The sequence below is a fragment of the Bacillus sp. FSL W8-0848 genome, assembly GCF_038007805.1.
Lineage (GTDB): Bacteria > Bacillota > Bacilli > Bacillales > Bacillaceae > Bacillus > Bacillus glycinifermentans.
This window is the reverse complement of sequence record NZ_JBBOYB010000001.1, coordinates 3,272,901-3,326,210: the sequence shown is the minus strand read 5'-3', so window position 1 is coordinate 3,326,210 and position 53,310 is coordinate 3,272,901. Positions and strand designations below refer to the sequence as shown.

Sequence of the window (53,310 nt, the reverse complement as noted above, 5' to 3'; positions counted from 1 at the left end):
GTCACCTCAGGGGGGATTTCCGCCGGAATCAATATGTCTTTCCATATCATCAAACGGCTGCTTGGGGAAGAAACGGCACGGCAAACGGCAAAGCGGATGGAGTATGACAGCCCGTTCGGAACATAAAAAAGAGCCTCCGGGGAAACCCCGGGAGCTCTTTTTGCCCTATACTTCAGCGCGTCGTTACCTGCGCGTCAGGATTTTATCGATTAAGCCGTATTCTTTTGCTTCTTCAGCCGATTTAAAGTTGTCGCGGTCAGTGTCGCGCTCAATGATTTCAAGCGGCTGTCCAGTGCGTTCCGCAAGAATTTTGTTCAGCTTGTCGCGCAATGAAAGAATGCGTTTTGCGGCAATTTCGATTTCAGTCGCCTGACCTTGAGCTCCGCCGAGCGGCTGGTGAATCATCACTTCACTGTTTGGAAGGGCATAGCGTTTCCCTTTCTCACCTGCAGCAAGAAGGAACGCACCCATGGATGCCGCCATTCCCGTACAAATCGTGGAGACTTGCGGCTTAATAAGCTGCATCGTATCATAGATCGCCATACCGGCCGTAATGGAGCCGCCCGGGCTGTTAATGTAGATGCTGATATCTTTTTCAGGATCTTCCGCTTCAAGGAACAAAAGCTGTGATACAATGGAGTTCGCAACATTGTCATCGATTGCCGACCCTAGCATAATGATGCGGTCTTTCAGCAGGCGTGAGTAGATGTCATATGCTCTTTCCCCGCGATTCGTCTGTTCAATGACTGTAGGTATTAAATTCATAATGCTCCTCCTTCACCTTAAAAGGTAAGTATGTAGTTTAATCATACATTTTTGGTCAATAAAGGTCAAACAAAAAGCGTTTCCCCAAACGTTATGATCTGTGTACCATTTTTCCCAAAATGACAAAGATTCAAACGGCATGCGGAAATCTAAATTTCTTCAGTACGTTTTGCATGATAAGAAAAAAGGTTGAAATTTGAAAGAAGATCGAGTATAATAATCATTGCTGACGCATAAAGAACATAACGTGCGCTCGTAGCTCAGCTGGATAGAGCGGTGGTTTCCGGTACCACGTCTGCCGGGGGTTCGAATCCCTCCGAGCGCGTCATATACGTTTTAGCCCCGTCATATCAACGTTTTCCGACGGTCCGTTAAAGCGAAAAGTGTAGCGGAAGGACACGATCTGTGAAGAAACGGATTGACGTTTTTAGCGGATTTCGTGTCGCCTATATCGGACTAGTTCGAGTCTTCTACGAATGCCTTGCGGAATAATATTTCGGGAGGCTTTTTTGTATGGCGATAATTAGACGAAAGCAAGGCGTTAGGTACCGGCGCGATGTAAGTCAAACGGAGCTAAGGCCGTCTTATATGACCGTTAAAGACGCTCTAGATGCGGTGGTTTTGGTGTTCACAACGGAGAACTACCGCGATCGAACGATTAATGATTATCGAAGATATTTCGACGAATTTACGGAAGTAACGGGGATTCGTATGTCGGATCCCATAACGTCTGTTAGCGAAGATCATTTTCGTAGTTATATCACGATAATGCTAAAGCAACGTAAGTTATCACCAGTTACGATCAACATTAGGCTTGGCGGCATTAAGTCGATATTTAGCCGAATGGTGGAGCGAGAAATCATAAACGAAAGCCCTGCAAAGAGAATTACGAAACTGCGTGTCGATCAAACGAAAATAAAGAGCCTGACCGATTCGCAAGTAAGACGTTTCTTTAGCGTAATTGACAAGGATACTTATGCTGGTTTCCGGGATTATGTAGCGTTCTATGTATCGTTAAAATGCGGCCTGCGTTCGAATGAGCTGGAAGGTCTTAATCCGGATGATATCGACTTTGAAAATAAGGTACTCATGCTTCCCGGGGCGATTAATAAGAACCGAAAGAATCGAATGGTTCCCATGACGGACAAAGTTGCGGAACTTTTAAAGCAACTTCGCATAGAGACAACCGAATATTTTGGGAACGTAGGAAAAGTATTCGTTAATCAATACGGGGAGGAAGTAGCTAAGGATCATCTAAGAAAGCGGGCAGATAAATACGCTAAGTTAGCAAATTTAAAAAACGAGTGTAGGGCGAGCATCCACAGTCTTCGACACACATTCGCAATCAATTACTTGCGTAACGGGGGCGATATCCGGTCGTTACAAAAAATATTAGGGCACGCAGACTTAGAGTCAACGCAAGTCTACCTTGACTACGTAGATGATGTAATAATCGAACAGTTTAATAAAGCAAGCCAAAACGACAAGCTCGATGTGTAACGAATTAACCTCGTCTTTTTAGACGGGGTTATTTTTTTGTCTAAAACGCCGTCCGATTCAGAAAGTTTATACGCAACTATAAGTGAAGGCAAACAAAAATTTTCGTAATTGATGTCCCAAAATTGAGTGTGTCATACACGTTATAAAAGTGAAGAAGGAAAAAGTTCGAAAATGATGTTGCGAAAATGAAGGTTGGGTACCCGGTATATAAGTGAAGGAGGTATTCGAATGGCAAATGAAGTTAAGACGTTCAGTTATGAGCAGCTAGACGAAAGCACGGCAACATTTCTCCGAGCTAAAGAAAACAAGATGAGGGATATTGTAGGAAACGCATACACAGAGTTGGGACGAGAGTTAAAAGAAGCCCGTGATCATCTATCTGCACACAGGTACGGCTGCTTTGATGAATGGTGCATATCGGTAGGGATTAAAAAAACAGCGGCAAATAGACTAATACAACGATACGACCTAATCGTCTCAAATTGGGACGATAGAAAAGAATTGCTAGAAGACCTCCCCGTCTCATTAACGTACGAAATCGCACGCCCATCCGCAGAGTCAACCGAACCGAAACGCCAAGCTAAACAGGCGGTCCTAAATGGCGAAGTTAAAACGCTAAAGGAGTACCGGGAACTATTGGCGGAGAAGGAGGCGGCAGAGGCAGCGCTTAAGCAAGCGGAGCGGGAAGCGGATATATTGCGTGACAAACTCGAACGAGTCGAAGAAGCCGAACCGGAAATTCGGACGGAATACGTCGAAGTTAAAACGCCCGATCCGGAACTCGTCGCTGAAAACGAACGATATAAAGAATTGTTCGGAGACATTTCGATGTATGAAGGACGGACAACACGCGTGACTAACGGAGACGCGATCACGTATACCGTATACGAGTTTTCCGAAGATGTTCGTAAGTTTGTGGAAAAGTACGGTCATTTGACGCATTTCTCTCGGGAGTTTAGCGAAATGATTGACGAAGGCAAAGAAGAATATAGGAAAGCGATTCATGCGATGCAGACGCTTATGAGATCGATTCAAGGTGCTATGGACGAAAAAGAACCGATCATTATAAACGGATAAAGGAGCGATTTAAATGTTGACAATCAAAAACGTAAAAGACGGCGGAGTAGCTTATATTTTCGGAGCTGAATACGCAGGAGTTGCGAAGGCAATGTTCCCTCGATTTGCGGAAAAATTGTTAGGCGGTGAAGAAAGTGCGGCATTGCCGGCACCTAAGAAACAACGCACGCTGGCCGATGTCAAGAACGCCGTAGATAAACCGCAATCTGATACTCGTCTATGCCGTTCGTCAAAATTGACAGGGAAGGCTCTTCATCGAGAGATTTCACAAGTAATGTTTCGCGCAGAGACTTTATTCGGTCTTAGTAGAAGAAAGGTATGGGGCGAGCTGTACGAAAAGCTTCGTCAAGAAACAGGCGTAGATCCTAAAAACGTCAAAAGAAGCACAACGAAAGGGATACAGGGAGGTCCTTCAAAATTAAGCACATATTTAAAAGACGGTTACGGTCAGCGCTTAGTAGAAATCGCCTATGAAATCTACGACAGATATGAGGCGAGATCATGACAAACGAACATCAACGACTCGTCTCAGTCGAATCACAGTCCGAATATAATCTAACGTCCGGCAAGTCCGAAACACGCATCTTCGTTAAAATGTACGTCGATGCTGTTAAGAAAGGACTAATCGCGGACATCGGAGCCGATCGTTGGCAGACGTTATGCGTCCTCTCGTCGTTCATGAACGAAAAGGGCGAATGTTACCCGACGCAGGATCAGATCGCTAAGGCGCTGAATGTACGGAGAGAGGCCGCAAACAAACGTATTAAGGCTCTTTGTGATTATCGTTGGCAAGGGCGTCCGCTAGTCGTAAAGCAGAAGACGAGAGACCCGAAAACGCAGCGATGGGAAAACACGCGATACACGATCATGCCGATCAGCCAGCTTGCGATTTTTGACGGAAGTTCAGAGGAATTACCGGAGCCACGTGACGAGTAACCACACATGGCTGATCCATATATGGCTAGACAGCACACTAACAAGAACCATCTTTTAACTAGAGCCATTAAGAACTAGATAAATAATAGCGCTCATATACATTCGCGCGGATATTCTTAATAAAAGATATATCGCGATAAATGAATATCTGCAAGAGTGAGCGAAAGCGAACGAATTGCTACGGTTTTATAAATAATTAACGAAGGAGATGACGAAGTTGACGGAAGAACAAACGAATGAATTAAAGTCGTCCATCGAATTTTTACTCGACAATATGGAGCTAGTCGCCCGCCAAGTCGAACTGAACGCGGTGCTGATGCGAAAAGGAAAAGACGCACTTATCCGCGCAGGATTCACCGAAGACCAGGCGCTTGAAATTATCAAAGCGAGAGGAGCGATGTTGTAATGCCGATTGAAATCCCGATTTCCCCCGATTACAAACTCACGTCAGACGAACGCAATATCATCGTCAACGAACGTTATTTCACCGATCCAACGAAAGCGCCGAACTGGCCGAAGCGGCTCGCCGAAAATCCCGACTTAGATCCGTCGCCGATCGCACGTTGGCGAGAGATCGCGTACCTCCCATCGGTTGATCGCGCAATCGAGTTCGTCATGGATCGGCGGATTAAATTATCGGACGCCAAGACGCTGGAAGAGCTCGCACGAATTATACGGGAATTTCGCGGAGAATTAGCGGCTTTGCTGATGATCGAGGGCAATCGTAAGGGCTGACGTTAAAACGACGGAGAGGAGGCGAAAACGTGGCGGATGATACGAGACGAATCTCGGAGCTTACCGTTATAGAACGCGAGAAATTAGCTGGGATTGCGCGGGATAACACTAAGCGAGGTGAAAACGGTCTAACAGTCATCGAAAAAGATGACGAATGGAGAGACGGGGATTAATAAAGCGGAATGGAGGCGTTAAAATGACGGACGAAATCGCAGACCTACGCTGTACCATAGCCGAATTGATTGCGGAAAACGAGCGGTTGAAGGAAGAAAACGAGCGCTGGGCTAGAGAACTCGCGGCTATTCGCGATATGCTGCCGAAAGATTACGGATTCGAGGAAGGCACACTCGAATATGCGGTAGCTTATCCGGAGGGCGTAAGAGACCTCGTAAAGCAAACGATCGAGCGGATGCAGGCGTCGGATAAGTTCAACGAGTACCTGTACGAAGAATCCGACGAATACAACGTTAAACTTATTAAAATGCTCGCGGATTGCTTGCCAGCTTTGGACGAAAGTAAGACGGACTATACGGAATTATCAAAAGAGATCCGGGAGATATACGAGGCATTCTCAGTATAAGGAGGACGAATAGGTGAGCGAAATTAAAAAGCCGGTAATTACGAAGGAGCAGGCGGAGTTATTTGAAAAGTTACGAGAAGTGTATACAGACGAGGAGTTGGTCGCAAGGTATATCGATAATGAGCTGGCTTTATTCGACCTTGGGTTTACGGACTTTTTAGCCGCATTAATCAACGGATATGAAGTCGAGAAGACGCCGGAGGAGAAGGTGCGGGAGTATTACGAAGAGTCGCAAAAACGTCGCAGAGAAAGACGAGATGCGGGGGATATTGAAGGCATGCGATACAATTCCGGGAAGACGGACGGAGTGAGGACTGCGCTTAATATTCTCGGAATCAAAATCGAAGGGGTGAATGCGTAATGAAAATTACGGTAACGTTATCCGAATCCGAGATTATCGCAATACTTAAAGATCATTTCAATCGGCAAGGTTTCAGTGTTTACGACTGGCAAATATACGAAGACCACCGTAAAGAGGTTAATTCTGATCTGCGAATGAGGTCGGAAAGTCTAGCGAATCTCTTACCGAAGGAGGACGAACGGTATGACTTCTAAATTAACGAAAGACCAACTCGAAGCGATCCGCCTAAGATACGAAAGATCATCTGGAGGGTATTGGATGGTTGAAGACGGGTGTTACGTCTGCGATGTGTCCAATACAAGAAAAGTGAACGACGGAGAGGATTATGTAGGTAGTGTAGTTATCGCTGATTGCGTAAAGGGGGAAGATGCAGAATTTATCGCTTTTGCTCACGATGAAGATATTCCTCGGCTTCTAAGTCACATCGAATACTTAGAGGAGCGATTAAAAAAGCTTAGTTTGAAATATAGCGTCGCGAATGATCTATTAAGTGATTTACATGAATACCTAGAAGACACTATTTATTGTTATGATGCTATTTATTACGAGTTAAGTAGCTATTTGAATGCCGAAATGGGTGACGAAAATGCCGACGACAGATAAACCGGTATCCAAATGGAATACGCGCGACTTTCAGGCGTATTTAAAGGCGGAGCATGAGCGGCTGTACGGCGTACCTTACGTTCCGATGCACGGATGGCAGGCCGAAGCGGGAATGCTCGGTCGTTGGGTCGGAACGAAGCGGAAGCCGGGCGAATACGGGCCGGAAGTAACGAAGCGATTCATCGATCTATGCTTTGCGGAATACAGGCCGAACCCGCAGTATCCGGGCATCAGTTTCGGTTGGATGAAAACGTATATGGGACGGAATTTGCAGCGGGCAGTTGCGGAAATCAAGGCCGAAGCAGCAGCGCAACAAAGGCGGGAGCAACAGGCGGAAATCGGTGACGACTTTTATTAAACGGAGGGATTGCGAGATGACTGAAACGAAAAAGTATGTGCGGATTTTGAAGGCGCCAAATAAATCTAGTTGGTATGCGAATAAAATCGGTCAGGTGTTTGAAGTTGATCGCGAAGGATACACATATTTAATACGAAAAGGACCGCACCACCTGACGGCAATTCGAAAAGAAGACGCCGAACTCATCGTCACAGAAAAGCGACCAGCCAAGGTTGGCGATAAAGTTTTAATCCTCGACGATTTCAACGAACCAAGGTACATGCTTCACGATGTTGTTCCGGTTATAGGCGGTGTCGATGAACACGGCGTTGCAGTGCGAAAGTCGGGAGAATGGCCAATATTCTTAAACAATGAACAATACGAAGTCATCGTCAATAACGAAGTTAAAAACGAGGAGGCTGACGAAATGGAACGATATGATACTGCGGTAGAAACTGCGAGAGATGCTATCGAAGAATTACGGCTGGCGGCATATGCAAAAGGGTACGAAGATGCGAGACGAGACTTACTGGCGCAGGCACCGGTTGGAAATGGCGCACAAGAACGCCGGGATGAAATCGTTGAGCAGGCGAAGGCGGATATCGCAAAATTGGCTCCAAACGGGGTGATTAAGCGCCCAATCGGTGAATGTGACGCTGAATTTATAGTCAACCGCAATAAGCGTACCGTTGTCGTATTAATTAAAGGGAGGTATTCCGGCAGAGTCTACGTAAAAGGAATTGCCAAGGCCGCACCGGACGACTGCTTCAACGAGCATATCGGCAAAGCTATCGCTCTTCATCGCGCACTCGGTATCGAAGTACCTGACGAATATCTGAACGCGCCGCAGCCGACTGAGGTTCGTGTGGGGGATGTTGTCGGTAGTTTCGAATTTAATGAGGTCGCGGATTATTACGGAAAAATCGTGGATGTAAGCGAGGATAAGGTTTTTTATGAGGATGGAGGATTCGATTATTTACCTACAGTAACGGAAGGAATTGATGAAGACGGAGAAGACTCGTTCTTAAAAATCATCGACGACAGCCGGATGGAGGTGGGCGAATGAAAATCGGACATTGGACGTTTGGCACACCGGAATACGTAGAGGCTACGAAATTGGCCGAAAGACAGGGACATACGGATGAGTTAATCGATAAAATCGAAGCTTTGACGGAAGAGCTCCATTCTAGCGACTATTACATTGGTTCTTATGAGCAACGAAGAAGGGTCACTTTAATAACGCATTTGCTTGCGGAATTGGTCTAACGAAAGGAGTGAACGCCATTGACTAACGAAAGAAACTGCGTCCTGGCTAACGGATGCAAAGCGGCCGGCACGTCCGCCTGTACTCGCCAATGCCCGCACTTCATCGCACTACACGGCGCATCGGGCAACGGCGGCCGGTCTGCGGCGGCAGGCTTACCGCGTGACTACCGGCTTACCACGCTCGCCAATTCGCCAGCCAGAGCGGGGCAGCCAGCGATATATAAATCGATGGAGAACTACGTCAAGACTTTCGAGCGTCAGTTTGAGCAAACGGAAGGCTATATCGAACCGGCTGACCGTATCAAGTCGTTGTATCTCTACAGCGCGAACTCCGGCACCGGCAAGACGACGACATCGGCGGCGCTCCTTAACGAATGGTTGCGCGTCCATTACAGCGGCTCGTTAAAACGCGGGCAGCAACCATTGCAGCGACCGGCCTATTTCCTCGATGTGAACGAATGGCAGACGGAATTCAACCTCGCAACCATGACGAACGACGAGGATGGCTTGACGGAGTTCAAACGAAAGATGACGCTGGCGATGTCGACTCCCTTTGCGGTGCTGGATGACGTTGGAGTGCGGGATTGTACGCCGGCATTTCGCGGCTATCTTCACGCAATAGTTAACGCAAGAGTAACGGACCAGTTGCCGACGATTTATACGAGTAACATCGCGATCGAACGGCTGCCGGATGTGTTCGGAGAGCAGCGACTGACGGATCGGATTCGAGATCTATGTCGCGTGATCGAGTTCGAAGGAGAATCGAAAAGGGGGCTACGGAGATGAACTTCTTCAGACGAAAGCGAATGCAGTCGCAATGTTTCCATGAGTGGAGAGTGCGGGATTTTTGTATAGAGTACGACTATAGTGGTGTACGTCCTGATCCTATCGAATTCTATGAAATCGGTTGTCAAAAGTGCGGAAAAAGTCGCCACATCGATCAATATCAATTTTCGCGAATGTGTAGTACCGGTATGATCGCGAGGGATTCCGAATGAAAACGGACATTACTTTCGGAGACCTGGTCGCAGTAGACGGATACCCTGACCGTATTTTCTACGTTGATGCGCGGCGTAAAGTCGAAGAGGAGGACGATATTGGTGCCTCCAATTACGTCGAGTTCGATCTGACTGACGCAATCAATGGCGAATGTCTTGTCGCTGATTCGAGTGACTTGCGGTTGGTCTGCCACAAACAGTACGCCGAACGATTCCTTAACGATTTTGATTACGAAAATTATCCGGAGCCGGAGGGAACGGCGTTTCATTTTGCGGAGTTACCAAATGAAGAGCTTGTAACTAAGATTCGCGAAGGAATCGAAAAGGCGTGGGGTGGCATGACGAAAAAGCAATCGAAAGAGAAAACGAAGAAAATCGATGAGTTAAACGATTACAAACGTTTGGAAGAGATGTACGGTGATGCGGAATATAAGGCGAAGCAGGACGAGGTAAAGGCGAAATTAAAGCGGGAGGTCGAGCGATGATGAACGAATTACAAAAAGTATTCAATTATCAAGATCAACAGGTGAGAACGGTCGTTAAGGATGGAGAACCTTGGTTCGTCGCAAAAGATGTCTGCGAGATTTTAGGGATTAAAAATGCCACCCAAGCAGTAGCGAAATTGGATGATGATGAACGGGCTATGTTCAACATAGGTCGTCAAGGTAACACAAATATTGTAAATGAAGCGGGTCTTTACACTTTGATTCTTGGTAGCCGCAAACCAGAAGCCAAACAGTTCAAAAGATGGATCACTCACGAAGTCATCCCGACAATCAGAAAAACGGGAGGCTATGTCGCGAATGACGATCTATTTATTCAAACGTATCTGCCGTTTGCAGACGACCAAACAAAACTTTTATTTAGCGCAACTTTAGAGACTGTACGCAAGCAAAACGAAGTAATTTCCGAAATGAAACCGAAAGCGGAGGAACACGATCGTTTTATCGCCGCGACAAACGTTCAGACGTTGGAGCAGGCAGCCAAATCGCTTGGTGTTGGGCGTAACAAATTAACGTCATTTTTACGGACAATCGGCGTATTTGTTCGGAAAGAAGGCTCGCCGGTTCCTTATCAGCGCTACATCAACGAAGGCTATTTTAAAGTTAAACAATCACCGTCTAGGTATTACGGAGTTAACTTTGTACAGACGTACGTTACTGCGAAGGGCGTTTCTTTCATCGATAGGAAGCTGGAAGAGTACGGAGGAGCGAACACGCTCAACGCAATGAGGATGAAGGAAATCGAACATATAGCGTAAGAAGAGGAGGGATCGCGGATGAACTACGGTGTTTTAATGCTATCGAAGGTGATCGAACAGAACGATCCGAACGCGTTGCTGCGCTTTAATATTGCCGCCGAGGATCTGCCGACGGAAGGCGAACGCAAGGCACTCCGATACATCACGGAGTACGCGGAGAAACACGGAGGCCAGGCGCCGACTGCCGAAATGGTGGCGAATGAGGTGCCGGACTTCCAGCCGGATTTTAATATCGAGGCCAGCTACGATTACCTTGCGGAGAAATTACGGAATCAAGCGGCTTTGCGTGCCTTTTCCGAAGTTGTTAACGGTAAAGGAGACGGCGAATCTGAATTTATGAAACGGTGGGAAAGTGCGCAAGATAATCCGGAAGAATTTTTTACGTGGTTGACGGAGCAGGCCGAAAGGTTTAAAATGAGAACAAACGTTCGTAGTTCGATTGGTACCGATATCAAAAAAGATATCGACAAATTTAAAGCCGAGTATGAAAACCGAAAGGCTGGCGAGTCTTTCCGGATTTGGCGCAGCAAATTCGACTTCATAAACCGTGCTATGGGCGGCTATGTTTCATCGAACGTATACGTCATTTATGGGAAATCCGGCCGGGGAAAATCGGCTATTGCGCTGGAGGAAGCGATTAATTGCGCGATGCAGGGGGCGAACGTATTAATATGGTCGATGGAAATGGGATGGTACGAGGTTCTCGTCAGGCTCTACGTTTCCATTTCAGCGAGCGTTGGCGTCGCAAAGGCTACTCTTGACGGCGTAGATATTGAGGCCGGATTTAATTCGCGAGATGTTCGCCAAGGCAAGCTATCCGAAGAATTCGAAGCCGGATTTATGGAGTTCCTCGATAAGATGAACGAATTGATTCCGGGTAACATCATTGTCCGCGCGGTAGACGATGAGGACTTCGACTCTCGGAAACTGTGCGACCTGAAGGCGGATATCCTCGAAACGAAAGCCGACGTCGTGCTCATCGATCCCTTTTACTATCTCGATTACGAAAAGAACACGTCAAAGACAGCGGGCGGAGACGCGGCCAATACATCGATGAAGCTCCGTCGTCTGGCCGGCCAAACAAAAACGACTGTCTTTGCTTTGACGCAAGCGGAGGAAGGCGATGGTAAAGACGCAGACTCCGAATTAAAGCTGCCGCAGCGTAAAGACGTCAAGAAAACGAAAGCTTTGCTCGAAGATGCTGCGCTACTGATTGCGGTTGATACGAATGCAGAGGAAGGTCGAGGCCTGATCGGACTAAATAAAGGCCGGGATGGTGGCGAAGGAAAGGCCGCTGAGATCATTTATCTTCCGCAGTTTGGCGTCATTAAGCAGCTAGAAGGGGCGGATCAGTTCGATTTCTAGGTCGAAAGGAGTGAGACGGAAGTGCCGACATTGACGTTAAACGGCCGCCCGGTCGACGTCGACATACGTTATGAGCTCGAACAATTCGAATGGACGCGGCCAACCTGGACGGATGAGCGATTGCTGGCCGCCAGCCCTTTCCGTTATGACCGAACGCCGAGCTTTTACGTTTATCTCGAAGACACGGCGACCGCGAAGGCCGGCTATTGGGGCGATAGCGGCTATTATGACGCAGAGTATGCGCGGGGTGGCTTCGTTAAGCTGCTCGCCTTCTTGCGAGAAGAAACCGAGGAAGAGACGGTCGAATACCTGATCGATGCGTATGCGCCGGAATCGGATGATGGAAAACTTACGCTCAGGCTTCCGAAGCTGAAGCTAGCCAAGAATCGCGAACCGTTGAGCGAATCGATTCTTGACGACGTGGCTACGGGGCCTAACGATTATCTGAAAGGGCGCGGGATCATGCCGGCTGTCCAACGTTTAATGGGAGTCGGTATGGCTAGCGGTGCGGTTGCGCTGCCTTGGCGGTTGCCGAACGGGCGGCTCGCTAACGTAAAATACCGATCGACGCGGGGCAAGGCGTTCTGGTACGTCAAAGGCGGCTGGCCGATACGGGACCTTGTTTACGGAATGAATGTCGTGTATGATCGGCGGCTGACACGCGTTGTCTTATGCGAGGCGGAGATCGATGCACAATCGTGGATGACGGCGGGAGTGCCGGCGATCGGTATCGGTGGGTCTTCGTTTAACCAACGGAAAGCGGATATTATCGTCCAGTCTCCGATCGAACACGTAACCATCGTGACGGATAACGATAAGGCCGGCGAGAAGTTGCGGGCGGAGGTCGAGCGTTATTTATACGGGAAAGTCGGACTGGCACACGGGTATATTACGGAAGGAAAGGATGCGAATGAACTATTGATTGCGAAAGGGAGAACGGAGTTGATGGCGGTGTATGAACGTGCGGAGGACGTTAAGAGCTGGCGTCTGGAGTTACAGTACGGGAATACCCGTACTAAAGGTCGGCGGAGGTTAAGTTAACCCTCCGTGTTACTGTCGGATACCTCGGACCATTCGTAGAGTTCTTCGGGTACACAGTCGAGTACATGAGCGATATTATAAGCACGCTCGATGCTCGGTATATTGCGGAGACTCACGTAGTCCGTAATGTGTTGTTTTGTTAAACCGACTTTAGCCGCGAGTTGAGTCTGATCAATACCGCGTTTAGAGCATAGTTCAGGTATCCGGCATTTGCCGACCTTAAACGTAACAAACACCTCCCATCTTAAAGGTGTCCGTATTATTTTATTATATTGGTGAATTCATTTCCATGATTAGTCTTTAGTTATTTTTATAACCTTTTCTATGGGGACATCCAGAAACGTGCAGATTTTTTCTAAAGTCCCGAGCCTCATTTTAGAATCGCTGATTTTGTGATTCTTTAAGATTTTTGCTTGGGTCGAGGAACTCATAACTTGTCTTAAATCACTCATCTTCAACCCTTTTTCTGAAAGTGTTTGTAGAAGTGGGGAAAAGTCAACCATCTTAATCCTCCTGCATATTTATGTTTACATACGTAAACAAATGTTTTATAATCTAATTATACTTAACAGATAGATAAAAGTCATTCATTTAATGAAATCGGGGTGATTCAATTGGATAAAGTTAGACATTTTCTTTTTGATAAAATTACTGATAGAGACGATTTAAATGATTCTGTTATTGCTTCTCATTTGAAACTTTCAACTAAACAAGTGGGTAACTTGCGGTCTGGAAAAAGGAAATTGACTTTAAGAAGTATCCTAGTTCTTTCTCAACTGGTTGTTCCAGAACGTTATCGTGAATTCATGAGAGAAGTATGCCCAAGACTCGTCGACAGTTCTGATTGTATCAGAAAAACGTTCGAATATGCTGCAATTACCAGAGATAAACAACTTCTTGATCAGCATCTGGAAAATTACCGGCATGAAAAAAGAAACGTAATTGAGAAATATGTGAAAGTTTACTCCTTCATAAGTGATTACCTCCACGGGAATATTCCATTCCATTTGATTGAAGATGAGTTATCAAAACTAACAAATATAAATGACCCGATATTAAAAATCCTTGTCGATATCTACTACTGTATTGCGCTACTCCAAAAAAGACAATTTTCTTACGTTATAAACAAGGCGTCAGAATTAGAAATTCAAATAAAAGGGTTGAATGACAAGCCACACCTTTTTCTTAAGGAGTGCTACTCTTATAGAATATCCGAAGTGTTAGCTTATGCACATCTTTTTCTTAATAATCTGAAACAAGCAAGGCATTATGCGAACATTTTATACAACGCGAGTATAAATAAAAGAGTTAATTCAGATGCTCTCTATATAATAGGTATGACATACTTAATATCTGACGAAAACTTATGCCTAAGTTATTTGAAGAGAAGCATCGATGAGGCAGAAAAAACGGGAGAGATGCGTTTGGTTGGTTATGCGGTTTATAACTACAACTTTGCTAGATTATTGATGAAAAGAAAGATCGACAATGACGCTCCAAATGTTTTAAAGAATATGGAAAATTTTATAGAAGGTCGTATGTCTTTTGTAGAGGTAGAGAAAGAGATTCGAAAAACGAATGACCCAGATTTAATAGGTTATTTCGAGTCGAAGGCCGGCGGGAAAGAAACTCTTTATAAAAAGTTTTGCGATTTCGTGTCCAATTCAAACCTTTTCTACGCAACTATTATTGTAAGGGAATTGGTGAGGTCGGGAGAAAGCACCGATTTCATTGAATCCCTAACAAAAAACCTTAAATATACAAGGGAAGAAAAAGGAGAGGTTGTTTTTGAAGAAGACTTTATTAGTTGTTTTAACGTTGGCTTGCGTGATGGTGTTGGGTGCTGCATTTAGTTCAGGTGGTGCGGGACAAACAAAAGAGGTTGCAATTAACGCAATAGGAGGATGAGTTAAGGAGGCTCGCCGTAAAAGGCGAGCTTTTTTAAATGTTTACGTATATGAACAAAAACGGTAATTTACAACCTTGTTCCTTTTTTGAAAATTCAGAGGAAAAACATGCTAATATACGACTACAGAAAGAAAAATAAAAAAACTTTCTTGAAAGGTGTCCATTCTAAGGTATTTATACGCAACTTATATTGAGAGGGGAGATAAGGTTGGAAGAAAACAAAAACTTAATACAGATGGTGCTTGAATATCAGGAGACTAAAAATTCGCGGGTATTTAATGAAATTTTTCGATATTATCAAGATATCGTAGAAAAGATCGCACAAGACTTTTCGGCAGCGCGAACGATCATTAAGGACGATATTATAAGCGCTCTGAATGAAAGGCTTTGGCAGTGCATCGAAACTTTCAACGTAACTACCGCGAACAACTTAGATTCTGTAATCGCGTTTCATCTAAAGCGAAAGGCTGTCGATGTAATTCGCGGAAAACAAGGAACTTACGTAGATAAGCGAGTACCGATCGACACTACTTCGGAGGAGAATGCTGCAACATTCGAATCCGGTGAGCATTTCGATCTCGAGGAGTACGTGATTTCCCGTACTTGTGGAGAAATAAAAACGGACCAAGATAAGCTGCAACTTATCGAGGCCCTAACAGAAAAATCCGACTCACTAACGACTGCAATCGTTAATGAGCATCTTGCAAGTGAACGTCCTACTTACGCATCGATCGGACAGAGAGTAGGCGTCCATTACAAAAAAGTCGAACGTGTAATCAAAGGCTTAGCGAAAAATTACGACGCATCGAAATACGGCGAACTTAACGCTTTTCTATCTGTTTAACACGCTTTAAAACGCAACTAGCCTCGGAGGGCGTAGTTACATCCTCATCATATCTAATCTGTTGGCAAAAGACAAGCGAACAGTATACGAACACACCTTCCGATCTAGTGCGTTATACCTAATTAACACGGAGGCGAACGTACTATGAATATCCCCAAATTTATCGATTTTCAAACGTATCCAGCGCTAGACCAGCGCAAACTTACCGAAATTTTATATCAAGGCGCATGGCCGGTCGACGAAGATCCGGCGGACTACTACCGTCCACTTTCGATCCAGGTGGTGCGCGTCGGATGAAAGTAACGCTATCCCACCACGCAAAGAAACGAATTACTAAACGATTTAAGATCGGCAACCAAACGCCGGAAGCATGGGCGTCGCAGATGTTATCTAATGCGATTTACTGCGGCATCGGTCCGGACAACAACGGAAAAGATGCTCGGATGTATTCCCATCGTGGAGCAACGTTCATGCTCGCGGTAGATGAAGACGTTGTTAAAACCGTAATCCCACCGAATAAGGGATGCATCAATCGAATTCGGCGTAAAGTGACGAATTTCATTACGGAAGAAATTACGAAAATGTCGCAACAAATTACGGAAGAGGTGGCTAGGATCGATAAGTTTCGCGATGAACTCGAAGAAGAGATCGGATATTTAGAAGACCGTTTGTCTCGCGCCCGGTCATTATCGACTAAATTGGCGTTGCAGGCCCGAATTAATGCGGTGCGTATGCGTATGGACGAATTACCGACGGAATCGCACGAATTAAGACGCGAACTGACGCGTACAGCGAGAGGAGTTGCCGCCTATGTCTAACGCATGGTTAATCGAAATTGTTGGCGTCATTGCAGCGCTTGTAATTGGCGGACTTATTTACGAAGTTAATCGCGAAGAGAGCGAATGAGGGCGGCGAGTGTGCGGCCCGGCGCTCGGAGAATGTCGGGGTGTCCGTTAAGTAAAAGAGTCGCGTCGCTACTGCTTCGCGCTGGCGCCGTTTCGGACGCAGATACCGGCATTTTGCGAGGGCGAAAAGCCTCAAAATTAAAACGTAGGGGGAAATCGAATGAGTCAATTTCAAAAAGGCGCGGCGGCGCTCAACGCTTTAAACTCAACGAACGAAGGCGGAAGCGGAAACGGGATGGAGTTTACGAGTTTTAAGTCGGGATCTTCCTTTAAGGTTCGCGTACTCGGTACCGAAGACCTTATTCGTTTCTACAGCTACGGTATTTACAAGAAAGTAAACTCGTTCGTTGCGGAGAACCCAAGCAAAATGAACGATAAAGGATTTCCGGTTGCGGATTACACACCGTGGGATCTCGCTTGGAAGTATTATCAGGATTTGAAGAAGGAGGCTGCGGATAAGGGCGACTCAAAAACGGAAGAGAAGTACAAGGAAGAAGCCGCCAAGTACCGCGTCAAAGAACGTTATGCACTCGGCTTCATCGACTTAGAAACCGGTAATCCAATCATCATCGACCTTTCGAAAAAGCAAGCGCAGGCCGTTTACGCAGTTATCACGAAGTTTGAAAAGAAACTCGGAAAGGTTGCGTTTGAGCTTTCGAAAACGGGTTCCGGAACATCAACGACGGTCAGCTTAACGCCGTTTATCGATATGGAAGAGGATTTAACGGATAAGGAACGCGAGAACTTCAGCAAATACGACGGCAAAGAATTCGATATGTCTTTGTTCGACGGCCTGCTTTTCGAAGCCGACGAGAAGACGCAGATCGAAAACCTAGTTGCAGCGGGATTCGATATCAGCCTGATCGGAAAAAGCCTCGGTGCTGGCTCAAATAACGAAAAAGCTGACGAAGAAATAAACGACGAAGATTTGCCGTTTTAATAAGACGAAGGGAGAGCGATGTATATGATCGTAAAAATGGTCCACGGAACTAATTACGACGATATGGCAACTGTAGATATTTACGTTGATGGGAAGCTTCAAGTAAGCGTATATCCACTGAACGACTGTCCTGAGGACGCTTTTCTTGAGCGCGATCTACGATTCACATACGATATTCCAACATTGATGAGGGCGGCTTATGAAGCGGGTAAAAACGGAGAGGATTTCGTTTTCGAAGAGGAAGAAGAAGTCGAGGAGGACGATCGTTTGTGAAAAAATACCGCGAGTTTCTATTGAAAGCACAATACTCAACGATCCTAGTTGCGAAAATGACCGACGAAGAGGTTGTCGGAGAATACGAAGTCATCACGGGAGAATCGGCTGACGTTACGCCGGTTTACTAAGGAGGACGATTGAATGGCGCATCTCAAGGAAACTATCGGCAAATATTCCGAACTGATCGCCCGCGCAGCTTTAATGGCGAGCGGGTGGCAGGCGGTATCAACAGCGGAGACAGAAGAACCGTTCGATATCAGCGCAAGAGATCCGGGCACTGGCGAATGGAAGACGTTTCAGGTTAAGACGATTCGTGATCGCCGGGAAAAACGCGGCTACCTAACGGTGGAGGGGCGCAAAGGCGACGGCCAGCCATATACGCCTGAAGACGTCGACTTCTTCATCGGCGTGCTGATCGGTGAGGGCGAATTCCCTCGCGTTTGGATGTTCGATAATCGCGGCATTACCGACTATTGGGGGCCGTCGGATCGGGAAGGCAAGCGCTGGGTCGAAATGGATCTGAATTTCATGCGGGAAGATTTTGCGGAAAATAACGAAGCGGAGGCGGTTTAGAATGGCGAAATTAGAAGGCGTTAAAACTCTCGATATGGTGAACGGTGAAATTACGAAGGTTTCGTATAACGGTGCGGAATATGAGCGCGTGGAAGGGAACGCAAGACGAGTCGGAAAGTCCGGAGATTTGGTGCTTAACGGCCATAGGCATCCGGATCTTAAATTAGGCGAATTTTACCTACTAGTACGTGACGAGGGTACTTCGTGGTTATCTGTCCGAGATGAGGTAGACGACTTTCACGGAAATGCCGTAACAGACGGAAATAGCATACTCTTCCGCAAAGTCTCCGCATCTCAACCGTCATTAGAAGCTCGCGTCAGCACGAACGAAAAGGATATCGCGGCATTAAAATCCGACGTCGCTGCGCTAAAAGGCGAAGCTGAACCGAAGTACGTGCGGATTGCTATAGGCGAGGCGAAGGCGGGCGATTTCGTTAAGTTTGACGAAGCTCCAAACGAATATCTAACCGCAGGGAAGTTTTACGGAATTTATCGCGTGGATGATTGCGGAGATCCGCGCATCCATGATGACGAAGGAGACGATTTTGATACCTACGGAGAAGCATTCGAAGTCTACCGCAAAGTCAGTGCCGCAAGCGTAGAGGCCGAGCCGAAGCCTGAACGGTTGAAAGTCGGTGATTATGCGAAGGTTGATTACACCTTCAACAGTCAGTCTAAACGCGGTGATATCGTAAAAATTACCGAGGACGATAATTCGATAATTCCGTTCCTAACCGAACATTTAAACGGAGATAATGCAGGTTGGTTTGCCGAAGACCCACTCGTCCGCGCGACTGACGAAGAAGTTGCCGAAGCAAAACGAAAGCAGGCCGAAGAGGAAGAGCGTAAGAGATGGGCCGCAATCGGACGTGAGGTTGGCGAGTATAAAAAAGGCGATGTAGTATGCGTAACAGACCCGGGCTACTCAGACTTGTCAGTAGGTGATATCGGTACTGTTGGTAATTTTGATAGCAACACATTCCGGGTTAATGTTAGAGGCGGCAGTACGGCCAATTGGTTGAGCCCTGTAAGGGTCAAACTCATCGCGCCAGTCGAAGCACGTTTCGATCGAAAGGACGCCGAGTAAGTGTCCGCAAAACCTGCCGCCATCTGCGCCGCATGTAACCGGGTATTGAACGAAGGGCGATCCGCAACATATGACTCGCTCTTCGACCGGTACTTTTGCGACGACGCTTGCTGGTCGGATTGGTACGCGGATAATGAGGCGGAATACAGACGGAAATGGACGGAGGAGGTCGATTTATGAGCAGGTCGGATAGGGCATTCGCTTATGTCTTCGGTATATATAATTCTGCATTGTCCGTAATCGCTATATACAATTCGGAATGGCTATTCGCTGGATTATACGTATCTATGGCATTATTTTTCGGTGCCATAAATTTTATCTCGGAGTAGTCCGAATCTATCACGCGAGAAAGGAGGATGCGAATGGAACTCGGCAATCTACGGTTGAATCTTAGCGCTTTGACGCCGAAAAATGACGAAGTTAAAAACGAAAAAGTTGCCGAAACAGCTAAGCGGAGGCAAAAGGCGAAAACGGCGGAACCGATCGAGGAGAGTTGGCGCCGGATATTCGCGAGCAAGCTATCGGAGACTGACCGCCAACGATTAAACGAAGTCAAGGCGGCAATGGAAGCGGGCAAGCTCGCAAGGAACCCGTCTGACTGCGTGAACAAGGCCGGCAATCCGAAAGCGTTCAGCAAGGCGGAGGCGATGCGATTATGGAAGACGCTACAGGAACAGCAGCGCGAGGAAACCTTGCGGAAGATGGTCGAGAATACGCCGGAAAACTACTGGCTGATTACAGACGAAGCGCAGCTCAACGATTTCCTTGCGTTACTTGCTGACGAAGAAGAGATCGTATTCGACGTCGAGACGACGGGCACAGACGTGTGGAACGACTACATTGTCGGCCATGTATTGACGGCTATTAAAGCGGACATCCACGCGTATATCCCAACGAAACATAAGACGGATCATCCGCAATTAGATAACGACTTTGTCGTCGAAAAGCTGCGGCCGTTTTACGAAGATGAATCGATAGGAAAGCTCGCCCATAACGCAAAGTTCGATATTCACATGCTGGACCGCGAAGGAATCACATTGCGGGGCCTTACGTGGGACACACAGGAAGCGATGCGGCTGCTTAACGAAAATGAACCGTCCTTTGCGCTGAAGAACCTCGTCACGAAATATCTACGGATTAAATCGGACACATACGAAGACTTATTCGGAAAGATCGGATTCGATGAAGTGAGTGATCTAAGAATTGCGCTTGCTTATGCGGCAAAAGACGGTGATGTGACGAGGAAGCTTCGCGATTTCCAACGCGAACATCTGAAGAAGTTCCCGGATATCCTTCACTACTATGAGACGGTCGAGGTTCCGTTAATCACCGTCGTACAGAAGCTCGAGTCAACCGGATTCGACATCGACCTAGATTTCGCGGAGGAATACGGTAAGGAGATCAAATCGGAAATCGATCGTTTGTATGCGGAGATTATCGACGAGTTGGGCGACATCAACATTAACTCGCCGGCGCAATTAAAGCCAGCGTTAGAAGAAGCGACCGGAGAAAAACTCGACTCAACCGACGCAAAGAAAGTTCTGAAGCCTCTCGCTAGCAAACATCCGATCATTAAGAAGCTGCTCGAGTATAAGGAGAAGTTCAAACTGTACTCAACGTACATCAACGCTTTGCCGGAATTAATCGACAAGAGGACCGGCAAACTCTACACGAATTTCAATCAGAACGGTGCAAAGACCGGTCGGTTCTCATCAGGTGGAACAGGCGTAAACCTACAGAACCAACCGAAAGAAGCCCGGAAGATGTTCGTAGCTCCTAAAGGATACGCGATATTAGGCGGAGACTGGAGTCAGCAAGAATACCGATGCCTGGCGTACTTCTCGCAAGATCCGAAGCTAGTCGATAACTACTTGCAAGGTAACGATTTGTACGCGTCAATCGCTTCGGAGGTTTTCAATAAGCCGATCGAAGAATGCGGCGATGGATCAGTATACCGGAAACAGGCGAAGGTCATCATGCTTGCGGTTGCTTACGGGGGTGGCGCGAACATGCTCAAGGACGCTATCGGAATATCGAAGAAAGAGGCTCAGAAGTTCCTAGACAACTTCTTCGAAAGGTTTCCGGTGGTCAAAAAGTGGGTCGAATCGAATCAAGCCTTCGTTAAGAAGCACGGATATGTTTGGATGGATCGCGGCCAACGTAAGAGACGTCTGCCTGACGCGAAGGACCGTAACGCTAAAGGCCACTACTCGGCGGTTTATACGCAGTCAACAAACGCAAGAGTTCAGGGGTCAGCAGCGATACAGACCAAAGCGACGATGATTGCGCTTCAAGAGTTGTGCGATAGGAAGACGGCTGAAGGACGCGGAGAATGGCGGATATGGTGCGTGGTTCATGATGAAGCGCTGCTTTTAGTACCGGACACCATCACGCGAGAAGACGTGAAAGACTTCGAGGATGTCATGCTGAACACGTACGTTTTCGGAAACATTCCGAACAAGACTGATATCGAGATCTGCCGCAGATGGGGAAATGGTTTCTCGGTGGATGAATGGTTTAAAAATAGGGAGGCGGTTTAATGGGAAAGAAATACGTTGTAATCGACTTGGAAACGACAGGACTCGATTATCAAAACGATCAGATCATCGAAATTGGCGCGATTAAAATTGATGACTGGTGCGATGAAATTGATCGCTTCCACACAATGGTTGCGCTTGAGGAAGGCCGGGAGCTACCGGAATTTATTACGAAATTAACCGGAATCACTGCGAAGGATCTCGAAGATGCTCCGAGCGAAGCCGAGGCGCTTAATAGTTTACGAGAGTTTATCGGCGATTCTATCGTAGTCGCGCAAAATGCCCCGTTCGATCTTTCGTTTATTAGTCGAGGCGGGATCGAACCTGAACACTTTCATTGTACGCGAGCTATGGTTCGTTTTGTGGAGCCGGAGTTATCCGCGAGCTTGAAGGACGTGGTTAAGCGCAACAATATCGAATTGAACGGGCATCACAGGGCGCTAAACGACGTAGAGGCGACAATCGAAGTATTCAAACGTTATCTACCGCGTGTCGCTAAAGAATATAACGGTTTCCTAAACATCGTCCAAGATTCCGCAGATCGCCCGTTAAAATTCACGCCTAAAAACGCGATTGTCCGCAAAGTGCATTTGGTAGCGTTAGACAATACCGACCTAATGCGATTACTACGTGCTTTCCCGGAAGACCACGAAATGTTCTTTAAATTAGGCGGAATTATTGGTCGCGCAATGAAAGGACGTGATTAATTGACGAATTCAAGCGGAAGATCAGCCGCAAATTCACTGCGGGCACATTTATCGCAATCACAGCCGAAAGACATTGCGCAGGCTTTCATCGATCAGCTAGACGCCTACTATGCGCATCCAAGCTCGTCATATTACATCGATAAACTCGAACGTCGTTTCTACCAACAAAAATTGCAGCATCTCGGTTGGAAGCCGAATCCTGATCCGAATATAGTCACGTTTGGCGCGTCCGGCACCGACATGTGCGATCGTCAGGTCTTCTTCAAAAACAGCGCAACCAAGCCGGAGAAGTCCCATGATGAGCCTTTTCGCGGCAGACAGCGGCGCCAAGGTACGGCGATCGTCGACTTCGTGCAGCTCGATCTCATTCACATGCCGAAGCGTCTCGGCGATAAAGCCGAATTTACTATCGCAGAAACTGATGATGGGCAATACGCATTTGAAGACGCAGTGAAGGCGTGGAAAGTGTTCGAACGAAACGGAGTCAAGTTCGCCATCACCGCAAAGCCGGACGGCATTCTCGATTATCAGGGACGGCAGCTGCTATTCGAATACAAAACGAAGGCGACCGGTCTTATCGCAATGAACGGAAAGCTCGATTTCAAAGGCGCCGACAGCCATCATTTGCGCCAGGTAACGGCCGAGTCGCTGCTGTTCGGAATTAACGAAGGAATCATTCTCTACGAATCTACCGAAAAGCCGTCGTGGTTCTCGGACGAAGATAAGAAGAGCGTTCCGAAGACGCGCAAGACCTGGGCGGACGGCAAACCGAAGCCGGACCTGCGGGCGTTCCACTTCGTCATTACCGAGGAGATGCAGGAGGCGTTACTCGCGGACTTAGCGGAACAAGCGCGGTTAGTTTACGAAAAACAGATTCCGCCAATGACGATCGAAATGACCGGAAAATGCGCGTTCTGTGCATTCAAAGGTCACTGTAAATCGCAATTGACGGACGAAGAAAAGCGAATGTTATTCGAGGCTGAACGACGTTATGCTACGTCGAACTTGGCGGGCAAGTACGATCATAATAACTTGCGAGAATACTTGGCGGATGTACAAGTCGAAGAGGAGGCGGAATGATGAGGTCAGTTGTTAAAGCGAAAGTTATCGAAGGTTGGAACAATGATCAGCTTAACTATGGGATACAGAAGTTTATTGACGAATGTGTTGCTGAAGGTTTGTGTGTTGATGTTAAAAACACATATACGTTGACTGCTGCTGGACCTGTTTTAATTGTTGCGTATAGGGAGACCCGATGAGTAGCGCCAAGCCTATCCGGGTCCTCGGCCTTGACCTTTCGTTAACATCGCCGGGATTCGCGATCATCGAAGCAAAGGGCGGAAAAGCTCGCCTCATAAAATCTGCCCACTTTAAAACGTCCGCATCAACCGATCAGCCGTTGCGCTATGAGGAGATCGAAGCCTTTACGTTGCTATTTGTTCGCGATAATCAACCGTTCGATGTGGTCGTTCGGGAGATATGGCCGCCAAGCCGCAACTACGCGCAGAACAATAAGATTCACGGAACATGGTCGTCGATCGAGCGGGCGCTGTACAGATACGGATACGATATTGACGTACATGTGACGCCGGCTAACGTTAAGAAGACGGTCACCGGAAACGGAAACGCAAAGAAGCCGCAAGTTGCCGAGAGCGTTCGGGGATGGCTCGGATTGCCGGACGACCACAAATTCGCAACGGACGATCATAGCGATGCGTGTGCGGTGGCGCTGACGTATCTGATTCGCGAGAAGATTATTAAACCGAAGGAGGAAACGCGATGATTGACGGAAAAGTTTTTCGGGTTGGAGGCGTTGATTACTCGGTCAAATTAGTACCGGAACTGAATCGTCTTCATAACCTTTGGGGGCAGGTAACGTATCAAGATACGAGTATTCAGATCGAGAAGGAGCTATCGCCTTCGCGTATCAATAACGTTTTAATTCACGAACTTACACACGCAATTTTTAACGAATCGGGGTTTATGGAGCAGGACGAGGACGTTATCAACCGTGTGGCTACCGTTCTCCATTCGGTTCTTCGCGACAATGATTTCGGATTTATACGAGAAAAGGAGGGCGAATAGATGGACAAAGCGATGGAGTATATCGATAAGCTGGCGGCAAAGCTCGGAGTTGCGGCCGAGCATGTATACGGAGTTCTCGTTAAGCAGCAGATTGTAAATGGAGCTATCGGGGTTGTGGGTACTATTGCAGCGCTTATTTTTCTTGGGATCGTTTTTACTAAACTATTGAAAAAAGGGATAGAACACAATAAAGTGATAGATTCTTTCGATACAAGTCCATACACGCTAGTTTCGATACCTGTCGGAGTAGCCTTAGGGATAACTGCTATTGTAAGCTTTTTCGTTATCCCTATCGGAATAAATCAGATGATCAACCCGGAATACTACGCGATCAAAGAAATCCTAGACACGATCGGAGGGAAGTGATCGAATGTTTAAGCAGCGACTTATCGAAGCATTGGCGTATTTGATTGCGCTCATCATATTACTCGGTCTGTTTTCTGCGGGATTCTCGGCCGCTTACGTTATCGTAACGGCGCTGCTATCGGTTCCGGCGGTTGTCGCAATCGTTAAAGTCGGAGTCGCTATCGCAGTTGTCTTCGTGGTGACCGCGCTACTGATCGGATTGGCGGACCGACTGTTTCGCGAACATAAACACGATCAAAAGAACGCTAAGGAGGAAACGCAATGACGTACGAATGTTACGGCGTACCGGCCGCACAATTGCGGAAGTCCTTGCGATGGCTTGACGAACAACTTATCGATGTTGATTACGCAATCAGCCGGCACGATACGAAGCTGGTCGAATTAAGAATCGAGCGTGACCGGATTCTGGCGCGAAAAGACGAAATAGAGGCGGAATTAAAACGGAAGGAGTCGATCGAATGACACGCGAAGAGATCGAAAAAATGATAGCGGATTTGGAGTTCGAGATTGATACTCACGAGGACGAAATCGAGGCTCTCCGGGACGACATTCGTTACCTCGAAGATAAGATCGAGGCGGCAGAGGACGAAATCAACGGACTACAGTACGAACTATCGAAATTAGAAGACGGAGATGATTCCGAATGACATACGTTGCGATAGCGTGCCTGCTTTTCTTTGCGTGGATTACGGTGACGGTCGAAGCGAAAACAACGAGAGCTAAACTCGCGAAGATAGTCGTCCTGATTATGTACGCAATTCCTATCGGAGTGTTGGTGGCGTCGTTATGCTAATCGCCTATTACTCGCTGGCTGGCAACGTTCGCCGATTCGTAGCCAAGACCGGCCTGCCTGCAGTCGAAATCAAGGCCGATATGCTCTTAACGGAACCGTTCGTCTTGGTAACGGGGACTTACGGCTTCGGTCAGGTCGCCGGCACCGTTTGGGACTTCCTCGCGGACAATGGCGATTTAATGGCGGGCGTGGCTGCGTCAGGCAATCGTAACTGGGGCGATAACTTCGCCAAGGCTGCGGACTTGATTGCGGAAGAGTACGGAGTGCCGATCGTCCACAAGTTCGAACTTGCGGGCACGGCGGAGGATGTCGCTAAAGTTCGCGAGTTTGTGAGCGAATATTTACGGAAAGGGTGAGAGCTATTGACGAATAAGCACGCGAAGTATATCGAACTTAATAACGAAATTATGATACGGAAGAACGGCGGCTTTCAATTCGAAAAGGATGCCGAAGCCGTCCGTAGTTATTTCATAGATTACGTGAATCAGAATACGGTATTTTTCCACGATCTGCGCGAAAAGCTCGATTATCTGATCGATAACGATTACTACGAGCGCGAAGTCTTCGAGCCGTATACGTTTGACGAGATCAAAGCGGTCTACAAGGCGGCTTATGCGCACAAATTCCGTTTCCCTTCGTTTATGAGTGCGTTTAAGTTCTACAACGACTATGCGCTCAAGACGAACGATAAGAAGAAGATCCTCGAACGCTATGAAGACCGCATCGCCATCTGTGCGCTGTTCTTCGCGAAAGGAGACGCAGCCAAGGCGATCGAGTTTGCGGAAATGATGATCCGTCAGGAATATCAACCGGCCACGCCAACGTTCTTGAATGCCGGTCGGAAGCGACGCGGAGAGTTAGTGTCGTGCTTCCTTCTCGAAGTTAACGATTCCTTAAACGATATTCAAATGGCGATCGGAACAGCGATGCAACTTTCGAAAATGGGCGGAGGCGTAAGTTTGAATTTATCGAAGTTGCGAGCGAAAGGTGAATCGATCAAAGGAATCGAGAACGTAACGAAGGGCGTCGTTGGAGTTATGAAACTCCTCGATAATGCCTTCCGCTATGCAGATCAGCAAGGCGCAAGAGCGGGGGCAGGAGCAGCATATTTGAACGTGTTCCATCGCGATATCAACGATTTCCTCGATACCAAAAAGATTAACGCAGATGAAGACGTCCGGGTCAAGACGCTGTCGATCGGCGTTGTCATTCCGGATAAGTTCATCGAACTAGCTCGAGATGACCGGGACGCATATGTTTTCTATCCACATACGGTCTATAAGGAATACGGAAAACATCTTGACGAAATGGATATCGGAGAAATGTACGACAAACTCGTCGAGAATCCGAATGTCCGCAAAGATAAAATCAATCCGCGTCAGCTACTCGAAAAGCTCGCGATTCTGCGGTCCGAATCGGGATATCCGTACATCATGTTCGAAGATAACGTAAACGCTGCTCATGCGCTGAATCACATTTCGAAGGTTAAATTTTCGAATTTGTGTTCGGAGGTGCTTCAGGCATCGCAGGTATCCGAGTACTCCGACTACGGCGAAGAGGACGCAATCGGTCTCGACATCTCGTGCAATCTCGGCTCGCTGAACATTGCGAACGTCATGGCGAACAAGTCGATCGAGCAAACGGTTAAGCTCGCGGTCGATTCGCTGACGGTCGTATCGGAATCAACGAATATCAAGAACGCGCCGGCAGTCGCGAAGGCTAACCGTCAGATGCGTTCGATCGGACTCGGAGCGATGAACCTGCACGGATATCTTGCGCAGAATGGGATCGCTTATGAATCGGAAGAGGCTCGCGACTTCGCTAACGTATTCTTTGCGCTCGTTAATTATTGGTCGCTGGTGCGGTCGATGGAGCTTGCGAAGGAAACCGGAAGCACGTTCGAGGGATTCGAAGGATCAACGTATGCAGACGGCAGCTACTTCGATAAGTACATCGCAGAGGACTTCCGTCCTAAAACGGAGAAGGTCGCGAAGCTGTTTGAAGGCGTTGAAATTCCGGAACGCATCGATTGGGTTCGCTTGGAGGATAACGTACGGAAATACGGACTCTACCATTCGTATAGACTTGCGATTGCGCCGACGGGATCTATTTCGTATGTGCAGTCGGCTACGGCGTCAGTCATGCCGATTATGGAGCGCATAGAGGAACGGACATACGGAAACTCCAAGACGTATTATCCGATGCCGGGGCTAAGTGCGAAGAATTGGTTCTTCTACAAGGAAGCGTACGACATGGATATGTTTAAAGTCGTCGATATGATTGCGACAATTCAGCAGCATGTCGATCAAGGCATTTCATTTACGCTGTTCCTGAAGGATACGATGACGACACGCGATCTAAACCGAATTGACCTATACGCACATCACAAAGGGATCAAGACGCTCTATTATGCGCGGACTAAAGATACGGGGCAGGAAGGTTGCCTGTCATGCGTGGTTTAAATTATCAGATTGATAGGAGGTGGTATTGATAGTGAGCGAACCAACTAATTTCGTTAAGGTTTACTGCGATCTCATTTTGAAGAAAATCGCATCGAACATACTCTCTAATCAAAACAAGAAAACAAAAGCCTTAAATATAGCTATGAATACAGCCGAAACAGGGCAACAAGTCAGAACAGCGAGGCATTGGCGAGCGGTGGGAGACATTGAATTTTACTACGAGGAAATCCAAAAAGGATTTCAGCAAATGAAGGATCTTGATGAATTAACCGGGTGGAGCGAGAACTTGCATCAAGACAGGTTTAAGTTCATGCGAGATAAATATGAAGACATATTGAACGAATATTTAAGCAGACGCAGCTAGTAAATCCGAAAAATAACAAAAAGAAGGAGGACGAATAATTGACGCAATATACAGCGGCCAACTGGTCGCAACACGAAGATGGATTCACACAGATGTTTTACGAACAGAACGTTAAGCAGTTTTGGCTTCCGGAAGAGATTTCGCTGAATGGCGACCTTCTAACGTGGAAGTATCTCGGCGCTAACGAACAGGATACGTATATGAAAGTTCTCGCGGGTCTAACGCTACTCGACACGGAACAAGGAAACACGGGAATGCCGTTAATTGCCGCCCAGGTATCCGGTCATCAGCGCAAAGCCGTCCTGAACTTTATGGCGATGATGGAAAACGCAGTCCATGCGAAGTCGTATTCGAACATCTTCATGACGCTTGCGCCAACGGAGAAAATTACGGAACTGTTCGAATGGGTGAAGACGAATCGATACTTGCAGCGAAAAGCCGAAGTCATTGGTGGGCTATACAACGCGATTAAACCAGGCGATGACATTTCGCTTTACAAGGCGATGGTCGCTTCTGTCTATCTCGAAAGCTTCCTGTTCTATAGCGGCTTTTATTATCCGTTATATTTCTACGGTCAAGGAAAACTGATGAACAGCGGCGAGATCATTAATTTGATTATCCGCGACGAAGCGATCCACGGCGTCTATGTCGGCTTACTCGCGCAGGAAATTTATAATCGTCAGTCTCCGGACGTACAGCTCGAACTACGCGACTTTGCTATCGAATTGCTTGCGAAACTCTACGAAAACGAGATCGCCTACACCGAGGATCTTTACGATCAAGTCGGACTGACTCACGACGTTAAAAAGTTCGTCCGATACAACGGAAACAAAGCGTTGATGAATCTCGGCTTCGATCCTTACTTTGCCGATGAAACACCGAACCCGATTGTAATGAACGGGTTAAGTACAAAAACAAAGTCCCACGACTTCTTCAGTCAAAAGGGAAATTCTTACAAAAAGGCTACAGTCGAGGCGCTCCAGGACAGCGATTTCTATTTCGAGTAAGCGTCCATTAACGAAAATATATACGCAAATATTAACGAGGAGGTTTTCGAATGAACGTAAATATTAAACGCCTGTCACCCGATGCACAAATTCCTCAATATGCTCATGCTTCCGACGCTTGCTTCGACCTAGTAGCGGTAGAAGACGTCATTATCGAGCCGGGAAAAACCGCGCTAGTCAAAACGGGGCTAGCATTCGAGATTCCGGAAGGCTACGAAATGCAGATTCGGCCGCGTTCGGGCATTACATTGAAGACGCCTTTACGCGTTCAGCTCGGTACAGTTGACGCGGGCTATCGGGGCGAGGTCGGAGTGGTTGTCGATAATATCTCGCCGTTAAATATGGAAGTTCCCTTCGACTATGGACCGATAATGGTTACCGGAGAGATTTATAGAATGAACGGAGAATTGCCGCAGTTTTCGTACATTATCCGCAAAGGCGATCGTATCGCCCAAGCCGTAATTAAGCCGGTCGAGCAGGCGGCTTTTACGGAAGTTGATGCGCTCGGCGATAGCGATAGAGGTGCGGACGGTTTCGGGAGTAGCGGCGTCGGAAGTCCGCACCCGGAATATTTCGGAGGGCTGATGGGAAAGGAGCTGATATAATGGCGCAAACATACGCCTGTTTCTTGAACGGAAAATTCTATGGCGCGGGCGACCTCGACTATATGAACGAGCTGTTTCGCGATTATGTTGTCACTCACGGGTTTTACGGAAAAGACGATTGTACCTTTCGGATCACTACGAAAGAGAAGGCGTGGGACATAGTTACGCAATCTATTAACGAACAATACCGAAGAGTTTTCGAAAGTCTAGCGAAGGAGGACGAATAAATGGCGGAAACTAAAATGAACGTACAACTAATCGCCCATACACTAGTTTCAGAGAAATTTGCGAAAATGTTCGCGCTTAACGAAACTGAGGACGCATTGACTGACGTTGGCGAATTATTTCGTGAGGGCGTAACTGACGGCCAAGCGGTCGCCCTAACCGCAATCAGAACGTGCTACAGCGCCAACAAGCCGTCTGAAATCGTCGCAAAGGAAGGCGCCAAGTATTTCGGCTCCAAAGCGTCAGATGGCGGCGCAGGCACCGACGCCGACCGCCTATTCCGAATGATCGTCCGTTCCGGTCACACGTCGACCCTCGAACACCTAACGTTCACCTTTGCGATTGAAGGCGTAAGCCGGGCGTTATTGGCGCAGCTTACGCGGCATCGCGTCGGTTTTAGTTTCAGCGTCCAGTCACAGCGGTACGTGCGGATGGGAAGCAATGATAAGATCGGCGGGTTTGATTACGTAATACCAGATAAAATCGATGATCCGGAAGCTGACGCCGTTTTTATCGCGGCAATGCAAGACGCACAGCGGAAATATGACGAATTGAGAGCGTTAGGAGTGCCTGCGGAAGATGCCCGCGCCGTCCTACCGCAAGCAGCCGCAACTAATCTCGTAATGACTGTGAATCTACGGTCGTTACTCGAATTCTATTCGAAACGTAAGCCGGGCAAAGGTGCGCAAAAGGAGATCGCTGACCTAGCGGAAGCCTTGCGTCAGGAAGTCGTTAATGTAGAGCCATGGACGAACCAATTCTTCGAGGAGGTGTAAGCATCGGTATCCTAACGAATTTCACGCTAACAGCGCAGCTATTCTCCGGACATTGTCCGGCAGAGCAGCCGCCAAAGCCGCCATGGCTTACGCCAGAGGAAGCGGCCATACAACGCAACGAAGAATTAACGAAAGAGATAACGAAAAAGGACGCGCAGATACAGGCGCTTGTGGACGAAATCAAGGCGCTGAAGAAAGCGAAGAAGCCGACCGCCACTAAAACGTCAGCATGGCGGACTTTCACCGCAACAGCTTATACGGCCTTTTGTGCGGAAGGCTGCACCGGCATCACCAAAACGGGAGTCGACGTCAGCCATTCGATCTATTATGAAGGAGCGCGCGTCATAGCGGTCGATCCGTCTGTGATAGCGCTTGGCTCTACGGTAGAAGTCCGACTCGCTGACGGTTCGAGCTTCCGGGCGAAGGCGATCGACACGGGAGGTGCGATTAAAGGCGCACGACTCGATCTGTTGGTCGCGAATGAAGCCGACGCAGTACAGTTCGGCCGGCAGTCGGTAGAATTGCGGGTGATCAAATGAAAATCGAATATGTTCCGGAATTAGACGCTTACCGCGTAGGTGAGCTTATCACAACGGATAGAGAGTTCGCTGAGAAATTTCTACGGATGGCGGAGGAACTCGCAAAAGCCGGCCAGATGGCGCTAGATATACCGGAACCAAAATCGCGGCAAGTGTTTGCGGAGTGCGTAAGACGAAAATAAACGGGAGGTTGAACTAATGAAACGGATTTTAGACGCATGCTGTGGAAGCCGTATGTTCTGGTTTAATAAGCAGCACGATGATGTTTGCTACATGGACATACGGCAACTAAGCGATACATTAAGCGATGGTAGAAAGTTAGAGGTGAGCCCTGATGTATTAGCCGACTTCCGAAACATGCCGTTTGAGGACAATTCGTTTTATCTAGTCGTTTTTGATCCTCCACACTTACTTAAAGCTGGCGAAGGTTCTTGGTTGGCCAAGAAGTACGGAAAGCTTGAAGAAAATTGGAAATATGATATTGCGCAAGGGTTTAGAGAATGTATGAGAGTGCTGAAACCAAACGGCACGCTTGTTTTCAAATGGAATGAAGATCAAATCAAATTAAGCGAGATTCTTAAAGCCATAGATTTTAAACCGCTATTCGGAAACCGGAGAAGTAAAACACATTGGCTTGTGTTTATGAAAGATTAAATAGGAGGGCGATATTATGACGAAAACTAACGAAAAAATTCACGTATTGGCTGACGAATCACTTGGCGGAATCAAACGCGAATATGTAGAGGTCGATAGGAAGGCGAAGGTTGGCGATATGGTAGTACTTCCAGGCGAGGGCAATTCGGCAGAGCATGTTGTAGAAGTCCGAGGTTTTGAGGGCGACTATAAACTCGAAAGCGGGTTTTATATACGTCAGGATTTCGTAAATACTCTCGAACCGACCAACATCGTCCACATTGACGGACCTGACGGTACGGAGCGCTACGAAATGGTCGACCGCAAGGCGGAAGTAGGCGAGAAGATTGTCGTTGTAGATGACGAGGATTCTTCGGAGGAGTTCGGAAATTTTCGAATTGGTGAAGTAGGTACGGTTGAAAGCTACGCAACGGATGACACTTACTTCGGTGAATACGCTAATGTGCGAGTGTCGGACGAAAGGGATATTCCACTATATTTACATGAGTATCGCGTCCTTGTCCCGTTAGAATCCTCCGAAGAACAACCGCAGCCGTCCGACCCGATCGACGTTATCGCTAACCTAGCGACGCGTGTTGCGGAATTGGAACGTGAGAATAAACGGATCAAGGAAGACCTCGGATGGGACGAAATGGGTCCGGGTAGAATCGCCAATCTACGGAATGACGTTTCGGATATTCGCCACGATATCGCTAAGCTGGAGGATAGAATCGTACACGATTATGCTACAAACGAGGATGTGACCGATTTTCTATACGAAAAAGTTAAACGTCTACAAGACGAAATCGACACGCTGCACAAAGACAACCGGAGGCACGGCGAAGAATTAGCGAAAATTAAGGATCGTATTGACGATTTTCAAGACGCTGAAAATGACCGGATCTACAATCTTTACGCCATTACAAACGGTAAGAGGGATGAAAAGGTGTTCACAGCCGAAGAGGTTGCCGCACTTCTTAACGCAATGAGGGAACGCCGATGAAGATCGCCCTCACCGCACCACTTCGCGCAGGCAAGTCGCTGGCCGCAACGTATATCTCGCTTCACTACGATTTCCAAGCGTTCGCATTCGGCGACGAACTAAAGGACGCATTCCACCGAGCATTCCCTAACGTTCCGAGGAATCCGAAGCCACGCGATCATTACCAAGAGTTCGGACAGTGGGCGCGGGAAGCCTTCGGAGAGGACGTATGGATCGACGCTCTCATGCCGAAAATAGCCGCCTATCTCGAACGCCATCCTTGCTCATGCGGCAATAACACGTCACTGAAGAATCGCGTAATCATAGACGATTGCCGGCAGCCTAACGAATATCAGCGTCTGAAGGACGAAGGTTTCGTATTTATCCGCATAACAGCACCGGTCGATCTCCGTATTGAACGCGCTAAAAAAGCCGGCGATGCTTTCGAGCTTGCCGACTTAGACCATCCGACTGAGCTTGCCGTCGATAGTTTCGAAGTTGATTACGAAATCGAGAACGTAGGCGAGCCGGAAGAGTTATACGCAAAGCTGGACGAGATTATGGCGGAACTTATATAAGGGGGACGACATATGGGCGACTTTAACTTAACGCCGCAACTGCCGGCAAATGGACTGACGGTACTCGAACTATTCTGCGGAGGAGGACTCGGCGCAATTGGATTTAAAGCGGCCGGCTACGATATTGTAAAGGCGCTGGACTTCGATAAGAATGCCGTCAAAGCCTACCGCCACAATTTCGGTGATTACGTAGAACAGGCGGACATTAACGAAATTGATATCGATAGCTTGCCGGACACAGACGTAATCTTCGGCGGTCCTCCGTGCCAAGACTTCTCGGTTGCGGGTAAAGGCGCGGGAGCAGATGGCGAACGCGGTAAATTAATCTTCCGTTACCTCGAAATTATTGAGCGCAAGCAACCGAAAGCCTTCGTATTCGAAAACGTGAAGGGGCTGATTACGAAGCGACATCGCCCAACATTCGATGCCCTTATCGAAAGATTTAACGAAATAGGTTACGAGATTAGTTGGAAAGTGCTGAGCGCGTGGGATTACGGAGTAGCCCAGAAGCGAGAGCGAGTGTTCATCGTTGGAATACGAAAAGACCTCGGAATCACTTTCGAGTTTCCGAAGCCGTTAGAAGGCGATTATCAAACGAAGGTATTACGGGATGTTATCGGAGATCTGCCGGAGCCGGGAGTTCAGCTAAACGATAAGCAGATCGCATACTTAGACCGCAATCCGGCATCAGTTGCGAAAAATCGTCCGGTTACGATGGGAGAGCCTTCGCGAACTATTCCGGCAGTTATGGGCAAAGGAGTTCCTTACGGTTTGTTTTACGCTAACCACGATGAAAAATCTTACTGGACGCCAAAAAGCGAATACACCTACGATCAAGCTAATCGCGTTCAATCGATGGATAAACCGTCGAATACAATTCCAGCGCATCACAACAACGGTCAGCCGATTCATCCGACCGAAGCACCACGACGTTTCACAGTCCGTGAATGTCTCCGAATCCAATCTGCGCCCGATACTTACGTCCTGCCAGACGATATCTCCTTATCGGCACAGTATCGGATTGTGGGAAACGGAATCGCTTCGCGTGTTGCGTGGTATGTAGGGCGAGCTCTTGCGGAACAGCTACTCGTCTAACTGAAACGCGTATGTGTGCTTCGGATAGGCCAGGTACGGTTGTTTAGACGCCTCGCCATCCCCGATCAAATAATAGCGTTGCGGAAGCTTATCGACATCAATGCCGACCTTGCGTAAGAACGGCCTAGCCGACACGTTACCGCGCTTATCGAACTTAAACGGCTTGACGTCCGGCTGATTAACGAGTTCGGGCTTTCCGACCACAATGCGGTTTGCTTCTGCGTCATATGCAACCGTAAGATAAAACGGTCCGTCCGCAGGTAATCCGATGATTCGCCGGGCACCAGCCGAAATAAACAAACGTCGATGCTTTTCGATTGTTATATACGCTTTGAGGTTGCGTTCAAAGTCGTTTGATATCCACGTAAGAGCCATATCGAATCTCCTTACGAAAGTATTTACGTTAAGTATAGACGGATTAGTTACCGATAGTCAACAGTAGTGTGCGGATTGTTAACGAAAAAGGAGGCGGTTGTTATCGGAAAAGTCAAAATCGATCTACACCGAAAGGATCGCGAATTTGAAACGACATATGCGCTAGACAATGCGGAGGGCGTCAAAACGTTGCTCTCCGATTATCCGAAGTTCGTCAGCCGCAAACGACTCGGAGAATACGAAGCTGCCGAAGTGCTGCTCGATCTGCACAACGCGATTGAGCTTGCGTATCTGACCGACAGGCAGCGCGAAGCTATCCGGCTTGTATATTTCGAAGACCTGACGCAAGTGGAGGCAGGGAAACGGATGGGGATCGGGCAGGATGCCGTGTTTAAACATATCGATGCTGCTGCGGATAAGATCGCGGATATTTACTACTATTGGGCGGGACATGGCGAAGGATACTCGATGGGAGGACGAATTAATGGATAAAGCACTATTGCACGAAATGATTACCGAATTATATCAACGAACAAAGGCCGGAGAATTGGATCGTATTGAACGTATTAAGGAAATTAACGCACTTGTGGAAGCCTACCACGATTCAGTCGGCAAATCTCCGGACTCCGCCGCACTTGAACGTATGGCGAATCTTATTATCTACGAGGAGCTTTCGGACCCTCATCCGGATAAAATGGCTCGCGAAGAGTATCCGATTATGAGTGAAACCCAACGGGAGGAACGTATTAAGTCGGAAGCGTCCGAAAAACTTGCCGAAGAGTACGGTGCAGATGGCCGAAATTATAAAGTTCCGACGCGAAGAAAACGTTCTTCTTATGAATCTAAGTTCGTTGACAAGGCGGCTAGATCGCGAAATAAAGAACGCCGAAAACGATATAACGATTTCGTAAAAGGAAAATCCGAAGGACAATTTACGGTCAATATCGCAACCGGCGAAAAAATTATTCATTAATTGTTCCGTTTTAATCCGTTTTGCTGGCTATACGTTATGAGGGCGCCAAATCCGCGCTCTTTTATTTTGCGAAAAAGGAGACGATATTTTGAAAAGATTACGAGTAGTAAACGCAGAGACAGGCGAAGATCTATCGACAGACTACACGCTAAGGCACCGGAACCAGGACGACGCCTTCCGGGAACAGCAAAAGCAGGCTACGGACAGACGCGACTTTTCCAACGCCAATATGTCTAATATTCACGAAGTATATGACGCTCTCACAACGGCCCAGTGCGGGTATTTGATGTTGCTGCAATGCTACGTCGACTATAACGGTGTTCTCGTTAAATCTAGCCGCGATAAAACTCCGATGACCACGGCGGATATGATGTCCGTTCTACAGCTCGTAAAAAAGCCGCGAACGTTTTACGATTTCTTGAGCGCGTGTACTAAGCACGATATTATCAGGGAAGAAGACGGTATATACTCGGTGAACGAACGCTACCACTTCAAAGGTAACTTCGGAAGCCAGTACGTTGTCAAATTGTACACCGCGAAGATTAAGAAGGTATACAGCGAAGTGAAGGCGACAGACATCGGCTTGATCTACCGGATGCTGCCGTTCATCCACTACGAAACAAACGCTCTGTGCGCCAATCCTTTCGAAAAGAATCCGAAGCATATCCGATGGTTCAATAAGAAAGAGCTAGCGGCAGCGATCGGAGTAACGTCGGATACGCTTGGCCGACGGTTGAAACAGATGAAATTCGATGGGGAGTTCGTTGTTGCGCGAATAAAGGTCGGCAGCGAACCGGAGCGATATACGTTCAATCCTAACGTGTTTTATCGACAGTCCAAAGCGCCAGATAAGACGCTGCTTGCGATGTTTAACGTGAAGAAACCGTAAATAAACGAAAAAGGGCGCCGTAATTGGCGCCTTTCTTTTTATATGCTCTTTTTCATCCCACAGCGGCGGCACTCACGTAAGAAAACGCCATCTTTTACCGAACTCTTAAAAAGCGTATAATCGCAGTTGTCGCAGCGGCCATGATGAGCGTCCGGATACTCTTTGTAGTCGTATACAATCGTCGTATCATAGCCTTTTGTTTCGTATTCCACTCGTCCTCAACCTCCGACTATTAGAATACGACATTAGCTCGGGGGATTCAACGCCGTAGACAACGATTTTCCCACGAAATTAAAGCGTAGGAGCCGCCGGAATCTGTTGCGGGTATATTAGGTATCAGCGGCCGCTTAACGCCTGATTTCGTGTGTTATTCGATAACCTTAATCGCCTTAAATCCGCTGCCATTTTCGTATTGATCCTTCGTAAAAGTAACGCTAATTCTATCGCCAGGCTTTGCGTCTGTGACTGCCGGGTCGAAACTAAAGCCGCCGTCATCCGCTGAAACCGCGTAATCTTTTCCTTCGACAATATATTCGCGCTCAACCGTTTCCTGAGCGTCTTTGGCTTCGGCTGCCATGTCGTCAGCCACGCGATAAGCAATATCGACATCTTCGTTCAGCTTTGCGGCGTAAAAGCCGAGAGCCGCGTTGCCTGCGATTGATAGGCCGAGGATGGCCGTTAAAAGTTTCGTTTTATTCATCGTCATGACCTCCGCAATATATGATTAGAATTCGTAAAAATTAGAATGTATGAGCCGCCAACCATCGGCGGCTTGTAACCGTCCTTATTCGCGTTCGGTGTCTTTATCCACGATTGTGTATCCTAGACATGTAAGTGCAAAATCAAAACCTAATTTATATGCGTGATTTTCGTTCTTGAACTGCATATCAGGACTTTTGTAGAGATCGAGCATGTACTCGATTTCATCTGGTGCTAGCACTGGCGCATCGGGACTTATCCGTTCAATATCAATTCTCATTATCGTTTCCTCCTCGATTTTAAAATTAAAAGTATAGCTAAAACGATCGCTGATCCGAGGCCGACGTAGTCCAGGACGGACAGCCGGCCGAAGTTCATATCCGCAATCCAGGCGAGCAAGACGACAACTAACAAAATTTCGGTGGTATCAATTCGTTTCATTCGTGTTATAATTGATTGACAAGGGGCTTGCGCCCCTCGTAGCTTATGTTCGGCGACGGTTCTTCGTGGTGGGAGATCGTCGCTCTTTACTTTCGGCTTTGGACTGATCGTCCTTTCGCATCTTGCGGAGTTCAAGACCGAGCTTGATAATTCCGAGCCAAGATGCGGCGATTGCCGAAAGCTTCATGACTATGTCAATCAATTACGTTCACCTCCTTTCGTTAATTCTATTATAACGCATTACCGTTATAACGTCAATACGTTATTTACAAAAATATCGCTTTTACGATATAATTATCGCAGGAGGTGCCGGCAATGATCGTTAAAATAAAGCTAGCCGAGCTACTTGATCGGAAGGATATGTCGCAAAAGGAACTCGCTGAACTAACCGGAATACGTCCGTCTGCAATCAGCGAACTATGTCGCGGAATTAAGGAACGAGTACAACTCGACCACCTTAGCCGGATTGCGACCGCGTTGAACATAACGGACATACGGGAGCTTATCGACCTAGACGAAGACGCTGACGAATGATTGGCGTCTATTTCTTCGTGTTATTATCGTATATTTATGCGTTTATATGAATAATAATACGATAGATATGACGGTGAGAGGTCGGGTGATTATCGTCTTATTCTCAATTAGAATAACGTAATTGATAATGAACACGATCTTATTCGCACAAATCGGCCAAAAACACGACTTTATTCGCACAACCGAAAATGGGGTTCGCGCTTACAGCCGCAAGGGATACAGCGATTTTGAGTCCGGAATTACTTCTTAGTCTTCTGAATTCGAAGACTAGCGGGAACTACGTTTCACTCCGTCCCGCAGAAACGCAATCATGTATATTGTATAAATAATTGTATCGCGATAAAGGTCTTAATAATATCCGCGGACACGGAGGAGCGTAAGCGACGGAGTGGCCGCTATGTTTTAAAACAAACGGAAAGGAGTCCGTAAAACTAGCGAAAATAATTACGCTATCTTATCGATAACTACGCATATTTTACGTCCGTAGTTGTCTATACGTAATAGAAGGACGTAAAGCTACGTAAACTTAACGGAAAGGAGGGCGGAGAATTGGCTCGGAAACTTAGCGAAAAACAGATCGCTGCCATAACGATTTTAGCACAGCCGAAAAGAGGCGGAATGACTTACGATCAGATTGCCGAAGAAGTAGGCGTAAGTAGGCAGACGTTATATGAATGGCGGCAGAATGATTCGTTTAATGACGAACTAAAGCGTCAGATTATGCGGAACACTCTCGATCGTTTACCGGAAGTAATGGACTCCATACCGGATCATATCATTAACGACGGAAATGCTGCGATGTTTAGAACGCTGTTGCAGGCGCATAGTATGCTTACGGATAATGTAGTCGTAGAGAATAAGAACGGCAGCGATACGGATATAGACGAGATGAAGGCGCAGATAGAGCGTATGAGAGCGTTGCGTAAGGATGCCGAATAGTAGGCGCAGTATATAGGAAACGAATAGGATACGGAGGGTTTACGAGGGGTGACGGCGGATATTATTCTGTAAGCTGAAACCTCCTTGCGCGCGACCCTCCGATCACTTTGACGAAAGCCCATCCGTTTATGCAATATCTTATACATATCGCGCTGATCCTACCGAACATAAGAACGTTGATATGACGCGGTTTATACGCTGCATAAATAAAACGAAATACATAACGAAATACAACAACGAATGAACGTTTATATGACAACGATTGCGATGAACGTCAGTGTAACAGAATCCGATAGTGTTACACTCGATATACAAACGAATGAATACCGGATACACAACGAAGGAGGGGGCCGGGGAGGGAAAAACAAAATCCGCGGCTCCAGGCGCATCTTAAACGCGCATATCAAAAATTCACTTTGACTTTGCGGAGGTGCAGCCGATGTCACTAACGATAAACACTGTCGAACATAACTCGAATCCTTGGTCGCATAAAACGCTCGAACAACGCCTAATCGAATCGGGCGCGTATGACCTTCGCAAATATCGGAGAATCATCGATCTAGGGAACGGATACAGTCGCGTCGAACCGATGTGGACAGACGAAAGGCAGCCGCGATATGGAGATAGCGAAGAGGTCACGGAGAAGAGGCGTAGGCTACGAGAAACGATAGCATAACGATTTTCGCACGCAAATTACACGAAATTAGGCGTCTTAGCCTTCGCCGAGGGTATTCGGTAGGGTAACGGTTAGAATCGCTAATTTCGTGTAATTTTATACGTACCGGGCGCGTACCTCCTTACACGGGTCATTGAAAACCGCGCGAAATAAGAGGCGAGCGTTCGGAGCGCTTAACCTGACAAGAGCAACAGAAACGGCCTCACGGAAGGATTATAACCGGTCTTGCCTTCCGAAAAACCACGCTGCCCAACCTTGAGGCGGCGGGTGTTAATATTCAATACGTTCATATCTTGGCAGAATGAGCACGTATCAAGTGTGGCTGGGTTTCCGTCTTTACTGTACGTTCCGCAGTCAGGACACGTAGGTCTTGCGGATACAAGGATTGAAAGCAGCATTCTCTGGCACCTCCTTACCGGCGGTTTACCGGATTCGCGGGTCCGGTAGAAGTCCGCCTCTTTCGCCCTCATATTTTCTAAAATATTTGCCACTCGCGCTTTTAAATCTTTCGCAAATAGCGAACAGCTGGTATAATATTCCCTGAGAGGGTATATACTAGCACAAGCTGTATTCAAATCAGGAGGTGCTGGGTATATGAGAAAAGAGGGGGAGAAAGATATGAACGCATTAGCTTCAAAGAATTCCTTCAAGCCTTTGGATAAAAAGAAAAAAGCGTTATTAAAGAAATTCGTCGGTAGCTCATCATCAAAATTAGATTTGAACAAGGTCAGAGATTCCTGGAAATATGATAAAGATTGATTTTAATCGGAATTTTCGAGGGTTTTCCAATAAAGAGAAAATCTTGTTAGACACAGGTATTATACTCGCTCTGGCGAATGAGTATGATGCTTGGCACAACACAGTCAATAACCTCTTTGAAACTCATATTTTATCTGATGAAGACGATGAAAACAGTAAAGCGATTTTTCTTTTTGTTAATCCATTAATTATTAACGAGGTAACCCATCTAGCAGGTCGTCCTCTTGAGTCTTACCGAAGAAAGAAACCTAAGGAAGACTTTTCGAACATCAACCCTGAAAAAGTGGTCGATGAAACTATCAGCAACATAGAAGAGTTAATAGATAATGAGGTTTTTCTAGTAATTGACGGAAACAGAGAGGCGGTTATGGAGCAGTTCAAGCTCTACAAAGACTTAGGATCAGCTGACGCCGCGAACGTTGCGATAGCAAATCAGCATAGCCTAAACTTTTTAACCGTAGATAGTAGACTAGCAGAAAACATATATCTTAAAAGAAATCAGTTAACGAATATTCATAAGGTATACACTACATCAGGTAAGTACAGGACTTATTAAGTCCAACGCAATCAGAACGAGGGCGATCCGAATATGGGTCGCTCTTTTTGTGCTTGCGATAAATAAGCCGGAACGCCTCTCAACGATGCGGACCAAGCCCGGTATTTAAAAACGTAAAGGAGACGATGTGGATGGCGGAATCAAAGCGCGAATCAATCGGCAAAATTAAAATCGACTTGGATGTATCCGACGCGATAACCGGACTCAAGGCGGTTCAACGCGAGGCAAAGGCGGCGACTAAGGCGTTGGCTGAATTGCGGGAGGAACAGGTGGAGATTAGCGTTGAAGAGGCGGCGCGTACTCTCGAAAAAGATCTCGGAAATACTAAGGTGGATGTGTCTCAGTTAGCAGAAGCGCTTCGAATACTCACTCCTAGCGAAGTTTATCGCGTTAGTGCGCAAGAAGCCGGGGAATCTATGCGGAAACTTCTCGATGAAATCAATAGAGGCGATTGTTGATGGAATTCGTAGTCATGATAGTGGATACACCGGATCAGGCGCGGATTATCGAAAGCGTATTTAAGGATCTCGACAATGATCGAATGCATTTCCGAGCTTTAGCAGTAGGCCAAGCGGCAGTCGGGTGGCAGTTTAAAGGAACGCGGCCAACGACGGTTATCCTTGCGTATAGCGAACTTAAAACGGATCAGGAGAAGAAATGGGAGCGGGAGGTCGTCGGAAACCTCGGATATGCAGACGAACATCCTACGAGGCAGACGAAATGGGTTTCGCTTCTGTAAACGAAAAAGCACCGAAGTCCTAAACCTCGATGCTTTCGTAAGCTTCCGATATTTCATCGGCCGTAATCCCGATATATCTCAACGTCTCACGCTCGCTTGAGTGGTTGAGTATCGACATAATGCGCGTGATATCAACGCCGTTCTCGTATAGGCGGTAACCAAACGTCTTACGGAGCGAGTGAGTACCGATGCCACCGATCTTTTCGTAAATTCCGGCCCGTTTGGCTGCGTCGTTTAAGATACGATAGGCCTGAACGCGGGTGATCGGCTTTCCGCCACCTTGCCGACTGGCGAATACGTAATCGTCGTCGTCACCTTCGAGTTGGTTAACGATTTTGAGAACGGAAGGGCTGAACGTAATCACACGTTTTTTCTTCCGTTTCTTCTCCCAAATCGTGATCGACTTATGGCCACGAAGCTCTCCGATTTTAAACTTTAACAAGTCGCTGATACGCAGGCCGAACGCAGTTCCTAGCTGCCCTAGGTTCCGATCACGGCCCGGCTTCAGCGCGTTTATAAACTTGTTGTAATCGCGTTTTGACTTAATCGGGAATACTTCGTTTGCCATTTTGCTCACTCTCCGTAACATAAAAATTATTTTGTTACACTCATATTAACGAAAAAGATAACGAAAGTCAATACGAAAAATGAAAGGAGGCGATCTTTATCGCATGGGTTGATGGTCGTTGGCTGAAGCGGGGTGAAAGAGAAGAACTCATCAACGTATTAACCGAATACTTGGACGCGCTCGACGAAACTTACGGCGATGACATTCCTGCGTCAGAGATCGCCGACTATTACGAAAAAGCGACCGAACTTGAGCGTCTTAAACGGATTCATCGTTGCGAGGGAAACTTGCTCGAATTTTCTATCGAATACTTCTCGGACGCACGCAACCCGGACAATGACGGCAATTGGGACGGCTTCGACGTCACGGATGTAAGCGAAGCGCCGGCCTTCCACGTAGAGATCTGCGACATCATGAACGTAGTATCTACCGAAAGAGTTAACGAAAAGATTGCGGCAGCAGCGCCGCGTTCGCACGCCAAGTCGACGTATCTTTCGAAAGCCTTTCCGGTTCATGAGATCGTTTATCGAAAACGGAAATACACGATCATCATTTCGGAGACGCCATCGGTTTCAAAAGCCAATATGGAGTGGATTCGTAATCAGCTTAAGTTTAACAAGAAGCTGCGCGAAGACTTCGGGCCGTTGCTGTCGCCGCAAGACCAAGCGAACATCATCGATAACTCCGAATCATTTATCGCGTGGCATCCAGATGGGGACAGCCGGAAACAATTAGCGCTCGTTCAGGCGGCTTCGACCGGTCAGGCGCTTCGTGGACGTAACTGGAACGGAACGCGGCCGGATCTCATTATATGCGACGACCTAGAGGATGCACGGCCGGGAGGAAACGCAAGTACGCCGGAACAGCGGTCGAACCTTCGCGACTGGTTTTCACAGACTGTAATGCCGTTAGGAGATCCGAAAGGAAAACGGACGGCCTTCGTTTACATGGGAACGACCGTCCATATGGATTCGTTATTGATGCACGTTCTTTATAAACGATCCGACTTCGTAACGAAAGTCTATCGCGCGATTATAAAGCAGCCGGAACGCCTAGATCTTTGGGAAAAGTGCCGGCTTATTTATATTGATCGCGATAATCCGAATCGACTTGCGGATGCAGAGCGGTTTTACAAGGAAAACGAGGACGAACTCTTACGCGGAAGCAAAGTTTTGTGGCCGGACGTCCAGCCGTTGTTTAAACTGATGCGTTGGAAATGGGATAACGGCTCCAAAGCGTTCAATACAGAGTACATGAACAACCCGATCGATGAGGAATCGATGATCTTTAACCCGGAAAAATTCACGTATCACAACGGAAATATCGACTATATGAAGTATGACGTTTCTCTCGCGGTAGACTTCGCGATGGGTAAAGAACGCGGAGACTATTCCGCAATTGCGATCGTCGCTACCGATAAGGTTAGCGGCTCTATTTATGTCATAGACACGTTTGGCCAACGATTAAAGCCGGACGAATTCTTGAAAGTCATCGTCGAGAAGGTCATCAAGTACCAGCCGACCATAATCGCGGCAGAAGCTCAGGCGGCGCAAGAATTTTTTGTCGATGAGCTGAAAAAACAGCTTACACACGCAGGCTATCCGGCAGATACTCGCGTCAAGAAAGTAAAACACCGAAGCCGAAAAGAGCTCCGTATCGAGGCGCTATTACCTTCTATTGAAAACGGAACAATCCAATTCGATCGGAAACATGCACTTTTGCTTGAGCAATTCGAGCAGTACGGTACGGGCGCCCATGACGACGTTATCGATGCTTTAGAAATGGCGGTTTCGGCCGTTGTGAAGTCGCGTAGAAGAAAAGGCGGCAACGTTGGAAATTATCGTTACTGAAAGGAGGCGTTTTAAATCGTAGTCATTGACCGAAATTTTATAAACCCGTTTCAATTTGTTCTCCCGATGGAAGAAGCGCTTGGATCGAAAGAATTTCAGCGCATTGTTGACGAAATCAAGCTTTACCGACGCTACGAAGGCGATCTGAACGTTTGGACCGACTACGTTAAGCCGAAAGAAATCGATTATGAACCGACGCAGCTTACGATGAACTACCCCCGGAAGCTTATCGATTCGACTGCGGCCTGGCAATTCGAGAAGGAACCGAAAGTGACCGTTCCTCCGGACGTTCTCGACGATCCTGCGGACATGGTTAAGCCGGGATACACGCCAAGTCCACTACAAGAGGAAGAAAACAGCCGGGCAAAGGCGAAAGAACGCTTGCTGACGTGGGTATGGGAAGAAAACCGGATGCACGAGAAGCTACTCGCAGCAGCAAAGGATCGCGCAATCAGCCGAACCGGCGTTTATGCTCGATTGCATTACGATACACGCCGCGGAGAAATCAAAATACTGTGGCATCCGTCGACCGAAGTTATCGCAGTTCATAACGAATGGGATGTCGATCAACTTGACGAAGTTCATTTCGTTGCGTGGTTGGACGAGGAGCAGACGAAGCTGTGGAAGCTATCGTACTACCTCGAATGGGAAGGCGATGAAGAAACCGGCAACTACGATTGCAAGATCGAAGAAGCGATCTACGATGACGGACTCAGTCTTGTCGAGAAACGAGTCGAAAGAAAATCGATGGGTCTCGACTTTATTCCGGTCGTACACATTCCAACGGAGAAACTTTCGGGACAGACAAGTGGCTTCAGCGAACTTGAAAAGCTTATCGAAACGGCCGACGAAATCGATCGGAAGCTATCCGACTACTCCGACGCATTGCGGTTTGAAATGTTCGCGATCACTCTGCTAACAAACGTCGAGTACGATCCGAAAAATCCGTTTAAGATTGCGCCGGGAGCCATTTGGGACCTTGGCGAAACGAGTAAAGAAATCGGAGAGCCTGACGCAAAGAAACTCGAAAGCGGCTTTAAATTTAAAGAGGCGATCGAGGCGTATCTTGATCGTCTACAGAAGCGGCTTCACGAAATAAGCGAGGTTCCGATGGTTAACACTGCGGACATGAACACGGGCGGCATAAACGATATGGCGCTCAAATTGCTGTACAGTTCGATTATTTCTAAAACACAGCGAGCATGGATCGTTTGGCAATCGCGATTACAGACGTTGAATGAGTATATTCTGCGGTACATGAAAGCCCGACAAGATCATCCTCGCTTTAAATATGAGAAAGAATGGCTTGCACAAGTTGATGACAATTACGGAAGCAAAATCGTATTCGGACTTCCGTTGCCGGAAGATCAAAAGGCTCTCGTCGAACAGTTAGGCGAAGAAATCGCCAACGAAATGGAATCGATTAAGGGCGCAATCGTCCGGAGCGGCAAGGATAATCCGGAAGCCAAATTTATGGAGATTTTACAAGAACGAAATCTGAAAAAACAGGCCGAAGATCCTTATAACGCAGCACAAGAATCAAACGAATAACAACGCTCTTGACCTACGGTATTGTCGGTAAACTGCCGGTTGTTGTTATTCGTAATCTACAGTCTACTCGGACTTTAAACGTGGAGGTACGATATGCCAAAATTTTTACCTTTAAACCTACAGTTTTTTGCGGAACAAACAGAACCGGAAGATCCTAATGCTCAACCTACGGCTGGGGAGCCGGAACCAAAACCGACAGAGCAATCGAAGACACCGGAAAAGACGTTCACACAGGCTGAACTCGACGAAATTCTTAACAAGCGTCTTGAGCGCGAGAAAAAGAAGCAAGCCGAACTCGAAGAAAAAGCGAAACGTCTTGAAGAGTTAGAAAAGGCTGAAGAGGAACGCAAAAAAGCGGAAATGTCCGAAACTGAACGACTTCGAGCCGAAAAAGAAGAAGCGGATAAAAAGGCGGAAGAAGCAGCAGAGGCGGCTAAAAAAGCGAAGGAAACGGCCAATCAGCGAATCATCAATACGGAGCTTCGCGCAATCGCTCGATCTCTTAACGCAAACGATCCGAACCAAGTCCTCGCGCTACTCGATAAATCTGCGGTCGAAATTGACGAAGATGGCAACGTAAAAGGAGCCGAAGAAGTGGTCGCTGCTTTTAAAGAGTCAAGTCCGTGGATGTTTAAGCAGCCGATCGGGGCCGATGCGTCTGGAGGAAGTAACCCAGCCAAAACCAACATTCAAACGGAGATTGTCGCGAAAGAGAAAGAATTGGACGAAACGAAAAAATTAGCGCTTAAAAATCCGCGTTATCTCGGAAAAGTAACGAAGCTCTACAACGAACTTCGAGAGCTAAAAAACAAACGGTAATTCAGTCGCCTTTATGGCGGCTTTTTTAATTACAAAAAAATCTTAGGGGGATTTATTCATGGCAGTTGCACAAACGTATGATTTCCAGCAACAAGTTCGTGATATGCAAGCGAACGTAGACTTAATTCTTACGAAGGCTCCGGTTCTTTTCGGTTTGATTGGAACAGGTGAAGCCCTAACGCAAACAAAGTTCGAATGGCAGAACGATTATTTGAACAGTGACACAGCAATTGCTAAAGCTGCCGCAGCAGCCGACGCAACCGAAATCCAGTTGGACGCAGGTGACGCTCGCAAATTTACAGAGAACGCACTTGTACAAAACGGTCTCGAAGTATTGCGCGTAACAAAAGTCGACGAAGCTGCCGACAAAATTACGGTCCAACGTGGATATGACGCGACTACTCCAGAAGCCATCGAAGCAAACGGAGAGCTGAAGGTTATCTCTCGTCCTCGTCCAGAAGGTGAGTCCGTACTTAGAAAGAACGAAATCAATGACCGTATTGTATCGTTCAACTACTCTCAAATTTTCACGCGTTACGCTTCCGTTTCTCGTACGCAACAACAAGTTAATACTTACGGAGTTGCTGACGAGCTTGACTACCAGGTTAACTTGCGTTTGCAAGAGATGGTTCGCGAAATTAACAACTCTCTAATCTATGGACGTAAATACCAAGGATCTGATCTGCAACCTCGTACTTCCGGCGGCTTATTTGCGTTCGCTCAAGAACAGGGATCTGCTTCAAAAGATTTCGGAGGTAAGGAAATCACAGCAAAAGGCTTGAACGATGCTATCGAAGAAACTTTCAAACGCGGCGGACGTGTGGACACAATTCTTTGTGCGCCAAACGTTTCTCGTCAGATCACTAAACTTGCGGGCGATACTATCCGTACAACTCGCGGAGAGGGTCAAGTCGGTTATCAGATCATGTCCTTCATGAGTGATCTTCCTGGCGGTGCTGTTTCTCAAGTCGTTGTCGATCAAAACATGCCTAAAGATCGCGCATTATTGCTTGATCTTGACAATATCAAAGCGCGCTACCTGACTTCTATTTACGACCAAGATGCTACAGAACCGGGCGCTGACTACTTCGCGCGTGTAATCCGTGGTGAACTTGGTTTTGAAATCAAAAACGCAAAAGAGTCAGTAGCAATCCTTTCCGGAATCTCTAAAACTGTTTCCTAATTAACGGGGCCTTTCGAGGCCCTTTTTATTTTGAAAGGGGTGAGGCCGTAAATGGCTCTAAGTAATGAAGACGTACAACGATTGAATCTTATTTCACCGGCTACAAACGACCTAAAACTTGGCGACATCATTCAAAGTCTGCTCGCAGCATCCGGAGGTCCTGCCGAAATTCCAGACGGATCTATCACAACCGAAAAACTAGCGGATGGCGCGGTCCTTAACGCTAAGATCGGCGCTAAGTCGGTTACTATGGCGAAACTAGGCGACGACGTAACCGCAGCATTAGACGCAAAACTAACCGCATCCAAAGCGGCTACACAAGCGAACAGCGCAGCGACAGACGTTGCCGGCATTGTTGCAGACTTTAACGCATTACTTGCGAAACTTAAAACGGCGAAGTTGATGGCGTAATGGCGGAATATAAGACGTTACCAAACTACGAATTTAGCAGAGACGGTCTACACATCGTCTTTAACGGATACGGCGTTTATAAAACGAATGTTGAAAAGGAGATCGAAGCACTCGATAAATGCGCACCGTTCATTCAACGCGTGGATAAACCGGCGGCCAAGCCGAAAGCAGCGGCTAAACCGAAAAAATAACGGAGGTGATTCATGTGGCGGTTGAAGATCGACTAAGAACGCGTTTATCACGAGTGCCGGGCGTCACAGCGGATGACATCGCCGCATGGACTGCCGAAGCTGTTAAGGAAAGCGGCCTGAATCCGGAAGAACACGAAAATGCCGTGCTGTTTTGCGCACTCGGAATCGCCTATGAAACGATTGCGTCGGAAGCAGCTCGGTTTTTTAGTTTCGGAGATGGTGAGGAAACGATCGACAAGACGAATATCTTTGCGAATTACTCGCAGCTTGCGAAAGACGCGAAGAAAGATTTCCGTAAGCAACTCCGATTACTGACGAGTCAAAGTTTCGCACCAAGGGCGGACGGACGATGAGTAAGCAGGCGGAACTAGAACGACAGCTTAAAAAGGTGTCGATGGAATATCGGAAGTTTAACGCAGAGCAACAGGAGTTTGCGATTAAGGAGATCGGCCGGATTCGGTTAGAAATTATCGACATGCTCTCGGAGTACAGCGGCAGCGACGGAACTATTAAGAAGCAGCGTTTGAACAAACTACTTCGTGAGCTTGAGTCGATAGAAAAACTCGTACGGGATACCGGCATGGATGCGCTAAGCAAAGTTATCTCGGAGACGGCATCATTTACGAACGACGGGATCAAAAAATCGCTATCGGACGTTGTTGGTGCCGCAGCGATCTCCGGAGTTGCTTTCGATAAGATCAACAAAAACGTGCTGCGCTACATGATCAACCGTCTAGGGGCCGATGACCTCGTTTTATCCGATCGTGTTTGGAACTTTGCCGGTGATCAACGCGCCGAGCTCACAAAGGTTATTCGGTCCGGAATTATCCGGGGAGATTCGGTTAATACGATCAGCGCAAACGTGCGGAAAGTCTACGACAATGATGCGTGGAAGATACGACGTTTAGTTGTGACGGAAGGGAATACGGCGCATCGCGTCGCTACGGCCTATTCTGCGCAACAAAGCCAAGTCGTTAAAGCGGTTCGGGTCCATCGCGGGAAGGCAAACCGTCCGGACCACCGATGCACACAGCTTGAACTCGAAGACCGATACGGAATGGGGCCCGGCCTATACAAACCGACCGATTCAGAAATCTACATGATGCATATTAACTGCACCGGATACCTGACGTATGAAATCGATCCGAAATACCTTTAGAAAGGCGGTGGCTGCGTGATTGATTCGTATGATATTGCGTTTATGAAACAAGCGCGTGAAGACATGGTCGGAGGGCGGACGTATGAGATTACGGTAATTTATGAGGCGGGATTCGCCAACGATCCGATTACTGACGAGAAGAAACCGGTATATGACGAGATAAAGATCCCGTCCGTAGTTACCGAAATCAGTTCGGAGGTCAAGATCGATCGACAACTTCTGGATAGTATCGATGTAGAGGGCGGAGACATCTGGTTCTCTATTGCTATCGAACTGATTGCGGATATTTACGAAAATATCAAACGCGTTATCTATGACGGAAAAAATTACGAGGTTCTTTCGAAAGATAAGAAAGGCATCGGTGAACGGAATCATGCGGAGTTCGTTGGGAGGCGGATAACGTGAGGAACGGAAGGGTTCGTATTGATATAGAGGGCGTTAACCGAGTAGTTCGCGCCTTGGAATACGAAGGTCTTGTCCGCGATATCAGTAACACGACCGAGGCATACACCCGGAAGATGGCGAATGAATCTGCGGGTTATGCTCCGGTTAAGACCGGTAAGCTGCGCAATTCTATCGCTGCAAGTCCGGAAGAAATCGATCAAACGACGTGGGAGTACGGTTCAGACGTAGATTATGCGAAGATTCAAGAATATACGAACAAAACGCACAAAGCGTTCATTAGAAAATCCGTTTGGAACAACGAGTTGCCATATACGGAGAAAATAAACAGTCTTGTCCGTCAGTTAGGGCGGTGATCATTACGAAACAGATCGATTTACAATATTCGATTAAACAGCATCTTGCGGAAAAGACCGGCTATAAAGTCGTCTGGATTTATGACGGCGTTACATTGCCAGATACAAAACCGTTTATTACGATCGAACAAATGCAAAATAACACGTCGATGCTTGCGAAGCTTCGCGAGACAGTCCGGACGATCTACCACTTTCAAGTCGGAGTTTACGCTAATTCAGCGACAGAACGAGCGGCTATTCAGGAGACCGTCCGGAAGATTTTCCTGTTCGATCAGTTCAAGTTAATAGATGCGAATGACCCGAGTAAAGAACTCGGGCTTTTTTGCGTGGATATGACGGCCGAGACACCTATATCGGCTGAGGATTTATCGGACAAAACGAGCTACCATCGGGTCTTCTTTGATATCGAAGTGGACGCGACATACCAGGCTTATTAAACAAAGGGGGAGTTAATTTGGCAGTAGAATATCGCGGCGAAGAAATTTTATTCGCGGTCGTCATTGATGATGGGAGCGGCGAAAAACTTGTTCGGCCGTTTAACCAAACGAGCGGTTCGACGAGCACTGAAGCAGATTCTATCGATCTTGATACAAAGGATAAGACTGGAAGTGACTACGGAAAAGTTACTCAATCCGTATCTTTCGAAGGCGTCATCACTGAAGGCGATCCATTTGTTAAGGCGATGAAAAAGAAAATCAGAAATAAAGAGTTCGTTAAAATTTACGAGATTGATACGCGTACCAAAGAAGCTGAAGTCGGGTTGTATATGATTTCTAATTTCGAGCGCGAGTTCAGTAACGGGGACTTCGCGACTTACTCGCTTGAGGGATCACTAAACGGTGAAATTACCGAACAAACACTAACTGAAATTCCGACGGGTGCGCCTAGCTCGGACAGCGACAATCCAGCGCCCACCACTCCCTAATGCGCCCCAAAATCTATCGTACACAGCTACGGCAGATAGCGTAACGGTGAAATGGGACCCGGTAGATGGGGCGACATCATACAAAGTTTATAGAGGAGAGGCCAAAAACTTAGATGCTGAAGTTACTGGACCTCCTCATACATTGACCGGTATCGCAGCGGATACGCAGCTCACGGTTAACGTAACCGCAGTTAATGCGGCTGGAGAATCGACGATGAGTCAGATCGTTACTCGCACCACAGCATCCTAATTAAACAAATTCGGGGCGCCTTTCGGGCGTCCTTTTTCAATAGGAGGAATCGGAATATGGCACGTTTTGAAATCGAAGGAAACGAATACGAACTCAAGCTAACATACGCAAGCGTTGAATACTTAAACGGACTATACAAAGGCGGCTCATTCGAATTGATCGGAAAAGCGTTGATGGGTGATCTCGAAGCATTCCCGAATATCGTTCATGCCGGACTATTCCATACCGGAAAGAACTTCTCGATCAAAAAGGTTCGTGCGGCTATTGAAGCGGCTATCTCCGAAGAAAAGCTCGATATGGACGAGATTATGAAACTTTCAAACGAGGTTGTTTCTAAAAGTTTTTTCTACAAGAAAACGGTCGAGAAACTTCTGAAGAAAGATCCACAGGCAGCGGAAATGCTAGCGGACTTTCTGAAATAGAGGAAGTATTTCACGCCGGCTGGCGTTTTCTTGGGAAATCTCCGGAGGAAATCCGAAAGCTAACTCCCCGTGAATTCCACGTTTTGTTAGATGCAGAACAGGAGCGGAAGTATGATCGTTTCGAAGAGCACGCGCTAACCGCAATGATGATCGGAAAAGTCAACAACGCGCGGAAACGCATTAAACTTAGCGACCTATTCAAACGACCGGAAAAATCGGACGTATTAACGCAAAAAGCCGAGAATCTGTACGAGAAGCAGCAGAAAGCCAGCGAATGGTTGTCGCAGTTTGAAATCGAATAAGAAAGGAGGGGCTAAATGGCGGATCATACTATTAACGTCCGAATAGGCGCTACGATTACGGATCTAACGCGGGAACTTAACCAAGCGCAAAGCAGGCTCGAAGACTTCGGTTCTCGGCTGTCGAGTATGGGGCAGAACATCGCGGTGGGCTTCGGAGCAATGACTGCCGGTCTAGGAGCTGTGGTCGGATCGTCGATTAAAGAAGCGATGAATTTCGAGCAACAGATGT

Annotated in this window: 84 protein-coding genes and 1 tRNA gene (2 of these 85 running past the window's edge); 77 read left to right on the top strand and 8 right to left on the bottom strand. The window is 47.3% G+C overall.

Annotation, left to right across the window (positions count from 1 at the left end):
* Positions 1-126, top strand: partial view of a DJ-1/PfpI family protein gene (locus NSQ39_RS17660; protein ID WP_341016318.1) — the end only. 474 nt of this gene lie to the left of the window's left edge; only the last 126 of its 600 coding nucleotides appear in the window; the start codon falls outside the window, past its left edge; its stop codon occupies positions 124-126.
* 57 nt (positions 127-183) lie between these two features.
* Here the strand turns inward: NSQ39_RS17660 and clpP are convergent, their stop codons facing one another.
* A complete protein-coding gene (clpP, locus tag NSQ39_RS17655) occupies positions 184-765 on the bottom strand; it encodes an ATP-dependent Clp endopeptidase proteolytic subunit ClpP (RefSeq protein ID WP_046131841.1) in 582 nt (193 codons plus the stop codon).
* 249 nt (positions 766-1,014) lie between these two features.
* Here clpP and NSQ39_RS17650 point away from each other — a divergent pair.
* The 19 genes from NSQ39_RS17650 (at position 1,015) to NSQ39_RS17560 (ending at position 12,825) form a co-directional block, all read left to right on the top strand.
* A tRNA-Arg gene (locus NSQ39_RS17650) sits at positions 1,015-1,090 on the top strand.
* 188 nt (positions 1,091-1,278) lie between these two features.
* Entirely contained in the window at positions 1,279-2,265 is a 987-nt protein-coding gene (locus tag NSQ39_RS17645; protein ID WP_175075775.1) for a tyrosine-type recombinase/integrase, read from the top strand.
* A 228-nt stretch (positions 2,266-2,493) separates the two neighbouring features.
* Positions 2,494-3,342, top strand: a complete 849-nt coding sequence (locus NSQ39_RS17640; RefSeq protein ID WP_341016314.1) for a hypothetical protein — start codon at positions 2,494-2,496, stop codon at positions 3,340-3,342.
* Between the two features lie 13 nt (positions 3,343-3,355).
* The gene (locus NSQ39_RS17635) at positions 3,356-3,847 is read left to right on the top strand and encodes a hypothetical protein (RefSeq protein WP_046132612.1); all 492 of its coding nucleotides are present in this window, start codon (positions 3,356-3,358) and stop codon (positions 3,845-3,847) included.
* A complete protein-coding gene (locus NSQ39_RS17630) occupies positions 3,844-4,278 on the top strand; it encodes a helix-turn-helix domain-containing protein (protein ID WP_046132611.1) in 435 nt (144 codons plus the stop codon). The genes NSQ39_RS17635 and NSQ39_RS17630 overlap by 4 nt, the downstream gene beginning before the upstream one ends.
* A gap of 217 nt (positions 4,279-4,495) precedes the next feature.
* On the top strand, positions 4,496-4,684 hold the full coding sequence (locus NSQ39_RS17625; protein WP_046132610.1) for a hypothetical protein: 189 nt from the start codon (positions 4,496-4,498) through the stop codon (positions 4,682-4,684).
* Positions 4,684-5,013, top strand: a complete 330-nt coding sequence (locus NSQ39_RS17620; protein ID WP_046132609.1) for a hypothetical protein — start codon at positions 4,684-4,686, stop codon at positions 5,011-5,013. The genes NSQ39_RS17625 and NSQ39_RS17620 overlap by 1 nt, the downstream gene beginning before the upstream one ends.
* Positions 5,014-5,042: 29 nt before the next feature.
* On the top strand, positions 5,043-5,186 hold the full coding sequence (locus NSQ39_RS17615) for a hypothetical protein (RefSeq protein ID WP_164918142.1): 144 nt from the start codon (positions 5,043-5,045) through the stop codon (positions 5,184-5,186).
* Positions 5,187-5,209: 23 nt separating this feature from the next.
* Positions 5,210-5,593 carry a hypothetical protein gene (locus NSQ39_RS17610; protein WP_046132608.1) on the top strand — a complete coding sequence of 128 codons (384 nt, stop codon included), beginning with the start codon at positions 5,210-5,212 and terminating at the stop codon, positions 5,591-5,593.
* A gap of 13 nt (positions 5,594-5,606) precedes the next feature.
* Positions 5,607-5,954: a hypothetical protein gene (locus tag NSQ39_RS17605; protein WP_046132607.1), complete on the top strand. Its 348-nt coding sequence runs from the start codon at positions 5,607-5,609 to the stop codon at positions 5,952-5,954.
* A 183-nt stretch (positions 5,955-6,137) separates the two neighbouring features.
* Positions 6,138-6,557 (top strand): hypothetical protein, encoded by a 420-nt coding sequence (locus NSQ39_RS17600; RefSeq protein WP_046132605.1) that lies wholly within the window; start codon positions 6,138-6,140, stop codon positions 6,555-6,557.
* Positions 6,541-6,915 carry a hypothetical protein gene (locus NSQ39_RS17595; RefSeq protein ID WP_046132604.1) on the top strand — a complete coding sequence of 125 codons (375 nt, stop codon included), beginning with the start codon at positions 6,541-6,543 and terminating at the stop codon, positions 6,913-6,915. Before NSQ39_RS17600 ends, NSQ39_RS17595 begins: the two co-directional genes overlap by 17 nt.
* A 16-nt stretch (positions 6,916-6,931) precedes the next feature.
* The gene (locus NSQ39_RS17590; RefSeq protein ID WP_046132603.1) at positions 6,932-7,960 is read left to right on the top strand and encodes a hypothetical protein; all 1,029 of its coding nucleotides are present in this window, start codon (positions 6,932-6,934) and stop codon (positions 7,958-7,960) included.
* Entirely contained in the window at positions 7,957-8,160 is a 204-nt protein-coding gene (locus NSQ39_RS17585; RefSeq protein ID WP_046132602.1) for a hypothetical protein, read from the top strand. The genes NSQ39_RS17590 and NSQ39_RS17585 overlap by 4 nt, the downstream gene beginning before the upstream one ends.
* 18 nt (positions 8,161-8,178) lie before the next feature.
* Positions 8,179-8,946: an ATP-binding protein gene (locus NSQ39_RS17580; RefSeq protein WP_046132601.1), complete on the top strand. Its 768-nt coding sequence runs from the start codon at positions 8,179-8,181 to the stop codon at positions 8,944-8,946.
* Positions 8,947-9,154: 208 nt separating this feature from the next.
* The gene (locus tag NSQ39_RS17575) at positions 9,155-9,643 is read left to right on the top strand and encodes a hypothetical protein (RefSeq protein ID WP_341016300.1); all 489 of its coding nucleotides are present in this window, start codon (positions 9,155-9,157) and stop codon (positions 9,641-9,643) included.
* Entirely contained in the window at positions 9,640-10,419 is a 780-nt protein-coding gene (locus NSQ39_RS17570; protein ID WP_236689806.1) for a phage antirepressor, read from the top strand. The genes NSQ39_RS17575 and NSQ39_RS17570 overlap by 4 nt, the downstream gene beginning before the upstream one ends.
* An 18-nt stretch (positions 10,420-10,437) precedes the next feature.
* The gene (locus NSQ39_RS17565) at positions 10,438-11,784 is read left to right on the top strand and encodes a DnaB-like helicase C-terminal domain-containing protein (protein ID WP_341016296.1); all 1,347 of its coding nucleotides are present in this window, start codon (positions 10,438-10,440) and stop codon (positions 11,782-11,784) included.
* A 273-nt stretch (positions 11,785-12,057) separates the two neighbouring features.
* On the top strand, positions 12,058-12,825 hold the full coding sequence (locus tag NSQ39_RS17560) for a toprim domain-containing protein (RefSeq protein WP_341016293.1): 768 nt from the start codon (positions 12,058-12,060) through the stop codon (positions 12,823-12,825).
* On the opposite strand, the gene NSQ39_RS23135 is transcribed toward NSQ39_RS17560, so the two are convergent.
* Positions 12,822-13,061 (bottom strand): helix-turn-helix transcriptional regulator, encoded by a 240-nt coding sequence (locus NSQ39_RS23135; RefSeq protein WP_164918181.1) that lies wholly within the window; start codon positions 13,059-13,061, stop codon positions 12,822-12,824. The two genes, NSQ39_RS17560 and NSQ39_RS23135, sit on opposite strands and share 4 nt — an antisense overlap.
* A 57-nt stretch (positions 13,062-13,118) precedes the next feature.
* Positions 13,119-13,328: a helix-turn-helix domain-containing protein gene (locus tag NSQ39_RS17555; RefSeq protein WP_128748344.1), complete on the bottom strand. Its 210-nt coding sequence runs from the start codon at positions 13,326-13,328 to the stop codon at positions 13,119-13,121.
* Between the two features lie 111 nt (positions 13,329-13,439).
* Between NSQ39_RS17555 and NSQ39_RS17550 the strand changes: the two genes are divergently transcribed.
* From NSQ39_RS17550 to NSQ39_RS17395, 32 genes are all read left to right on the top strand, one after another.
* Positions 13,440-14,678, top strand: a complete 1,239-nt coding sequence (locus tag NSQ39_RS17550; protein ID WP_128748342.1) for an AimR family lysis-lysogeny pheromone receptor — start codon at positions 13,440-13,442, stop codon at positions 14,676-14,678.
* A 263-nt stretch (positions 14,679-14,941) separates the two neighbouring features.
* Positions 14,942-15,577 (top strand): sigma-70 family RNA polymerase sigma factor, encoded by a 636-nt coding sequence (locus NSQ39_RS17545; protein WP_128748340.1) that lies wholly within the window; start codon positions 14,942-14,944, stop codon positions 15,575-15,577.
* Between the two features lie 144 nt (positions 15,578-15,721).
* The gene (locus NSQ39_RS17540; protein WP_164918143.1) at positions 15,722-15,874 is read left to right on the top strand and encodes a hypothetical protein; all 153 of its coding nucleotides are present in this window, start codon (positions 15,722-15,724) and stop codon (positions 15,872-15,874) included.
* The gene (locus NSQ39_RS17535; RefSeq protein ID WP_335498871.1) at positions 15,871-16,395 is read left to right on the top strand and encodes a hypothetical protein; all 525 of its coding nucleotides are present in this window, start codon (positions 15,871-15,873) and stop codon (positions 16,393-16,395) included. Before NSQ39_RS17540 ends, NSQ39_RS17535 begins: the two co-directional genes overlap by 4 nt.
* A gap of 247 nt (positions 16,396-16,642) precedes the next feature.
* On the top strand, positions 16,643-17,422 hold the full coding sequence (locus NSQ39_RS17530) for a hypothetical protein (RefSeq protein WP_335498874.1): 780 nt from the start codon (positions 16,643-16,645) through the stop codon (positions 17,420-17,422).
* A 24-nt stretch (positions 17,423-17,446) separates the two neighbouring features.
* A complete protein-coding gene (locus tag NSQ39_RS17525; RefSeq protein WP_335498877.1) occupies positions 17,447-17,695 on the top strand; it encodes a hypothetical protein in 249 nt (82 codons plus the stop codon).
* Positions 17,692-17,826: a hypothetical protein gene (locus tag NSQ39_RS17520; protein ID WP_341016282.1), complete on the top strand. Its 135-nt coding sequence runs from the start codon at positions 17,692-17,694 to the stop codon at positions 17,824-17,826. The genes NSQ39_RS17525 and NSQ39_RS17520 overlap by 4 nt, the downstream gene beginning before the upstream one ends.
* A gap of 13 nt (positions 17,827-17,839) precedes the next feature.
* Complete coding sequence (locus tag NSQ39_RS17515; RefSeq protein WP_341016279.1) at positions 17,840-18,271, top strand: hypothetical protein; 432 nt, start codon at positions 17,840-17,842, stop codon at positions 18,269-18,271.
* A 1-nt stretch (position 18,272) separates the two neighbouring features.
* Complete coding sequence (locus tag NSQ39_RS17510; protein WP_341016276.1) at positions 18,273-19,358, top strand: hypothetical protein; 1,086 nt, start codon at positions 18,273-18,275, stop codon at positions 19,356-19,358.
* A 362-nt stretch (positions 19,359-19,720) separates the two neighbouring features.
* Entirely contained in the window at positions 19,721-21,898 is a 2,178-nt protein-coding gene (locus NSQ39_RS17505) for a DNA polymerase (protein ID WP_335498888.1), read from the top strand.
* Positions 21,898-22,602 carry a 3'-5' exonuclease gene (locus NSQ39_RS17500; protein ID WP_335498889.1) on the top strand — a complete coding sequence of 235 codons (705 nt, stop codon included), beginning with the start codon at positions 21,898-21,900 and terminating at the stop codon, positions 22,600-22,602. Before NSQ39_RS17505 ends, NSQ39_RS17500 begins: the two co-directional genes overlap by 1 nt.
* A complete protein-coding gene (locus tag NSQ39_RS17495) occupies positions 22,603-23,682 on the top strand; it encodes a hypothetical protein (protein ID WP_341016273.1) in 1,080 nt (359 codons plus the stop codon).
* Positions 23,682-23,861, top strand: coding sequence for a hypothetical protein (locus NSQ39_RS17490; RefSeq protein ID WP_335498896.1), 180 nt, complete (start codon positions 23,682-23,684; stop codon positions 23,859-23,861). The genes NSQ39_RS17495 and NSQ39_RS17490 overlap by 1 nt, the downstream gene beginning before the upstream one ends.
* A complete protein-coding gene (locus tag NSQ39_RS17485; RefSeq protein WP_335498898.1) occupies positions 23,858-24,385 on the top strand; it encodes a crossover junction endodeoxyribonuclease RuvC in 528 nt (175 codons plus the stop codon). Before NSQ39_RS17490 ends, NSQ39_RS17485 begins: the two co-directional genes overlap by 4 nt.
* Positions 24,382-24,687 carry an ImmA/IrrE family metallo-endopeptidase gene (locus tag NSQ39_RS17480; RefSeq protein WP_335498901.1) on the top strand — a complete coding sequence of 102 codons (306 nt, stop codon included), beginning with the start codon at positions 24,382-24,384 and terminating at the stop codon, positions 24,685-24,687. The genes NSQ39_RS17485 and NSQ39_RS17480 overlap by 4 nt, the downstream gene beginning before the upstream one ends.
* A complete protein-coding gene (locus NSQ39_RS17475) occupies positions 24,688-25,053 on the top strand; it encodes a hypothetical protein (protein ID WP_128747997.1) in 366 nt (121 codons plus the stop codon).
* 4 nt (positions 25,054-25,057) lie between these two features.
* Positions 25,058-25,318 (top strand): hypothetical protein, encoded by a 261-nt coding sequence (locus NSQ39_RS17470; RefSeq protein WP_335498908.1) that lies wholly within the window; start codon positions 25,058-25,060, stop codon positions 25,316-25,318.
* Positions 25,315-25,515 carry a hypothetical protein gene (locus tag NSQ39_RS17465; protein ID WP_335498911.1) on the top strand — a complete coding sequence of 67 codons (201 nt, stop codon included), beginning with the start codon at positions 25,315-25,317 and terminating at the stop codon, positions 25,513-25,515. Before NSQ39_RS17470 ends, NSQ39_RS17465 begins: the two co-directional genes overlap by 4 nt.
* A complete protein-coding gene (locus NSQ39_RS17460) occupies positions 25,512-25,700 on the top strand; it encodes a hypothetical protein (RefSeq protein ID WP_335498914.1) in 189 nt (62 codons plus the stop codon). The genes NSQ39_RS17465 and NSQ39_RS17460 overlap by 4 nt, the downstream gene beginning before the upstream one ends.
* A gap of 139 nt (positions 25,701-25,839) precedes the next feature.
* Positions 25,840-26,202: a class Ib ribonucleoside-diphosphate reductase assembly flavoprotein NrdI gene (nrdI, locus tag NSQ39_RS17455; protein ID WP_335498919.1), complete on the top strand. Its 363-nt coding sequence runs from the start codon at positions 25,840-25,842 to the stop codon at positions 26,200-26,202.
* Positions 26,203-26,208: 6 nt separating this feature from the next.
* A complete protein-coding gene (gene nrdE, locus NSQ39_RS17450; protein ID WP_335498922.1) occupies positions 26,209-28,308 on the top strand; it encodes a class 1b ribonucleoside-diphosphate reductase subunit alpha in 2,100 nt (699 codons plus the stop codon).
* A gap of 31 nt (positions 28,309-28,339) precedes the next feature.
* Positions 28,340-28,672 carry a DUF1140 family protein gene (locus NSQ39_RS17445; protein WP_341016259.1) on the top strand — a complete coding sequence of 111 codons (333 nt, stop codon included), beginning with the start codon at positions 28,340-28,342 and terminating at the stop codon, positions 28,670-28,672.
* Positions 28,673-28,710: 38 nt separating this feature from the next.
* Entirely contained in the window at positions 28,711-29,679 is a 969-nt protein-coding gene (nrdF, locus tag NSQ39_RS17440; RefSeq protein WP_065894307.1) for a class 1b ribonucleoside-diphosphate reductase subunit beta, read from the top strand.
* A 50-nt stretch (positions 29,680-29,729) separates the two neighbouring features.
* Positions 29,730-30,284 (top strand): dUTP diphosphatase, encoded by a 555-nt coding sequence (locus NSQ39_RS17435; RefSeq protein WP_046132574.1) that lies wholly within the window; start codon positions 29,730-29,732, stop codon positions 30,282-30,284.
* Complete coding sequence (locus NSQ39_RS17430) at positions 30,284-30,511, top strand: hypothetical protein (protein WP_046132573.1); 228 nt, start codon at positions 30,284-30,286, stop codon at positions 30,509-30,511. The genes NSQ39_RS17435 and NSQ39_RS17430 overlap by 1 nt, the downstream gene beginning before the upstream one ends.
* Positions 30,512-31,285: an FAD-dependent thymidylate synthase gene (gene thyX / locus NSQ39_RS17425; RefSeq protein ID WP_082094164.1), complete on the top strand. Its 774-nt coding sequence runs from the start codon at positions 30,512-30,514 to the stop codon at positions 31,283-31,285.
* Positions 31,255-31,824: a 3D domain-containing protein gene (locus NSQ39_RS17420; RefSeq protein WP_046132572.1), complete on the top strand. Its 570-nt coding sequence runs from the start codon at positions 31,255-31,257 to the stop codon at positions 31,822-31,824. Before thyX ends, NSQ39_RS17420 begins: the two co-directional genes overlap by 31 nt.
* Positions 31,821-32,006: a hypothetical protein gene (locus NSQ39_RS17415; protein WP_046132571.1), complete on the top strand. Its 186-nt coding sequence runs from the start codon at positions 31,821-31,823 to the stop codon at positions 32,004-32,006. Before NSQ39_RS17420 ends, NSQ39_RS17415 begins: the two co-directional genes overlap by 4 nt.
* A gap of 16 nt (positions 32,007-32,022) precedes the next feature.
* Complete coding sequence (locus NSQ39_RS17410; RefSeq protein ID WP_046132570.1) at positions 32,023-32,478, top strand: class I SAM-dependent methyltransferase; 456 nt, start codon at positions 32,023-32,025, stop codon at positions 32,476-32,478.
* A gap of 16 nt (positions 32,479-32,494) precedes the next feature.
* Positions 32,495-33,460: a hypothetical protein gene (locus NSQ39_RS17405; protein WP_046132569.1), complete on the top strand. Its 966-nt coding sequence runs from the start codon at positions 32,495-32,497 to the stop codon at positions 33,458-33,460.
* On the top strand, positions 33,457-34,017 hold the full coding sequence (locus NSQ39_RS17400) for a dephospho-CoA kinase (protein WP_341016246.1): 561 nt from the start codon (positions 33,457-33,459) through the stop codon (positions 34,015-34,017). Before NSQ39_RS17405 ends, NSQ39_RS17400 begins: the two co-directional genes overlap by 4 nt.
* Before the next feature lie 12 nt (positions 34,018-34,029).
* Entirely contained in the window at positions 34,030-35,112 is a 1,083-nt protein-coding gene (locus NSQ39_RS17395; RefSeq protein ID WP_052948565.1) for a DNA cytosine methyltransferase, read from the top strand.
* On the opposite strand, the gene NSQ39_RS17390 is transcribed toward NSQ39_RS17395, so the two are convergent.
* A complete protein-coding gene (locus NSQ39_RS17390) occupies positions 35,101-35,487 on the bottom strand; it encodes a hypothetical protein (protein WP_057957766.1) in 387 nt (128 codons plus the stop codon). The genes NSQ39_RS17395 and NSQ39_RS17390 overlap by 12 nt on opposite strands.
* 75 nt (positions 35,488-35,562) lie before the next feature.
* Between NSQ39_RS17390 and NSQ39_RS17385 the strand changes: the two genes are divergently transcribed.
* The 3 genes from NSQ39_RS17385 (at position 35,563) to NSQ39_RS17375 (ending at position 37,349) form a co-directional block, all read left to right on the top strand.
* Entirely contained in the window at positions 35,563-35,979 is a 417-nt protein-coding gene (locus tag NSQ39_RS17385) for a sigma factor-like helix-turn-helix DNA-binding protein (RefSeq protein WP_442853768.1), read from the top strand.
* On the top strand, positions 35,972-36,460 hold the full coding sequence (locus tag NSQ39_RS17380) for a hypothetical protein (RefSeq protein ID WP_065894315.1): 489 nt from the start codon (positions 35,972-35,974) through the stop codon (positions 36,458-36,460). The genes NSQ39_RS17385 and NSQ39_RS17380 overlap by 8 nt, the downstream gene beginning before the upstream one ends.
* Positions 36,461-36,548: 88 nt before the next feature.
* A complete protein-coding gene (locus NSQ39_RS17375) occupies positions 36,549-37,349 on the top strand; it encodes a hypothetical protein (protein ID WP_341016235.1) in 801 nt (266 codons plus the stop codon).
* Between the two features lie 38 nt (positions 37,350-37,387).
* Here the strand turns inward: NSQ39_RS17375 and NSQ39_RS17370 are convergent, their stop codons facing one another.
* The 3 genes from NSQ39_RS17370 to NSQ39_RS17360 all read right to left on the bottom strand — a co-directional run bounded on the left by NSQ39_RS17370 (position 37,388) and on the right by NSQ39_RS17360 (position 38,328).
* Positions 37,388-37,561 carry a hypothetical protein gene (locus NSQ39_RS17370; RefSeq protein WP_341016232.1) on the bottom strand — a complete coding sequence of 58 codons (174 nt, stop codon included), beginning with the start codon at positions 37,559-37,561 and terminating at the stop codon, positions 37,388-37,390.
* A gap of 155 nt (positions 37,562-37,716) precedes the next feature.
* Positions 37,717-38,049, bottom strand: a complete 333-nt coding sequence (locus tag NSQ39_RS17365) for a hypothetical protein (protein WP_341016229.1) — start codon at positions 38,047-38,049, stop codon at positions 37,717-37,719.
* A gap of 84 nt (positions 38,050-38,133) precedes the next feature.
* Positions 38,134-38,328 (bottom strand): hypothetical protein, encoded by a 195-nt coding sequence (locus NSQ39_RS17360; protein ID WP_046132563.1) that lies wholly within the window; start codon positions 38,326-38,328, stop codon positions 38,134-38,136.
* A gap of 476 nt (positions 38,329-38,804) precedes the next feature.
* Here NSQ39_RS17360 and NSQ39_RS17355 point away from each other — a divergent pair, with 476 nt between their 5' ends.
* The 6 genes from NSQ39_RS17355 to NSQ39_RS17330 all read left to right on the top strand — a co-directional run bounded on the left by NSQ39_RS17355 (position 38,805) and on the right by NSQ39_RS17330 (position 42,692).
* The gene (locus NSQ39_RS17355) at positions 38,805-39,023 is read left to right on the top strand and encodes a helix-turn-helix domain-containing protein (protein WP_046132562.1); all 219 of its coding nucleotides are present in this window, start codon (positions 38,805-38,807) and stop codon (positions 39,021-39,023) included.
* A gap of 549 nt (positions 39,024-39,572) precedes the next feature.
* Positions 39,573-39,962: a phBC6A51 family helix-turn-helix protein gene (locus tag NSQ39_RS17350; RefSeq protein WP_006636938.1), complete on the top strand. Its 390-nt coding sequence runs from the start codon at positions 39,573-39,575 to the stop codon at positions 39,960-39,962.
* Positions 39,963-41,232: 1,270 nt separating this feature from the next.
* Positions 41,233-41,397, top strand: a complete 165-nt coding sequence (locus NSQ39_RS17345; protein ID WP_157678828.1) for a hypothetical protein — start codon at positions 41,233-41,235, stop codon at positions 41,395-41,397.
* Complete coding sequence (locus tag NSQ39_RS17340; protein WP_046132559.1) at positions 41,384-41,953, top strand: hypothetical protein; 570 nt, start codon at positions 41,384-41,386, stop codon at positions 41,951-41,953. Before NSQ39_RS17345 ends, NSQ39_RS17340 begins: the two co-directional genes overlap by 14 nt.
* 131 nt (positions 41,954-42,084) lie before the next feature.
* A complete protein-coding gene (locus NSQ39_RS17335; RefSeq protein WP_341016218.1) occupies positions 42,085-42,411 on the top strand; it encodes a hypothetical protein in 327 nt (108 codons plus the stop codon).
* Entirely contained in the window at positions 42,411-42,692 is a 282-nt protein-coding gene (locus NSQ39_RS17330; protein WP_341016215.1) for a hypothetical protein, read from the top strand. The genes NSQ39_RS17335 and NSQ39_RS17330 overlap by 1 nt, the downstream gene beginning before the upstream one ends.
* A gap of 19 nt (positions 42,693-42,711) precedes the next feature.
* On the opposite strand, the gene NSQ39_RS17325 is transcribed toward NSQ39_RS17330, so the two are convergent.
* Positions 42,712-43,260, bottom strand: coding sequence for a tyrosine-type recombinase/integrase (locus NSQ39_RS17325; RefSeq protein ID WP_023856042.1), 549 nt, complete (start codon positions 43,258-43,260; stop codon positions 42,712-42,714).
* A 170-nt stretch (positions 43,261-43,430) separates the two neighbouring features.
* On the opposite strand from NSQ39_RS17325, the gene terL reads away from it, so the two are divergent.
* The 16 genes from terL to NSQ39_RS17245 all read left to right on the top strand — a co-directional run.
* Positions 43,431-45,110, top strand: coding sequence for a phage terminase large subunit (terL, locus tag NSQ39_RS17320; protein ID WP_330217799.1), 1,680 nt, complete (start codon positions 43,431-43,433; stop codon positions 45,108-45,110).
* 66 nt (positions 45,111-45,176) lie between these two features.
* Positions 45,177-46,661, top strand: a complete 1,485-nt coding sequence (locus tag NSQ39_RS17315; protein ID WP_128748038.1) for a phage portal protein — start codon at positions 45,177-45,179, stop codon at positions 46,659-46,661.
* A 93-nt stretch (positions 46,662-46,754) separates the two neighbouring features.
* Positions 46,755-47,480 (top strand): phage scaffolding protein, encoded by a 726-nt coding sequence (locus NSQ39_RS17310; RefSeq protein WP_046132553.1) that lies wholly within the window; start codon positions 46,755-46,757, stop codon positions 47,478-47,480.
* Between the two features lie 58 nt (positions 47,481-47,538).
* Positions 47,539-48,663 (top strand): SU10 major capsid protein, encoded by a 1,125-nt coding sequence (locus NSQ39_RS17305; RefSeq protein ID WP_046132552.1) that lies wholly within the window; start codon positions 47,539-47,541, stop codon positions 48,661-48,663.
* 81 nt (positions 48,664-48,744) lie between these two features.
* Positions 48,745-49,074, top strand: coding sequence for a hypothetical protein (locus tag NSQ39_RS17300; RefSeq protein ID WP_152654497.1), 330 nt, complete (start codon positions 48,745-48,747; stop codon positions 49,072-49,074).
* On the top strand, positions 49,074-49,265 hold the full coding sequence (locus NSQ39_RS17295) for a hypothetical protein (RefSeq protein WP_046132550.1): 192 nt from the start codon (positions 49,074-49,076) through the stop codon (positions 49,263-49,265). The genes NSQ39_RS17300 and NSQ39_RS17295 overlap by 1 nt, the downstream gene beginning before the upstream one ends.
* Positions 49,266-49,279: 14 nt before the next feature.
* Positions 49,280-49,618 (top strand): hypothetical protein, encoded by a 339-nt coding sequence (locus NSQ39_RS17290; protein ID WP_046132549.1) that lies wholly within the window; start codon positions 49,280-49,282, stop codon positions 49,616-49,618.
* A complete protein-coding gene (locus NSQ39_RS17285; protein ID WP_052948563.1) occupies positions 49,615-50,424 on the top strand; it encodes a hypothetical protein in 810 nt (269 codons plus the stop codon). Before NSQ39_RS17290 ends, NSQ39_RS17285 begins: the two co-directional genes overlap by 4 nt.
* Positions 50,425-50,439: 15 nt before the next feature.
* A complete protein-coding gene (locus NSQ39_RS17280) occupies positions 50,440-50,829 on the top strand; it encodes a hypothetical protein (RefSeq protein WP_046132548.1) in 390 nt (129 codons plus the stop codon).
* The gene (locus NSQ39_RS17275) at positions 50,826-51,182 is read left to right on the top strand and encodes a hypothetical protein (RefSeq protein WP_341016193.1); all 357 of its coding nucleotides are present in this window, start codon (positions 50,826-50,828) and stop codon (positions 51,180-51,182) included. The genes NSQ39_RS17280 and NSQ39_RS17275 overlap by 4 nt, the downstream gene beginning before the upstream one ends.
* Positions 51,179-51,619 (top strand): hypothetical protein, encoded by a 441-nt coding sequence (locus tag NSQ39_RS17270; RefSeq protein WP_128748047.1) that lies wholly within the window; start codon positions 51,179-51,181, stop codon positions 51,617-51,619. The genes NSQ39_RS17275 and NSQ39_RS17270 overlap by 4 nt, the downstream gene beginning before the upstream one ends.
* Positions 51,620-51,636: 17 nt before the next feature.
* Positions 51,637-52,107, top strand: coding sequence for a phage major tail protein, TP901-1 family (locus tag NSQ39_RS17265; RefSeq protein ID WP_341016186.1), 471 nt, complete (start codon positions 51,637-51,639; stop codon positions 52,105-52,107).
* Positions 52,061-52,357: a fibronectin type III domain-containing protein gene (locus NSQ39_RS17260; protein ID WP_341016183.1), complete on the top strand. Its 297-nt coding sequence runs from the start codon at positions 52,061-52,063 to the stop codon at positions 52,355-52,357. Before NSQ39_RS17265 ends, NSQ39_RS17260 begins: the two co-directional genes overlap by 47 nt.
* A 56-nt stretch (positions 52,358-52,413) precedes the next feature.
* Positions 52,414-52,779 carry a tail assembly chaperone gene (locus NSQ39_RS17255; protein WP_341016180.1) on the top strand — a complete coding sequence of 122 codons (366 nt, stop codon included), beginning with the start codon at positions 52,414-52,416 and terminating at the stop codon, positions 52,777-52,779.
* A gap of 83 nt (positions 52,780-52,862) precedes the next feature.
* Positions 52,863-53,081, top strand: a complete 219-nt coding sequence (locus NSQ39_RS17250) for a hypothetical protein (protein WP_445662409.1) — start codon at positions 52,863-52,865, stop codon at positions 53,079-53,081.
* A 15-nt stretch (positions 53,082-53,096) separates the two neighbouring features.
* A protein-coding gene (locus tag NSQ39_RS17245) for a phage tail tape measure protein (RefSeq protein WP_341016177.1) crosses the window boundary here: on the top strand, positions 53,097-53,310 show its 5' portion. Its footprint extends 2,924 nt past the window's final position; the window shows 214 of its 3,138 coding nt (coding positions 1-214); the start codon lies at positions 53,097-53,099; the stop codon falls past the right edge of the window.

Coding starts and splice junctions, on each gene's coding strand:
- clpP (WP_046131841.1), bottom strand. CDS start 765: ATGAATTTAATACCTACAGTCATTGAACAGACGAATCGCGGGGAAAGA.
- NSQ39_RS17645 (WP_175075775.1), top strand. CDS start 1,279: ATGGCGATAATTAGACGAAAGCAAGGCGTTAGGTACCGGCGCGATGTA.
- NSQ39_RS17640 (WP_341016314.1), top strand. CDS start 2,494: ATGGCAAATGAAGTTAAGACGTTCAGTTATGAGCAGCTAGACGAAAGC.
- NSQ39_RS17635 (WP_046132612.1), top strand. CDS start 3,356: ATGTTGACAATCAAAAACGTAAAAGACGGCGGAGTAGCTTATATTTTC.
- NSQ39_RS17630 (WP_046132611.1), top strand. CDS start 3,844: ATGACAAACGAACATCAACGACTCGTCTCAGTCGAATCACAGTCCGAA.
- NSQ39_RS17620 (WP_046132609.1), top strand. CDS start 4,684: ATGCCGATTGAAATCCCGATTTCCCCCGATTACAAACTCACGTCAGAC.
- NSQ39_RS17610 (WP_046132608.1), top strand. CDS start 5,210: ATGACGGACGAAATCGCAGACCTACGCTGTACCATAGCCGAATTGATT.
- NSQ39_RS17600 (WP_046132605.1), top strand. CDS start 6,138: ATGACTTCTAAATTAACGAAAGACCAACTCGAAGCGATCCGCCTAAGA.
- NSQ39_RS17595 (WP_046132604.1), top strand. CDS start 6,541: ATGCCGACGACAGATAAACCGGTATCCAAATGGAATACGCGCGACTTT.
- NSQ39_RS17590 (WP_046132603.1), top strand. CDS start 6,932: ATGACTGAAACGAAAAAGTATGTGCGGATTTTGAAGGCGCCAAATAAA.
- NSQ39_RS17585 (WP_046132602.1), top strand. CDS start 7,957: ATGAAAATCGGACATTGGACGTTTGGCACACCGGAATACGTAGAGGCT.
- NSQ39_RS17575 (WP_341016300.1), top strand. CDS start 9,155: ATGAAAACGGACATTACTTTCGGAGACCTGGTCGCAGTAGACGGATAC.
- NSQ39_RS17570 (WP_236689806.1), top strand. CDS start 9,640: ATGATGAACGAATTACAAAAAGTATTCAATTATCAAGATCAACAGGTG.
- NSQ39_RS17565 (WP_341016296.1), top strand. CDS start 10,438: ATGAACTACGGTGTTTTAATGCTATCGAAGGTGATCGAACAGAACGAT.
- NSQ39_RS17555 (WP_128748344.1), bottom strand. CDS start 13,328: ATGGTTGACTTTTCCCCACTTCTACAAACACTTTCAGAAAAAGGGTTG.
- NSQ39_RS17540 (WP_164918143.1), top strand. CDS start 15,722: ATGAATATCCCCAAATTTATCGATTTTCAAACGTATCCAGCGCTAGAC.
- NSQ39_RS17535 (WP_335498871.1), top strand. CDS start 15,871: ATGAAAGTAACGCTATCCCACCACGCAAAGAAACGAATTACTAAACGA.
- NSQ39_RS17530 (WP_335498874.1), top strand. CDS start 16,643: ATGAGTCAATTTCAAAAAGGCGCGGCGGCGCTCAACGCTTTAAACTCA.
- NSQ39_RS17525 (WP_335498877.1), top strand. CDS start 17,447: ATGATCGTAAAAATGGTCCACGGAACTAATTACGACGATATGGCAACT.
- NSQ39_RS17515 (WP_341016279.1), top strand. CDS start 17,840: ATGGCGCATCTCAAGGAAACTATCGGCAAATATTCCGAACTGATCGCC.
- NSQ39_RS17510 (WP_341016276.1), top strand. CDS start 18,273: ATGGCGAAATTAGAAGGCGTTAAAACTCTCGATATGGTGAACGGTGAA.
- NSQ39_RS17505 (WP_335498888.1), top strand. CDS start 19,721: ATGGAACTCGGCAATCTACGGTTGAATCTTAGCGCTTTGACGCCGAAA.
- NSQ39_RS17500 (WP_335498889.1), top strand. CDS start 21,898: ATGGGAAAGAAATACGTTGTAATCGACTTGGAAACGACAGGACTCGAT.
- NSQ39_RS17490 (WP_335498896.1), top strand. CDS start 23,682: ATGAGGTCAGTTGTTAAAGCGAAAGTTATCGAAGGTTGGAACAATGAT.
- NSQ39_RS17485 (WP_335498898.1), top strand. CDS start 23,858: ATGAGTAGCGCCAAGCCTATCCGGGTCCTCGGCCTTGACCTTTCGTTA.
- NSQ39_RS17480 (WP_335498901.1), top strand. CDS start 24,382: ATGATTGACGGAAAAGTTTTTCGGGTTGGAGGCGTTGATTACTCGGTC.
- NSQ39_RS17475 (WP_128747997.1), top strand. CDS start 24,688: ATGGACAAAGCGATGGAGTATATCGATAAGCTGGCGGCAAAGCTCGGA.
- NSQ39_RS17470 (WP_335498908.1), top strand. CDS start 25,058: ATGTTTAAGCAGCGACTTATCGAAGCATTGGCGTATTTGATTGCGCTC.
- NSQ39_RS17465 (WP_335498911.1), top strand. CDS start 25,315: ATGACGTACGAATGTTACGGCGTACCGGCCGCACAATTGCGGAAGTCC.
- NSQ39_RS17460 (WP_335498914.1), top strand. CDS start 25,512: ATGACACGCGAAGAGATCGAAAAAATGATAGCGGATTTGGAGTTCGAG.
- nrdI (WP_335498919.1), top strand. CDS start 25,840: ATGCTAATCGCCTATTACTCGCTGGCTGGCAACGTTCGCCGATTCGTA.
- NSQ39_RS17435 (WP_046132574.1), top strand. CDS start 29,730: ATGAACGTAAATATTAAACGCCTGTCACCCGATGCACAAATTCCTCAA.
- NSQ39_RS17430 (WP_046132573.1), top strand. CDS start 30,284: ATGGCGCAAACATACGCCTGTTTCTTGAACGGAAAATTCTATGGCGCG.
- thyX (WP_082094164.1), top strand. CDS start 30,512: ATGGCGGAAACTAAAATGAACGTACAACTAATCGCCCATACACTAGTT.
- NSQ39_RS17420 (WP_046132572.1), top strand. CDS start 31,255: ATGGACGAACCAATTCTTCGAGGAGGTGTAAGCATCGGTATCCTAACG.
- NSQ39_RS17415 (WP_046132571.1), top strand. CDS start 31,821: ATGAAAATCGAATATGTTCCGGAATTAGACGCTTACCGCGTAGGTGAG.
- NSQ39_RS17410 (WP_046132570.1), top strand. CDS start 32,023: ATGAAACGGATTTTAGACGCATGCTGTGGAAGCCGTATGTTCTGGTTT.
- NSQ39_RS17405 (WP_046132569.1), top strand. CDS start 32,495: ATGACGAAAACTAACGAAAAAATTCACGTATTGGCTGACGAATCACTT.
- NSQ39_RS17400 (WP_341016246.1), top strand. CDS start 33,457: ATGAAGATCGCCCTCACCGCACCACTTCGCGCAGGCAAGTCGCTGGCC.
- NSQ39_RS17395 (WP_052948565.1), top strand. CDS start 34,030: ATGGGCGACTTTAACTTAACGCCGCAACTGCCGGCAAATGGACTGACG.
- NSQ39_RS17390 (WP_057957766.1), bottom strand. CDS start 35,487: ATGGCTCTTACGTGGATATCAAACGACTTTGAACGCAACCTCAAAGCG.
- NSQ39_RS17380 (WP_065894315.1), top strand. CDS start 35,972: ATGGATAAAGCACTATTGCACGAAATGATTACCGAATTATATCAACGA.
- NSQ39_RS17365 (WP_341016229.1), bottom strand. CDS start 38,049: ATGAATAAAACGAAACTTTTAACGGCCATCCTCGGCCTATCAATCGCA.
- NSQ39_RS17360 (WP_046132563.1), bottom strand. CDS start 38,328: ATGAGAATTGATATTGAACGGATAAGTCCCGATGCGCCAGTGCTAGCA.
- NSQ39_RS17355 (WP_046132562.1), top strand. CDS start 38,805: ATGATCGTTAAAATAAAGCTAGCCGAGCTACTTGATCGGAAGGATATG.
- NSQ39_RS17345 (WP_157678828.1), top strand. CDS start 41,233: ATGAGAAAAGAGGGGGAGAAAGATATGAACGCATTAGCTTCAAAGAAT.
- NSQ39_RS17340 (WP_046132559.1), top strand. CDS start 41,384: ATGATAAAGATTGATTTTAATCGGAATTTTCGAGGGTTTTCCAATAAA.
- NSQ39_RS17335 (WP_341016218.1), top strand. CDS start 42,085: ATGGCGGAATCAAAGCGCGAATCAATCGGCAAAATTAAAATCGACTTG.
- NSQ39_RS17330 (WP_341016215.1), top strand. CDS start 42,411: ATGGAATTCGTAGTCATGATAGTGGATACACCGGATCAGGCGCGGATT.
- NSQ39_RS17325 (WP_023856042.1), bottom strand. CDS start 43,260: ATGGCAAACGAAGTATTCCCGATTAAGTCAAAACGCGATTACAACAAG.
- NSQ39_RS17315 (WP_128748038.1), top strand. CDS start 45,177: ATGGAAGAAGCGCTTGGATCGAAAGAATTTCAGCGCATTGTTGACGAA.
- NSQ39_RS17310 (WP_046132553.1), top strand. CDS start 46,755: ATGCCAAAATTTTTACCTTTAAACCTACAGTTTTTTGCGGAACAAACA.
- NSQ39_RS17305 (WP_046132552.1), top strand. CDS start 47,539: ATGGCAGTTGCACAAACGTATGATTTCCAGCAACAAGTTCGTGATATG.
- NSQ39_RS17295 (WP_046132550.1), top strand. CDS start 49,074: ATGGCGGAATATAAGACGTTACCAAACTACGAATTTAGCAGAGACGGT.
- NSQ39_RS17285 (WP_052948563.1), top strand. CDS start 49,615: ATGAGTAAGCAGGCGGAACTAGAACGACAGCTTAAAAAGGTGTCGATG.
- NSQ39_RS17255 (WP_341016180.1), top strand. CDS start 52,414: ATGGCACGTTTTGAAATCGAAGGAAACGAATACGAACTCAAGCTAACA.